Annotated in this window: 59 protein-coding genes and 2 pseudogenes (2 of these 61 only partly in view); 28 read left to right on the forward strand and 33 right to left on the reverse strand. The window is 65.6% G+C overall.

Annotated features, from left to right (window positions below; genetic code table 11):
• The 4 genes from AB4Y43_RS10190 to AB4Y43_RS10205 form a co-directional block, all read right to left on the reverse strand.
• Positions 1–550, reverse strand: partial view of a short-chain fatty acid transporter gene (locus AB4Y43_RS10190; protein ID WP_368602609.1) — the start only. The gene continues 818 nt to the left of window position 1, outside the view; 550 of the gene's 1368 nt are visible here — the first part of the coding sequence; it begins with the start codon at positions 548–550; its stop codon lies off the left edge, out of view.
• 78 nt (positions 551–628) lie between these two features.
• The gene (locus AB4Y43_RS10195; RefSeq protein ID WP_368602608.1) at positions 629–1504 is read right to left on the reverse strand and encodes an amidohydrolase; all 876 of its coding nucleotides are present in this window, start codon (positions 1502–1504) and stop codon (positions 629–631) included.
• Between the two features lie 67 nt (positions 1505–1571).
• Positions 1572–2774 carry a CaiB/BaiF CoA transferase family protein gene (locus AB4Y43_RS10200; protein ID WP_368602607.1) on the reverse strand — a complete coding sequence of 401 codons (1203 nt, stop codon included), beginning with the start codon at positions 2772–2774 and terminating at the stop codon, positions 1572–1574.
• Positions 2771–3664 (reverse strand): CoA ester lyase, encoded by an 894-nt coding sequence (locus tag AB4Y43_RS10205; protein ID WP_368602606.1) that lies wholly within the window; start codon positions 3662–3664, stop codon positions 2771–2773. The genes AB4Y43_RS10200 and AB4Y43_RS10205 overlap by 4 nt, the downstream gene beginning before the upstream one ends.
• A gap of 104 nt (positions 3665–3768) precedes the next feature.
• On the opposite strand from AB4Y43_RS10205, the gene AB4Y43_RS10210 reads away from it, so the two are divergent.
• Positions 3769–4641 (forward strand): LysR family transcriptional regulator, encoded by an 873-nt coding sequence (locus AB4Y43_RS10210; protein WP_069263452.1) that lies wholly within the window; start codon positions 3769–3771, stop codon positions 4639–4641.
• 59 nt (positions 4642–4700) lie between these two features.
• On the opposite strand, the pseudogene AB4Y43_RS10215 reads toward AB4Y43_RS10210, so the two are convergent.
• The 8 genes and pseudogenes from AB4Y43_RS10215 to AB4Y43_RS10250 all read right to left on the reverse strand — a co-directional run.
• Positions 4701–4823, reverse strand: a pseudogene (locus AB4Y43_RS10215) (nitric oxide dioxygenase); the annotation flags it as partial.
• A 193-nt stretch (positions 4824–5016) separates the two neighbouring features.
• Positions 5017–5232 carry a YXWGXW repeat-containing protein gene (locus AB4Y43_RS10220; RefSeq protein ID WP_083245185.1) on the reverse strand — a complete coding sequence of 72 codons (216 nt, stop codon included), beginning with the start codon at positions 5230–5232 and terminating at the stop codon, positions 5017–5019.
• 121 nt (positions 5233–5353) lie between these two features.
• The gene (locus AB4Y43_RS10225; protein ID WP_368602826.1) at positions 5354–6511 is read right to left on the reverse strand and encodes a DUF1501 domain-containing protein; all 1158 of its coding nucleotides are present in this window, start codon (positions 6509–6511) and stop codon (positions 5354–5356) included.
• On the reverse strand, positions 6508–7959 hold the full coding sequence (locus AB4Y43_RS10230) for a DUF1800 family protein (RefSeq protein ID WP_368602605.1): 1452 nt from the start codon (positions 7957–7959) through the stop codon (positions 6508–6510). Before AB4Y43_RS10230 ends, AB4Y43_RS10225 begins: the two co-directional genes overlap by 4 nt.
• 86 nt (positions 7960–8045) lie before the next feature.
• Positions 8046–8558, reverse strand: coding sequence for a periplasmic heavy metal sensor (locus AB4Y43_RS10235; protein ID WP_069263466.1), 513 nt, complete (start codon positions 8556–8558; stop codon positions 8046–8048).
• Positions 8555–9010 carry a hypothetical protein gene (locus AB4Y43_RS10240; protein ID WP_368602604.1) on the reverse strand — a complete coding sequence of 152 codons (456 nt, stop codon included), beginning with the start codon at positions 9008–9010 and terminating at the stop codon, positions 8555–8557. Before AB4Y43_RS10240 ends, AB4Y43_RS10235 begins: the two co-directional genes overlap by 4 nt.
• On the reverse strand, positions 9007–9606 hold the full coding sequence (locus tag AB4Y43_RS10245; RefSeq protein WP_368602825.1) for an RNA polymerase sigma factor: 600 nt from the start codon (positions 9604–9606) through the stop codon (positions 9007–9009). The genes AB4Y43_RS10240 and AB4Y43_RS10245 overlap by 4 nt, the downstream gene beginning before the upstream one ends.
• A gap of 92 nt (positions 9607–9698) precedes the next feature.
• Complete coding sequence (locus tag AB4Y43_RS10250; RefSeq protein ID WP_368727768.1) at positions 9699–9959, reverse strand: hypothetical protein; 261 nt, start codon at positions 9957–9959, stop codon at positions 9699–9701.
• 472 nt (positions 9960–10431) lie between these two features.
• Here AB4Y43_RS10250 and phaP point away from each other — a divergent pair, with 472 nt between their 5' ends.
• The 4 genes from phaP to AB4Y43_RS10270 all read left to right on the forward strand — a co-directional run bounded on the left by phaP (position 10432) and on the right by AB4Y43_RS10270 (position 14318).
• Entirely contained in the window at positions 10432–11007 is a 576-nt protein-coding gene (phaP, locus tag AB4Y43_RS10255; RefSeq protein WP_342948735.1) for a TIGR01841 family phasin, read from the forward strand.
• A gap of 142 nt (positions 11008–11149) precedes the next feature.
• On the forward strand, positions 11150–12331 hold the full coding sequence (locus AB4Y43_RS10260) for an acetyl-CoA C-acetyltransferase (RefSeq protein WP_342945703.1): 1182 nt from the start codon (positions 11150–11152) through the stop codon (positions 12329–12331).
• 258 nt (positions 12332–12589) lie between these two features.
• The gene (gene phbB / locus AB4Y43_RS10265) at positions 12590–13333 is read left to right on the forward strand and encodes an acetoacetyl-CoA reductase (protein WP_069266706.1); all 744 of its coding nucleotides are present in this window, start codon (positions 12590–12592) and stop codon (positions 13331–13333) included.
• 229 nt (positions 13334–13562) lie between these two features.
• Entirely contained in the window at positions 13563–14318 is a 756-nt protein-coding gene (locus AB4Y43_RS10270) for an IclR family transcriptional regulator (protein ID WP_368604475.1), read from the forward strand.
• Between the two features lie 12 nt (positions 14319–14330).
• Here the strand turns inward: AB4Y43_RS10270 and AB4Y43_RS10275 are convergent, their stop codons facing one another.
• Entirely contained in the window at positions 14331–14909 is a 579-nt protein-coding gene (locus tag AB4Y43_RS10275; RefSeq protein ID WP_368727740.1) for a VOC family protein, read from the reverse strand.
• Positions 14910–15053: 144 nt separating this feature from the next.
• On the opposite strand from AB4Y43_RS10275, the gene AB4Y43_RS10280 reads away from it, so the two are divergent.
• The 3 genes from AB4Y43_RS10280 to AB4Y43_RS10290 all read left to right on the forward strand — a co-directional run bounded on the left by AB4Y43_RS10280 (position 15054) and on the right by AB4Y43_RS10290 (position 18980).
• Positions 15054–15905 (forward strand): fumarylacetoacetate hydrolase family protein, encoded by an 852-nt coding sequence (locus tag AB4Y43_RS10280; RefSeq protein ID WP_069266703.1) that lies wholly within the window; start codon positions 15054–15056, stop codon positions 15903–15905.
• 84 nt (positions 15906–15989) lie between these two features.
• Positions 15990–17531 carry a bifunctional 3-(3-hydroxy-phenyl)propionate/3-hydroxycinnamic acid hydroxylase gene (locus AB4Y43_RS10285; RefSeq protein ID WP_368727741.1) on the forward strand — a complete coding sequence of 514 codons (1542 nt, stop codon included), beginning with the start codon at positions 15990–15992 and terminating at the stop codon, positions 17529–17531.
• A 126-nt stretch (positions 17532–17657) separates the two neighbouring features.
• Positions 17658–18980, forward strand: coding sequence for an MFS transporter (locus tag AB4Y43_RS10290; RefSeq protein WP_368727742.1), 1323 nt, complete (start codon positions 17658–17660; stop codon positions 18978–18980).
• 13 nt (positions 18981–18993) lie between these two features.
• On the opposite strand, the gene AB4Y43_RS10295 is transcribed toward AB4Y43_RS10290, so the two are convergent.
• A complete protein-coding gene (locus AB4Y43_RS10295) occupies positions 18994–19374 on the reverse strand; it encodes a hypothetical protein (protein ID WP_368727743.1) in 381 nt (126 codons plus the stop codon).
• Positions 19375–19597: 223 nt separating this feature from the next.
• Here AB4Y43_RS10295 and AB4Y43_RS10300 point away from each other — a divergent pair, with 223 nt between their 5' ends.
• Both AB4Y43_RS10300 and AB4Y43_RS10305 read left to right on the forward strand, forming a co-directional pair.
• Positions 19598–20176 carry a hypothetical protein gene (locus tag AB4Y43_RS10300; RefSeq protein WP_368727744.1) on the forward strand — a complete coding sequence of 193 codons (579 nt, stop codon included), beginning with the start codon at positions 19598–19600 and terminating at the stop codon, positions 20174–20176.
• A gap of 33 nt (positions 20177–20209) precedes the next feature.
• Positions 20210–20446, forward strand: a complete 237-nt coding sequence (locus AB4Y43_RS10305) for a hypothetical protein (protein WP_342948743.1) — start codon at positions 20210–20212, stop codon at positions 20444–20446.
• Positions 20447–20485: 39 nt separating this feature from the next.
• Here AB4Y43_RS10305 and AB4Y43_RS10310 read toward each other — a convergent pair whose 3' ends face one another.
• The 5 genes and pseudogenes from AB4Y43_RS10310 to AB4Y43_RS10330 form a co-directional block, all read right to left on the reverse strand.
• Positions 20486–21274, reverse strand: coding sequence for an ABC transporter substrate-binding protein (locus AB4Y43_RS10310; RefSeq protein WP_069266726.1), 789 nt, complete (start codon positions 21272–21274; stop codon positions 20486–20488).
• Between the two features lie 47 nt (positions 21275–21321).
• Complete coding sequence (locus AB4Y43_RS10315; protein WP_368727745.1) at positions 21322–22476, reverse strand: methionine aminotransferase; 1155 nt, start codon at positions 22474–22476, stop codon at positions 21322–21324.
• Positions 22477–22634: 158 nt separating this feature from the next.
• A complete protein-coding gene (locus AB4Y43_RS10320) occupies positions 22635–23513 on the reverse strand; it encodes a LysR substrate-binding domain-containing protein (RefSeq protein WP_069266696.1) in 879 nt (292 codons plus the stop codon).
• A gap of 75 nt (positions 23514–23588) precedes the next feature.
• Positions 23589–24095: a hypothetical protein gene (locus tag AB4Y43_RS10325; RefSeq protein ID WP_368684627.1), complete on the reverse strand. Its 507-nt coding sequence runs from the start codon at positions 24093–24095 to the stop codon at positions 23589–23591.
• A 74-nt stretch (positions 24096–24169) separates the two neighbouring features.
• Positions 24170–24322: pseudogene (locus AB4Y43_RS10330) on the reverse strand (MFS transporter); the annotation flags it as partial.
• A 1-nt stretch (position 24323) separates the two neighbouring features.
• On the opposite strand from AB4Y43_RS10330, the gene AB4Y43_RS10335 reads away from it, so the two are divergent.
• Together AB4Y43_RS10335 and AB4Y43_RS10340 are read left to right on the forward strand one after the other, a co-directional pair.
• Entirely contained in the window at positions 24324–24623 is a 300-nt protein-coding gene (locus AB4Y43_RS10335; RefSeq protein ID WP_368727746.1) for a LysR substrate-binding domain-containing protein, read from the forward strand.
• A gap of 110 nt (positions 24624–24733) precedes the next feature.
• Positions 24734–25144 (forward strand): hypothetical protein, encoded by a 411-nt coding sequence (locus AB4Y43_RS10340; protein ID WP_368727747.1) that lies wholly within the window; start codon positions 24734–24736, stop codon positions 25142–25144.
• A gap of 29 nt (positions 25145–25173) precedes the next feature.
• Here the strand turns inward: AB4Y43_RS10340 and AB4Y43_RS10345 are convergent, their stop codons facing one another.
• The gene (locus AB4Y43_RS10345) at positions 25174–26076 is read right to left on the reverse strand and encodes a LysR family transcriptional regulator (RefSeq protein WP_368727748.1); all 903 of its coding nucleotides are present in this window, start codon (positions 26074–26076) and stop codon (positions 25174–25176) included.
• A gap of 120 nt (positions 26077–26196) precedes the next feature.
• Between AB4Y43_RS10345 and AB4Y43_RS10350 the strand changes: the two genes are divergently transcribed.
• The 4 genes from AB4Y43_RS10350 to AB4Y43_RS10365 all read left to right on the forward strand — a co-directional run bounded on the left by AB4Y43_RS10350 (position 26197) and on the right by AB4Y43_RS10365 (position 28519).
• Entirely contained in the window at positions 26197–26718 is a 522-nt protein-coding gene (locus tag AB4Y43_RS10350; protein ID WP_368727749.1) for an SRPBCC domain-containing protein, read from the forward strand.
• Positions 26715–27728, forward strand: coding sequence for an NAD(P)-dependent alcohol dehydrogenase (locus AB4Y43_RS10355; protein WP_368604462.1), 1014 nt, complete (start codon positions 26715–26717; stop codon positions 27726–27728). The genes AB4Y43_RS10350 and AB4Y43_RS10355 overlap by 4 nt, the downstream gene beginning before the upstream one ends.
• Before the next feature lie 223 nt (positions 27729–27951).
• Positions 27952–28263 carry a high-potential iron-sulfur protein gene (locus AB4Y43_RS10360; protein ID WP_028206842.1) on the forward strand — a complete coding sequence of 104 codons (312 nt, stop codon included), beginning with the start codon at positions 27952–27954 and terminating at the stop codon, positions 28261–28263.
• A gap of 58 nt (positions 28264–28321) precedes the next feature.
• The gene (locus AB4Y43_RS10365) at positions 28322–28519 is read left to right on the forward strand and encodes a hypothetical protein (protein ID WP_368727769.1); all 198 of its coding nucleotides are present in this window, start codon (positions 28322–28324) and stop codon (positions 28517–28519) included.
• 63 nt (positions 28520–28582) lie between these two features.
• On the opposite strand, the gene AB4Y43_RS10370 is transcribed toward AB4Y43_RS10365, so the two are convergent.
• Entirely contained in the window at positions 28583–30775 is a 2193-nt protein-coding gene (locus AB4Y43_RS10370; protein WP_368727750.1) for a glycoside hydrolase family 28 protein, read from the reverse strand.
• A gap of 543 nt (positions 30776–31318) precedes the next feature.
• Here AB4Y43_RS10370 and tatA point away from each other — a divergent pair.
• On the forward strand, positions 31319–31546 hold the full coding sequence (tatA, locus tag AB4Y43_RS10375) for a Sec-independent protein translocase subunit TatA (protein WP_069266688.1): 228 nt from the start codon (positions 31319–31321) through the stop codon (positions 31544–31546).
• Here the strand turns inward: tatA and AB4Y43_RS10380 are convergent.
• Complete coding sequence (locus tag AB4Y43_RS10380) at positions 31543–32193, reverse strand: ureidoglycolate lyase (RefSeq protein WP_368727751.1); 651 nt, start codon at positions 32191–32193, stop codon at positions 31543–31545. The two genes, tatA and AB4Y43_RS10380, sit on opposite strands and share 4 nt — an antisense overlap.
• A 146-nt stretch (positions 32194–32339) precedes the next feature.
• Between AB4Y43_RS10380 and AB4Y43_RS10385 the strand changes: the two genes are divergently transcribed.
• Together AB4Y43_RS10385 and AB4Y43_RS10390 are read left to right on the forward strand one after the other, a co-directional pair.
• Positions 32340–33209 (forward strand): LysR substrate-binding domain-containing protein, encoded by an 870-nt coding sequence (locus AB4Y43_RS10385; RefSeq protein WP_368727770.1) that lies wholly within the window; start codon positions 32340–32342, stop codon positions 33207–33209.
• Positions 33210–33311: 102 nt separating this feature from the next.
• The gene (locus AB4Y43_RS10390) at positions 33312–33674 is read left to right on the forward strand and encodes a BON domain-containing protein (protein ID WP_069266685.1); all 363 of its coding nucleotides are present in this window, start codon (positions 33312–33314) and stop codon (positions 33672–33674) included.
• Positions 33675–33736: 62 nt separating this feature from the next.
• Here AB4Y43_RS10390 and AB4Y43_RS10395 read toward each other — a convergent pair whose 3' ends face one another.
• Entirely contained in the window at positions 33737–34057 is a 321-nt protein-coding gene (locus AB4Y43_RS10395; protein WP_368727752.1) for a DoxX family protein, read from the reverse strand.
• A gap of 1 nt (position 34058) precedes the next feature.
• A complete protein-coding gene (locus AB4Y43_RS10400; protein ID WP_069266683.1) occupies positions 34059–34439 on the reverse strand; it encodes a DUF4267 domain-containing protein in 381 nt (126 codons plus the stop codon).
• Between the two features lie 113 nt (positions 34440–34552).
• Here AB4Y43_RS10400 and AB4Y43_RS10405 point away from each other — a divergent pair, with 113 nt between their 5' ends.
• Positions 34553–35149, forward strand: a complete 597-nt coding sequence (locus AB4Y43_RS10405) for a TetR/AcrR family transcriptional regulator (protein ID WP_368727753.1) — start codon at positions 34553–34555, stop codon at positions 35147–35149.
• A 120-nt stretch (positions 35150–35269) separates the two neighbouring features.
• On the opposite strand, the gene acnB is transcribed toward AB4Y43_RS10405, so the two are convergent.
• Positions 35270–37855 carry a bifunctional aconitate hydratase 2/2-methylisocitrate dehydratase gene (acnB, locus tag AB4Y43_RS10410; protein ID WP_368727754.1) on the reverse strand — a complete coding sequence of 862 codons (2586 nt, stop codon included), beginning with the start codon at positions 37853–37855 and terminating at the stop codon, positions 35270–35272.
• Between the two features lie 179 nt (positions 37856–38034).
• Positions 38035–38421, reverse strand: coding sequence for a DUF3175 domain-containing protein (locus tag AB4Y43_RS10415; protein ID WP_342948756.1), 387 nt, complete (start codon positions 38419–38421; stop codon positions 38035–38037).
• A 163-nt stretch (positions 38422–38584) separates the two neighbouring features.
• Between AB4Y43_RS10415 and AB4Y43_RS10420 the strand changes: the two genes are divergently transcribed.
• Positions 38585–38875: a hypothetical protein gene (locus AB4Y43_RS10420; RefSeq protein WP_069266679.1), complete on the forward strand. Its 291-nt coding sequence runs from the start codon at positions 38585–38587 to the stop codon at positions 38873–38875.
• Between the two features lie 421 nt (positions 38876–39296).
• Positions 39297–39566: a hypothetical protein gene (locus tag AB4Y43_RS10425; RefSeq protein WP_069266678.1), complete on the forward strand. Its 270-nt coding sequence runs from the start codon at positions 39297–39299 to the stop codon at positions 39564–39566.
• Between the two features lie 40 nt (positions 39567–39606).
• Here the strand turns inward: AB4Y43_RS10425 and AB4Y43_RS10430 are convergent, their stop codons facing one another.
• The 3 genes from AB4Y43_RS10430 to prpR form a co-directional block, all read right to left on the reverse strand.
• The gene (locus AB4Y43_RS10430; RefSeq protein ID WP_368727755.1) at positions 39607–40437 is read right to left on the reverse strand and encodes an alpha/beta hydrolase; all 831 of its coding nucleotides are present in this window, start codon (positions 40435–40437) and stop codon (positions 39607–39609) included.
• A 28-nt stretch (positions 40438–40465) separates the two neighbouring features.
• Positions 40466–41077 carry a LysE family transporter gene (locus AB4Y43_RS10435; RefSeq protein ID WP_342948758.1) on the reverse strand — a complete coding sequence of 204 codons (612 nt, stop codon included), beginning with the start codon at positions 41075–41077 and terminating at the stop codon, positions 40466–40468.
• Between the two features lie 75 nt (positions 41078–41152).
• Complete coding sequence (prpR, locus tag AB4Y43_RS10440) at positions 41153–43114, reverse strand: propionate catabolism operon regulatory protein PrpR (protein WP_368727756.1); 1962 nt, start codon at positions 43112–43114, stop codon at positions 41153–41155.
• A 197-nt stretch (positions 43115–43311) separates the two neighbouring features.
• On the opposite strand from prpR, the gene AB4Y43_RS10445 reads away from it, so the two are divergent.
• From AB4Y43_RS10445 to AB4Y43_RS10455, 3 genes are read left to right on the forward strand one after another with little or no spacing between them, the layout of a single operon-like run.
• On the forward strand, positions 43312–44196 hold the full coding sequence (locus AB4Y43_RS10445) for an oxaloacetate decarboxylase (RefSeq protein ID WP_368618835.1): 885 nt from the start codon (positions 43312–43314) through the stop codon (positions 44194–44196).
• A gap of 43 nt (positions 44197–44239) precedes the next feature.
• Positions 44240–44887: an MFS transporter gene (locus AB4Y43_RS10450; RefSeq protein WP_368727757.1), complete on the forward strand. Its 648-nt coding sequence runs from the start codon at positions 44240–44242 to the stop codon at positions 44885–44887.
• Positions 44884–45540: an MFS transporter gene (locus AB4Y43_RS10455; protein ID WP_368727758.1), complete on the forward strand. Its 657-nt coding sequence runs from the start codon at positions 44884–44886 to the stop codon at positions 45538–45540. The genes AB4Y43_RS10450 and AB4Y43_RS10455 overlap by 4 nt, the downstream gene beginning before the upstream one ends.
• Before the next feature lie 6 nt (positions 45541–45546).
• Here the strand turns inward: AB4Y43_RS10455 and AB4Y43_RS10460 are convergent, their stop codons facing one another.
• Positions 45547–46527: a GNAT family N-acetyltransferase gene (locus AB4Y43_RS10460; protein WP_368727759.1), complete on the reverse strand. Its 981-nt coding sequence runs from the start codon at positions 46525–46527 to the stop codon at positions 45547–45549.
• Between the two features lie 162 nt (positions 46528–46689).
• Between AB4Y43_RS10460 and AB4Y43_RS10465 the strand changes: the two genes are divergently transcribed.
• Positions 46690–48663 (forward strand): potassium transporter Kup, encoded by a 1974-nt coding sequence (locus tag AB4Y43_RS10465; RefSeq protein ID WP_368727760.1) that lies wholly within the window; start codon positions 46690–46692, stop codon positions 48661–48663.
• 21 nt (positions 48664–48684) lie between these two features.
• On the opposite strand, the gene AB4Y43_RS10470 is transcribed toward AB4Y43_RS10465, so the two are convergent.
• Positions 48685–49239, reverse strand: coding sequence for a type 1 glutamine amidotransferase domain-containing protein (locus AB4Y43_RS10470; RefSeq protein WP_368604480.1), 555 nt, complete (start codon positions 49237–49239; stop codon positions 48685–48687).
• Between the two features lie 222 nt (positions 49240–49461).
• Here AB4Y43_RS10470 and AB4Y43_RS10475 point away from each other — a divergent pair, with 222 nt between their 5' ends.
• A complete protein-coding gene (locus AB4Y43_RS10475; RefSeq protein ID WP_368727761.1) occupies positions 49462–49842 on the forward strand; it encodes a hypothetical protein in 381 nt (126 codons plus the stop codon).
• A 117-nt stretch (positions 49843–49959) separates the two neighbouring features.
• On the opposite strand, the gene AB4Y43_RS10480 is transcribed toward AB4Y43_RS10475, so the two are convergent.
• Together AB4Y43_RS10480 and AB4Y43_RS10485 are read right to left on the reverse strand one after the other, a co-directional pair.
• Positions 49960–51264, reverse strand: a complete 1305-nt coding sequence (locus tag AB4Y43_RS10480; protein ID WP_368727762.1) for an MFS transporter — start codon at positions 51262–51264, stop codon at positions 49960–49962.
• Entirely contained in the window at positions 51261–52451 is a 1191-nt protein-coding gene (locus AB4Y43_RS10485; RefSeq protein WP_368727763.1) for a M20 aminoacylase family protein, read from the reverse strand. The genes AB4Y43_RS10480 and AB4Y43_RS10485 overlap by 4 nt, the downstream gene beginning before the upstream one ends.
• A gap of 164 nt (positions 52452–52615) precedes the next feature.
• Between AB4Y43_RS10485 and AB4Y43_RS10490 the strand changes: the two genes are divergently transcribed.
• Positions 52616–53025 carry the 5' portion of a LysR family transcriptional regulator gene (locus AB4Y43_RS10490; protein WP_256094890.1) on the forward strand. Its footprint extends 544 nt past the window's final position, so the window shows 410 of its 954 coding nt (coding positions 1–410); it begins with the start codon at positions 52616–52618; the stop codon falls past the right edge of the window.

The following is a 53025-nucleotide window of genomic DNA, read 5'->3' on the forward strand; positions in this document are numbered from 1 at the left end:
TTTGCACGACGTTCATCGCGCTGCCCGGCGTGGACTGCGCGAGTGCGATGGAGCTGGAAATGCCGCTCGCCCACACCACCCAGCCCGAAAAGCCCGCGGCGACGATCCACGCGAAGTCCACGTGCATACGCTTGGCCACTTCGCGCGCGAGCAGCGCGCTCACCACGAGACCGAGGCCCCAGTTGAAGAACGAGGCCACGGCTACTAGCAGGAAGGTGAGCGCCGCTGCCTGCACCGGCGTGCGGGCGATGCCCACGAGCGCCTTGAACACGCGCTGCACGGGCGCGGCGTGAGCGAAGGCGTGGCCGGTGACGAGGACGAGCGTGATCTGGAAGGCGAACGTGAGGATATTGAAGAAGCCCTTGTACCACCCGACCACGAGCGTGTTGAGCGTCGCATGCGGGGCGAACATCGCCGAGAGCGCGGCCACGACCGCGGTGATGAGAATCGCGAGCACGAACGGGTCGGGAATGGTGCGCTCGAACAGGCTGATCGTCGCGTCGGTAAAGCGTGTCTTGCGCACGGGTGCGGCGGTAGCGGTGGACTTCACGTTTCGTCTCCTGGTGCTGAAAGTGGCCGCACGTACCTGGCGCGCGGCTGTTTGTATCGGGGGCGCAGTGGCGCTAGTTCATCGGGCGAAGCCGTAGAGTTCGGCGGGGTTGTCGACGAGAATCCGCTTGCGCGCCGCTTCGTCGTCGACCCACGCGCCGAGCAGATCGAAGATCGCGGCGGTGTCGGGCTTGTGCGCCTCCGTCACGTGCGGCCAGTCGCTGCCCCACACGGTGCGCTCCGGCAGCAGCGCGGACCATGCGCGTGCTGTGTCGGCGAGGTCGGCGTAGCCGCCTGCGAGGCCCACTTGCGAATCGAGGTAGGCGCCCGAGAGCTTGACCCATACGCGCCCCGAAGCGGCCAGACGGCGCACCACACCATACGCGCGGTGCGCGGTGCCCGCGGGCAGGGGCAGGCGCGCGAGGTGGTCGAACACCATCTTGCAGGGCAGGCGAGTGAGCAAGGCTTCGTGCTCGACAATCTGGTCGGCGGTCCAGTGCAACTGCACATGCCAGCCGAGTTCGGCAATGCGCTGCGCAAGCGGCTCGACCATGTCGAAGGTCACGACCGCCTGATGCGGCGTGTACAACGTGAAGCGGATGCCGCGTATGCCGCCGCGGTCGAGCATGTCGAGTTCGGCGTCGCTCACTTCGGGGCGCAGGACGGCTACGCCGCGGGCATTGTCGATGCCCAACTGGCGGATCGCGTCGAGCGTCACGCAGTTATCGGTGCCGTAGGGCCGCGGCGTGACGATTACGGTACGTTGCGTGCCGGTGCGTTCCTGTACGCGTCGATAGTCCTCGACCGTCGCGCGATCGACGATATGCGCGCCGTTGCCGGGCGAGGCCGCAAAGCGGCGATCGTAGATGTGGATGTGCGAATCGCACGCGAAGGCGGGCGCCGCTATGCGCGCCCTGGGGGCGTCGATGGTATGGACATGCTGCTCACGCTCCATCGCGTTGTCTCCTTGTTTGCCGCGCGCACCCAAAGGCATGGATGCGCGCGGATGCGGCTTTGTGTATTCAGAGCACGGCGTGCTCGTTTCTCAATCGTTCGATATCGGCATCGCTCCAGCCGGCCTCGCGCAGCACCACATCGGAGTGCTCGCCGAAGGCGGGCGCGGCGATCGGGTCCGGCGCAGGCGTCGCGCCGAAGCGAATCGGCTCGCGAAAGCCGCGATACGCGCCCACGCCGGGATAGTCGTAGCGCGTGACCATCTCCTCTGCGAGCACCTGGGGATCGTCGAACATGTCTTCGACGGTGCGCGCCGCCGCGCAGGGCACCGCCTCGCCAAAATGCGCTTCCCATTCGAGCGCGCTGCGCGCCTGCAACGCGGCGTGCAGTTGCGGCACGATCTCGTCGCGATGCTCGGCACGTTTGCGCACCGAATCGTAACGCTCGTTCTGCGCGAGTGCAGCGAGCCCGGTTTTTTCGCAGAGCGCCTGCCAGAAATGCGGCGTGTTCGCGGAGATGTAGAGCCAGCCTTCGCGCGTGGGATGAATACCGGTGATGCCGCCCGAACGCATGTCGCGGCCAACGTCCTTCGGCTCGTCGTCGGCCCAGATCATGCGCGCGGACTGCATGGTGAGCGCGCTGCGCAGCAGCGAAACGCCCACGTACTGGCCCGCGCCGCTGCGCTCGCGCTCGAACAGCGCGGAGGATACGCCCGCTGCGACGAGCGCGGCGGCGTAGTAGTCGACCACCGAGCCGTAAAGAATCTCGGGCGGGCCATCGCTCTTGCCCTGCAGCGCGCACATGCCCGTCATGGTTTGCAGCACCTGGTCGTAGCCGGCCTTGTCCTTGTTCGGGCCCTGGTCGCCGTAGCCGGTGACTGCGCAGTAGATGAGCCGCGGGTTCACTTCGCGCAGTTGTTCCCAGGCAATGCCGAGCCGTGCCGGCACGCCGGGGCGAAAGTTGTGCACGAGCACGTCGGCCTGTTCGACGAGGCGTAACAGCACCTCCTGCGCGCGGGATTGTTTCAGGTCGAGCACGAGCCCGCGTTTGCCGCGATTGACGCCGAGAAAGGCGCGGCTCTCGGCCTGGAGCGTGGACGGATACTTGCGCAGATTGTCGCCCGTGGGCGGCTCGATCTTGATGACGTCCGCGCCCTGGTCGGCGAGCAGGGTGCAGCCATACGGGCCCGCGATATAGGCGCTCAGGTCGAGCACGCGCACGCCCGCGAGCGGGCCGCGCGGCGCTGCATTCGATGCGGCAGGCTGGCTCATTGGCGCACCCCGCTCGACGTTGCGGATGCAATGAGTCCAAGCCGTTCGGCGCTCTGCACGAGGGCACGGGCGCGCTCGACGAAAGGCGCGTCGATCATCTTGCCGTCCACGACATAAGCGCCCACGCCGTCGCGTTCGGCGTTGCGCGCCGCTTCCACCACGCGCAGCGCGTGGGCGATTTCCTCTTCGGAAGGGCGGAACACGTCGTTGGCGAGCGCGATCTGGCTCGGGTGGATGCAGCTCTTGCCGAGAAAGCCTAGCGAGCGGGCCAGTTCGGCTTCGGCGCGAAACCCTTCGGCATCCTTGATATTCGCGAAAGCCGAGTCGTAGGCGAATACGCCTGCTTCGCCCGCGGCTAGCCGCAGACTGAACATGGCTTGCTGAATGGCCGCCGGGTCGCGCCGCGCGATGCCGAGCGGCTCGAACAGGTCGCCAAGACCCAGTTGAAGGCCCGCCACGCGTGCATGCGCGGAGGCGAGCGTCGCCGCTTCACGCAGCGCGCGCGGCGATTCGACGTTGAGCAACAGCTTCACGGGGCGGCTCACGCCATTGGCGCGCTCCGCGCGCTCGATCGCGGCAGCGGCGGCGCACACGTCGTCGGCGGATTCGGGTTTCGGCAGATTCACGTAATCGAGGCCCGGTTGAACCACGGCGACGATATCGTCGGCGAACCACGGCGTGTCGAGCGCGTTCACGCGCACGATCAGCACCTTGCCGCGCTCGCGTACGGCGGGCGACACGAGTAGCGTGCGCAGCGCCTCACGCGCTTCGGGTTTACGCGCAGGGGCAACCGAGTCTTCCAGGTCGAACGACAACGCGTCCGCGGCGCTGCCGAGCGCCTTTTCGAACAGCTCCGGGCGCGATGCCGGCACGAACAACTTGCTTCTCATCTCCATGCGTTCCGTATAGATCACCACTGAAGGGCAGTCTACGATCGGCAACGATTTAGATAAACTATGCGAATCTATCTTTAAACCATAGAGAAGCTACGTTTATGGACACCGGTTTCCTGAGTAACCTGCTGCTGGTGGTGGAGAGCGGGTCGATGGCGGAGGCCGCGCGGCGCGTGGGCGTGACGCCCGCCGCGATCGCGCAGCAAATCCAGGCGCTGGAGCGCGAACTGGGCGTGGCGCTCGTCATGCGCGCGGGCCGCACGGTCATTCCCACGGAGGCGGGCCAGCGCGTGGTGGAACGCGCCCGCTCGCTCGTGCGGGGTTTCGACGAGTTGAAAGCGCTGGCGCAGGAGCAGGAAATGGGCGGCGAGCTGCGCGTGGGGACCATCACGTCGGCGCTGCTGAGCGTGCTGCCCGACGTGCTGGCGCGCTTCGCCGCGGCTTTCCCGCAGGTCAAGCTGCTGATACGCGCGGGCACCTCGATGGAACTCTTCGAGGCCTTGCAGCGCGGCGAGGTGGACGTGGCGATTTGCCTGCATCCCGCCTTCGCGCTGCCGAAGACGTACGACTGGCATCTGCTGCGCGAGGAGCCCATCGTCGTGCTCGCGCCGGCGAAGTTCGCGCGCGCCGATCCGCACGACCTGCTGCGCCGCGAGCCGTTCATTCGCTACGATCGCGCGCTGGGCGGCGGCAAGCAGGCCGACCAATATTTGCGCCGTGCGAAGATCGCGCCGCGTGAACTGTTCGAACTGAACTCGCTGATGGCGATAGCGCTGATGGTGGATCGCGGTCTTGGCGTCTCGCTTGTGCCCGATATCGGCACGCCGCTTACGAAGGGCTTGCGGCTCGCGCGTCTGCCGTTGGCCGAGGCAACCGAGCCGCGACGCTTCGGCATTCTGTGGTCGCGCGCTTCCGCACGCAGCCGCTTGATTCGCGGGATGATCGAATGTTCCGGCGAGGCGCTGCGCAGGTGAGGGCGCGCGGGCTCTATACGATAAGGATGGCGAAGCGTTGGCCATTCCATCGGCGAATCTTCGTAGTGAATCCGGGCTTCGTGAACGCCGAGATTCTTGAGCGCATCGTGCTGCATGCGCATGAAGGGAATGGGGCCGCAAATGTAGTAGTCGGCGTCGGGTTGCAGGATCGCCTGCTTGATCTGCTTGATGGCTTCCTCCTCCCTGGCGTCCGCTGCGATCAGCGCGCGCGAAGTGATCGAATGCGGGCGCGTCGTTGACAGATCCTGTTTGCGGCAAGCTCGAATTCAACGAGGTGCGGCGGCCGATTTATCCGTTGGATGCAATTTGACCGCCGCAATACGAATACTCAGTAGTCCCTGTTAAATCTCCTTGTTAGTAGCCCTGCACCCAATGCCCCGGAATCCACACCCACTGATTGCCTTCCCAGCGGTAGTGTCCCTTGGACCAGGCATAGCCCTCGGCGGGTGCGGGTGGCGGCGTCTCGACGCGCGGCACCGGCTCCGGTGGGTGGGCCGGCTCCACGATACATGCGCAAAGCAGGGCGGCGCAGGCGACCAGGGTCACGGGGTGCAGTAGTCTTATCTTCATGGCGGGAGTCCTCCACTGACTGAAATTGGTTGGTTATCCGAACGGCTGGCCAGGCTCGCCGCGTAGCGGCATCCGGGTCCACGTAAAGCGGTGCGCCGTCGTGTTTCGCTGTTCCAACCGTTCATGCCCTTATCAAACCCGTAGTCGCATTTTTTGTGCCCGAATCTCCGAATAACGTCGACGCCGTGCGCTGTGGATCGAGCCCGAGGCTCTCCGCGGCCGCGCCCGCGATCAATGCATCGAGTGAGGCGGTGGGCTTGAGGTCGCGCGCCTCGTAGAGATCCGCGCTGCGCAGCCCCGGCCAGTCGGCCTGTACGCGTCCGCCCGCCACGGCGCCGCCCACCAGCATCGCCGCCGAAGCCTGACCGTGGTCGGTGCCGCCCGTGCCGTTCGCCGCGGCCGTGCGGCCGAACTCGGTCGCGACGAGCACCGTGGTCTTGTCCCACGCGGGGCCGAGTCCGTCGCGCAGCGAGGCGAGCATCGTGTCGAGCGCTTTTAGCTGATTCGCGAGCCGCGCGTTCTGCGCGCTGTGCGTGTCCCATCCGCCGGTTTCGATCATGGCGATGCGCGGGCCATCGGGGCGCGCGAGGAAGCTCGCCGCAAGCTTGCCGACGCTCGCGGGGTCCTGGCGGGCGCTTACGTCGCCCGCGAGTCCGCGTGCGTTCATCGCCGAAGTCCAGAGCGCGCGCAACTGCGGATCGCCGTCGTAAAGCGCGGAAACGCGCGTGAGCAGATCGTCGGATGCGCTGGGCAGCGCCGAGGGCGCGTACGAACTCACCTGCACCGTGCCGCGCAGCGCGAGCGGCACGGTAGGCGCGAACGCAATGGCATTTTCGCGCGAGGCAGGCAGCATGGCGGCGAGCCGGTTGAGCCAGCCGTCCTTGACCTGGTAGGGCGCGCGGCCGCCGGTTTCCAGCACGTTCTGTCCGTCGAAGTGGGAGCGGTCGCGATACGGCGAAGCGATCGCATGCACGAAGAGCGCCTGCTTCTCGCCATACATCTGCGCCATCTGCACGAGCGACGGATGCAGCGCGAACGTGCCGTCGAGTTTCGCGGCCTTGTCGATGTCGATGGCGAGCGGGCCGCGCAGCGTGGCGTAGGCCGGCTCCGCGTAGGGCACGACGATGTTCAGCCCATCGGCCGCGCCGCGCTGGATCACGAACACGAAGCGGCGCTCGGTCTCGACGCTGGCGAACACGATCTGCGGCGCGACGAGCATCGCGCCCGCGCCGGCGGCGGCGATGCGCAGGAAATGGCGGCGGGAAACCATGGCGGTTATCTCCTCAGGAAATCGGGCGAGACGAGCAGCAAGGCGATCGCAGTCGACGCGCTTTCGGCATGCGCGACCGCGGTGGCGGTGGGCGCGCTGAGCGTGGCGCCCATGAGCGTGTTGCCGAGCGTGCGCGGGTCGAGCCGGTCGCCCACGCGCGCCGAGAAGCGCTGCGCGACTTCCACGCGGCGCACGAGCGCATCGGGCGCGGCCCAGCTTGCCGCGATGTCGTCGTAGCCGGCGGGCGAGCCTGGCCGCCACACCGGCTGGCCGAGTTGCGTGAGCAGCGGCGCGGCGTTGATCTCGCCGGCGTCGCCGGGTTCGCGCCAGCCGAGACCGCGCATCGACGAAACGGTCCACTCCCACGGTGTCTTGAACTTCGCGTCGACGGGTGCCCACGCCTGCGGCGCTTCAACGAGCGCGCGATACACGGTGGGCAGATCGCCGCCGCTTTGCTCGAAGGCGAGTGCGAGACGCTCGGTAAGTGCGGGCGGCGGATTGTCGGCGACGAAGTGGCGGGCGAGCTGGAACGCAATATGGCGGCTCGTGGCGCTCGCGTGCGCGAGGTCGTTGAGGATGGCAAGCGCCTGCTGCTCGCCCAGTTGATCGTAGCGCTTGCCCATCACGGTGCGCGTGCCCGGCTCGTGCAGCGCGGGGCGAAACACGAAGCTGCCGGGCGCGGCATTGCCGGGCTGCGGCCCGCGTAAACCCGCCACGCTCCGGCCCGTCAGCGCACGTGCGAATTCGGTCACGTCGTCCTGCGTGTAGCCGGTGCGCACGCCGAGCGTGTGCAGCTCCATGATCTCGCGTGCGAGGTTCTCGTTGAGGCCGCGCTTGTGCGCGGGGTCGCGTTGATCGGCGCGCAGCGCGGCGCGGCTGTCGGGCCCAACGGAGCGCGTCTGATCGAGAAAGAGCTGCATGGCAGGGTGCTGCTCGACGGCGACCAGCATGTCCGCGAAATTACCGAGCACGTGCGGCCGGATCGCTTCCATTTCGAATGCGCCCGCAATGCCTGCAATCAATGCCTTGTCCACCGATACGGCGAAGTGGTTCGACCAGAAGTGCACGAGCCGTTCGACGAACGGCGTGTCGCTCTGCAAGGCGCTCGTGAGGCGCGCGTTGACCGCGCTGCGGTAGATGCCCACGCTCTCGCGGCGGATCGCCTGATTGACTGCGCGGCGTGCGGCTTGTTGCGCGTTCCCTTGTGCGTTCGTCTCCGAAGCCGCGCTTGCTGCCGCATTGCCCGCCATACCTTGCTGGCGTTCTTCCCCGAAGCGCGCAGCGAGCGCCAGCGCGCCGGGCTCGTTGCGCCATGCCGCGGGCAGCGGTTCGTATGCCTGGAACTGGCCGAGCAGCCAGCCTCGAGGGTTGGCGGGCGGCGTCTCGTCGGCGCGCGCGCCGAGGCCGAAGCGGTTCATGGCGATCGCGCCGGCGCGGGCATTCGAAAGGCTTTCCATGCGCGGTCCTTGTGCTCGATGGAGCGTTGCGTATTCCCGTTAAACGCTCATCGCACGCGGTATCCGTCGCTGGTCCGCCAAATACTTTACTGGGCGCCGCTCGCCTCGCTTACCGCCTTCTGCGGCTGCTTTTGCTGCTGCGCCGGTAGCCGCCACTGGCCGCGCTTTTCGAGCCCTTCGACGAACTTCACGCGTTCTTCGGGCGTGAGCGTCGCCGCGAAATCGACCACGCCGCGTTCGATTTGCGCGCGCAACGCGCTGTCGGCGGTGCGCGTGCGCGTGAGCGCGGCGTCGATGGCGTTGCGGTCGAGTTGCGGCGCGGCGAGCAGGTCGAGCACCTCGCGCCGACCGTCGCGTCCGTCGCGCGCGTACTGGCTGCCTTCGCGGCGCGAGGACTTGAGCGCCTGGGCGAACTGCTGCTGGCGTTCCGGCGAAAGCGCTTCGGCGGCGAAGCGCAACGCCACGCGCTGCGTCGCCTGCGCCTGCGGCTCACTGCGTACGGCGAACCAGCGCCACGCACCGCCCGCAATTGCGCCGAGCAGAAAAACGTTCAGGACGACCGAGCCGACGAGCAGCGTTTTCCATGAGCAGCCGTTCATTCGTCACTCCCTTCGGCGCCAGGGTTGAGGTTCGATTCGCTCCAGTCCGAACTGGTCCCCCCGAAGCTCGTGCTGAGATACGTCTCGTGGGGGGCGGCGGGCGCCGTGCCGCCGAGCACGACGAACGATATCGTCAGCGCGCCTGCAAGCGCGCCCGCGAGGCCCACGCCCGCGAACGCCGCGCCGGACCACCAGAAGCTGCGGCGCTTCGCGGCGGCAACGGGCTTCACCGGTGCGCCCGCAACGATCTGCTCGAAGAGCGCGCGCCCCGGCGGCGCCACCATGTCGCGGGAGAGCCAGCTGTCGAGCGCCATGGCTTCGTCGAGCGCCGCGTTGGCTTCGGTGCGATGCGCGCGGGCCCATTCGAGCGCGTCTTCGCGCTCGTGCTGCGGCCAGCGTTGCGGGTCGGCGCCATAAGCCGCGACGAGCATGTGGAATCGTTCGGGTGTCATACGGAGTCCTTACCGGCGGCTTCGCCGGCCAGTTGTGCGCGCAGGGTGCGCCGGGCGCGCGCCAGCAGGCTTTCGAGCGCGTCCACCGAAATCTCCATCAGGCTGGCTGCTTCGAGGTTCGAAAGCTCCTGATAGTAAGTGAGTACGAGCGCTTCGCGCTGGCGCACGGGCAACGCCGCGAGTGCGGTGCGCACGCGCTCGTCGCGCGTGCGCGCTTCGATCTGCTGGTCGGGCGAGCCCGCGGGATCGGGTGCCGGCTCGCTCACGGCGTGCACGTCTTCTACGGTCTCTTCGCGCCGTCCGCGCAAGCGGTCGTAGCAGAGGTTGAGCGCCACGCGATGCAGCCATGTATCGAATTTCGCTTCGCCCGTGCGCCAGGTGGGCGCCTGCTTCCAGATCCGCACGAACGCTTCCTGAGCGACGTCTTCGGCTTCGCTGTGGTCGCCGAGCATGCGTGTGGCGAGTGCGATGAGGCGCGGCAGCTTGCTCGCGACGAGCGCGCGCACGGCAAGCGGATCACGCGCGCCGACACGCGCGACGAGTTCCGCGTCCGGATCGCGTTCGTTCAAGGCCTTCCCGGCCTTGTCGGTCTGCAACGATGGAACCGCAGGCGAACCCGCTGCCGCGCCGTCATAGTCGTTTCCCAGTTTGAAGTCGGGCACTCAGGCCTGATGCCGCTCGAGCGGCACTATGCCCAGTGGCCCGGAATCCATCGCCAGTTCGGGCCGTCCTCGACCCAGTGCCCCGGCACCCAGTTGTACCCCGAGCGGGCTTCTTCCCAGTGGCCCGGTTCCCAGACGTACACGCCCCGGTCCCAGCGCCAGTGGCCGGACTGCCACACGTAACCCTGGCGCGCCGGGGGAGCCGCTTCTTCCCGCGGCGGAGGCGGCGGCGACGTCGGCGCGACCATCACGGGCTGCTGCGGCGGCTCATTGGGCTCGACGACCATGGGCTGCCGTGGCGCCTCATTCGGCTCGACGACCACGGGCTGTGCGAGCGCGGCCGTTGCGGTGGAGGCGAGCAGAGCGGCGGCAAGTGACGAACGCAGTGGTTTGCGGGTCATGATTTCTCTCCCTTGATGCAGAGGGGCCAACAGCCCCTATAAGGACTTAAACGGCGCCGCGGGGAAAATCCGTCGCGGACCATTTATTCACCATGCAATTTCCGCGCTCAGCGGCGAATTTACCGGTCTCGAGAGGGGTTGCTTGACAACTGCAATTTCCGAACCCGAAAGACTTACATTAAGGGTTTCTACCTAATATGAATCGCCACAAAATTGTTAAATTTCTGTCTTAGAATGGACACTCGAGATCGACTGCGGCGATGCAACATTAGTTTTCAAACCATAGGAATACAGCCGCAAGTCAGGCCATCGGGGGTTGGCGCTTTAATTAGTAAGACTAACCAAGGAGTATGAGCTGATGTCCGTTTCCGCACCCGAACAATTCCGCGCGAACTACCAGGCTGGCGTCGCAGCGTTCTTTGCGCTCACGAAGCCCGTTGTCGAGGGCGTGCAGGCCGTGATCGACCTCAACGTCCAGGCCAGCAAGGCTGCCATCGCAGAAAGCGAAGCGACGCTCAAGGGCGCCCTCGAAAGCGGCAATCCCGCCGAGTTCCTGACGCAGCAAATTGGTGCGTCGCAGCAAGCCGCCGCCAAGGCCCTGTCGTACGGCCGCCATCTCGTCGACATCGCGACGACGACCCAAAACGAGTTGATTCAAGCCGCCCAGGCGCAATCGGGCGAAAACGAGCAGCGTTTCAAGGACTTCTCCGAAGGCCTGACGCAAAACGCGCCCGTGGGCGTGGAGCCGTTCGTCGCGGCCATGAACTCGACCTTCGCCGCCGTCAACAACGCCGCCGAAACGCTGCGCGGCGTGACCCGCCAGGCCATCGAAACGGCCCAGAGCGGTTTCCAGAACGTCGTGGCTTCCGCCCAGGAAGTCGCGCCGGTCGCGGTCCAGCCGGTTGCCGCCAAGGCCAGCCCGGCCAAGGCCTGATTCGCGTTCCTGCCCGCCGGCAATACGCCACTGCGCGTCGAACACGCGTCTTCGTCGTGAATGAACGACGAAGGCGCGGCGTTTGCCGGCTCAGCTTTCCAGACATCGATTTTTCAGCGCATTTGCAGAGCAGGAGCTCAACATGACTGACATTGTGATCGTTTCGGCCGCACGTACGGCAGTAGGCAAATTCGGCGGTTCGCTCGCGAAGGTGGCGGCGCCCGACCTGGGCGCGATCGTCATCAAGGCCGCGCTCGAGCGCGCGGGTGTGAAGCCCGAGCAGGTGAGCGACGTGATCATGGGTCAGGTGCTGACGGCCGGTTCGGGCCAGAACGTGGCGCGCCAGGCATCGATCAAGGCGGGCCTGCCCGCGGCCGTTCCCGCCATGACGATCAACAAGGTGTGCGGCTCGGGCCTGAAGGCGGTGATGCTCGCGGCCAACGCGATCATCGCGGGCGATTCGGACATCGTCGTGGCCGGCGGCCAGGAGAACATGAGCGCCGCGCCGCACGTGCTGCCGGGCTCGCGCGACGGCTTCCGCATGGGCGACGCGAAGCTCATCGACAGCATGATCGTCGACGGCCTGTGGGACGTGTACAACCAGTACCACATGGGCGTGACGGCGGAAAACGTCGCGAAGGAATACGGCATCACGCGCGAAGAACAGGACGCGTTTGCGGCGCTCTCGCAGAACAAGGCGGAAGCCGCGCAGAAGGCGGGCCGTTTCGACGAAGAGATCGTCTCGGTGGAAATTCCGCAGCGCAAGGGTGAGCCGCTGCAGTTCAGGACCGACGAATTCGTGCGCCACGGCGTGACGGCCGAATCGCTCGCGGGCCTGAAGCCGGCGTTCAACAAGGAAGGCACGGTGACGGCGGCGAACGCGTCGGGCATCAACGACGGCGCAGCCGCGGTCGTGGTGATGTCGGCGAAGAAGGCCGAGGCGCTGGGCCTCACGCCGCTCGCGCGCATCAAGGCGTACGCCAGCGGCGGCGTCGATCCGAAGGTGATGGGCATGGGCCCGGTGCCGGCGTCGAAGCGGGCGCTGGAGCGCGCGGGCTGGTCGGTGAACGACCTCGATCTCATGGAGATCAACGAGGCGTTCGCGGCGCAGGCGCTGGCCGTGAACAAGCAGATGGGCTGGGACACGTCGAAGATCAACGTGAACGGCGGGGCGATTGCAATCGGTCACCCGATCGGCGCGTCGGGCTGCCGGATTCTCGTGACGCTGCTGCATGAAATGCAGCGCCGCGACGCGAAGCGCGGCCTGGCCTCGCTGTGCATCGGCGGCGGCATGGGCGTGGCGCTCGCGCTCGAGCGCGCTTGATTCCAGCTTGATCCCGCTTTCAAGGCGGGAAGCCGGGTAGCAACCAGGCAGCAAGCGGCTCGTCGCGCGAGAAGCAGCGGCGAGCCGCCAGTAGCAGCAACCACGCGCAATACTAGAAATTGATCAGAAGCCGCGCGGCATTCGCCTGTCTTTTTCCTGGGTGGAAGGATGAAGCCGGGCAACGGTGTATGTGGCGCCTGCACGCGTAGCGCGTAACGCCACGGTTTTAATGACGCTCAACTCTCGCGGATATATAGGATGACTAATCGTATTGCATTGGTGACAGGTGGCATGGGCGGCCTTGGCGAGGCCATCAGCGTGAAACTGCACGACGCGGGTTATCGCGTCGTGGTGACGCACTCGCCCGATAACGCAGGCGCGAAGGACTGGCTGGCGCGCATGAAGGAGACCGACCGCGAATTCCACGCCTACGGCATGGACGTGGCGGACTATGATTCGTGCCAGCGCGGCGCGAAGAAGATCCAGAGCGAGATCGGCCCTGTCGATATTCTCGTGAACAACGCGGGCATCACGCGCGACATGACCTTCCGCAAGCTCGACAAGGTCAATTGGGACGCCGTGCTGCGCACGAATCTCGACTCGATCTTCAATATTTCGAAGCCGCTGTGCGACAGCATGGTCGAGCGCGCCTGGGGCCGCATCATCAACATTTCGTCGGTGAACGGTTCGAAGGGTTCGGTCGGCCAGACCAACTACGCCGCGGCGAAGGCCGGCATGCACGGCTTCACGAAGTCGCTCGCGCTGGAAGTGGCTCGCAAGGGCGTGACCGTGAACACCATTTCGCCGGGCTACCTCGCCACGAAGATGGTGACCGCCATTCCCCAGGACATTCTCGACTCGAAGATTCTGCCGCAGATCCCGATGGGCCGCCTCGGCAACCCGGGTGAAGTCGCGGCGCTCGTGCTGTTCCTGTGTTCGGACGAAGCGGGCTTCGTGACGGGCGCAAATATTCCTATCAACGGCGGACAGCATATGCAATAAAGCTATGCTAAACATGTATCTTGCATGAATGATGTCAGGCGACTTTCGCCTGGGCGATGCGCGATGCATGCGGCAGCGGTAATCCATACCGACCGCCGCATTGCAAGGCACGTGTAAAGCGTGCCCTGCAATGCGGCGGTTTTGCATGGTGCCGCCGGTTTGCGGGGCACGAACGCAGTGAAGCGTGCCGCTATAATTGGCCACCCCACGCGTGACCGGAGACCGGCCTTTGTCGAGCATTGCGAAACTGCTGTCCATCCTCGAACTCTTTTCCGAGGCGCGGCCTTTTCTTTCCGCCGAACAGGTGGCGGCCGAACTGCAATGCTCGGTGCCGACCGCTTACCGCTATCTGCGCGAACTCGTCGATACGGGCATGCTGCTGCGCTTCGTGGGCGGCGAATACGGCCTCGGCCCGCGCATCATCACGCTCGACTACCATTTGCGCATTTCCGATCCGCTGTTGAAAGCGGGGCAGCCGGTCATGCGCGAGCTGGCGGAGCAATCGGGCTTCGACGCCGTCATGTCGCGCTGGTACGGCAACGAGCTCGTCGATACGCACCGCGAATCGCACGACGCCGCATTCGACCTGCGCTATGGACGTGGCCGTCCGCGTCCGCTCTTTCTTGGCGCCGCGCCCAAGGCGATCCTTTCGACCTTTCCCAAGGCGAAACTCGCCGCGTTGTTCGAGCAGTACCCCGAAGACATCGCGGCCAGCGGACTCGGCGGCTCGCTCGAAGAATTCCGCGCGAGCCTGCTCAAGATCCGCCGCGCGGGCTTCTATCTCTCGAAGGGCGAACTCGAAGCGGGCATGTCCGCCGTCGCTTCGCCGCTCTTCACCGACGCATCGGGCGAAGCCGTGGCCGCGCTCGCGCTCGTCGTGCCCGAGCAGCGCCTCGCGTTCTTCAACCTCGAGCGCGTGGTCGAGGCCGTGAAGGAAGCCGCCGCGCGCATTTCCACGCGCGTGCGTGCATTGATCGAGGCATAAGACGGCGCGGCGTCACGCTACGCCCATACGCGCCGCCATCTCCCGCTCCCACTCCGCGCGCGGCCGGAAGCCCGGCAACGTGCTCGCATGGCGCTCGACCTCGGCGAGCAACGCGTCGTCGGGCAGCGTAAAGTCCACGGCGACACGCATGGGCTGATCCACGTACCACGGCGTGTCGATGAAGATCTCCAGCCGGTTGCCCTCCGGGTCGCGCGCGTAGAACGAGATCGCATTGCCGTGCGTGACCGGAACGATCTCCTCCATCCCTTCCTCCACGAAGCGCCGGTGAAAGTGCTTGAGCGTGGCGAGGCTGTCCGCCTCCAGCGAAATCTGGTTGATCGGATTGAACGCCAACCGCTCGGGCCTGCCGCTCGCCAGCACGATCTGGTGATGCACACGGGGATCGCGGCTGAGAAAGACGAGGCTGACCGTGCCGCGCGGCGAGGGCAGCGTGCCGCGGTCCGTGACCGTGAATTCGAGCACCCGCGTATAGAAGTCTTCGACCTTCGCCATGTCGCTCACGTAAAAACCCATGTGGCTGAGCGTGAGGCCGGTTCGTCTGGTGGTTGGTTCGGTGTTCGGCAGAGTCATGCTGTCTCCAGTGATAGTGATAAACCCTGATGCAAATCACGTTGTACTGTGCGTTTTACGTAGTGTATTCTCAAAATACGATAAACGCACAAGAAATGCGCGCCCCCCATTTCCACCGAATACCCTCTTTCTCATTGGAGCATCATGAAACTCGCCAGCTTTTCCACCCATGAAGGTTCGTCGTTCGGCGTCGTGCGCGACGGCGCGGTGTACGACCTCAAGAAGCGCCTGGGCGGCCGCTATGCCGACCTCAAGTCGTTGATCGCCGCCGGTGCATTCGCCGAAGCGGAACGGGCCGCGAACGAAGGCCAGGGCGACTATCCGCTCGCCGAAGTCACGCTCGAGCCCGTCATTGCCAATCCGCAGCAGATCTTCTGTGTGGGCCTGAACTACGCGGAGCACGTGAAGGAGACCAACCGCGAGACCACCGAGCAGCCCGTGATCTTCATGCGCCTGCCGGCTTCGCAGGTGGGCGCCGGCGAGCCCATGCTGCGTCCGCGCGAGTCCACGCAGTTCGACTATGAAGGCGAGATCGCCGTGATCATCGGCGAGGGCGGCCGGCGTATCGCCGAGGCCGACGCGTGGCGTCATATCGCGGGCTACAGCTGCTACAACGACGGCTCGGTGCGCGACTGGCAGCGCCATACGGGCCAATGGGGACCTGGCAAGAACTTCTACCGCACGGGTGCGTTCGGCCCGTGGATGGTCACGAGCGACGAGATCGAGCCGAACGCGCTGATGACGCTGGTTACGCGTCTGAACGGCCAGGAAGTGCAGCGCGCGACCACGCAGATGCTGATTCACGGCATTGCGAAGCAGATCGCGTATCTCTCCACCTTCACGCCGCTCTTCCCCGGCGATGTGATCGTGACCGGCACGCCCGGCGGCGTGGGCGCGAAGCGCAATCCGCCGCTTTTCATGAAGCATGGCGACGTGGTGGAAGTCGAGGTGGATCGCATCGGCACGCTCAGGAACCCCGTCGCGGACGAAGCGTAAGCCGCAGGACGCCGCCCGCGCGATGCGGGCGGCGCAGTCATCCACGTAGTTTTCACTCAGTTAGCCACGGATCAGGTGAATGGGATGAAGGATGTCGTAGACAATTCGGTATGCAAATCAAATTCGAAGCCAGACTATGACGTCGCGATTATCGGCTTCGGGCCGACCGGCGCGACGCTCGCCAATCTGCTCACGCTGCGCGGCCTGAAAGTCGTGGTGTTCGAGCGCGACAAGGACGTGTTCCAGCTGCCGCGCGCCGTGCACTTCGACGGCGAATGCATGCGCGTGTTTCAGACGGCGGGAATCGCGCAGACACTGCTGCCCAATTTGTTCGTCGGCCCCGGCATGAAGTTCCTGAATGCGCGCGGCGAGCTGATGATCGACTGGACACGGCCGGGCGGCATCGGCCCGCAAGGCTGGTGCGCAAGCTACAAATTCCATCAGCCGGATCTCGAACGGGCGTTGCGTGCGCAACTATCCGCGCGCGGCGGCGCCGACGTGCACCTGCGTCACGAAGTGTTCGCGCTCGACGAATGCGACGACCACGTGCGCATCCGTTTCGAAGATACGGCGCAAGGGCGCCTTGCGCACACCACGGCGCGCTACGTGGTGGGTTGCGACGGCGCGCGCTCGACCGTGCGCCGCTTCATCGGCACCGAGTTGGCCGATCTGAAATCGCACGAGCGCTGGGTCGTGGTGGACGTGCTGCTGGAGGGCGAGCGCGCCGATCTCGGCGACTACTCGCTCCAGTACTGCGACCCCGCGCGGCCGACCACATACACGCGTGGGCCGCACAACCGCCGCCGCTGGGAAATCATGGTGATGCCGGGCGACGACGAGCGCCGCATCGGCACGCCGGAATGGATCTGGGAGCGGCTCGCGCGTTGGATCACGCCGGCGCACGCGCAACTCGAACGCTCGGCGATCTACACGTTCCATTCGGTGATCGCGCAGGGCTGGCGGCGCGGCAGGCTGCTGATCGCGGGCGATGCCGCGCATCAGACGCCGCCGTTCATGGGGCAGGGCATGGCCGCGGGCATACGCGACGCCTCGAACCTCGCATGGAAGCTCGCCGACGTGATAGACGGCGCGCTGCCCGACGCGCTGCTCGACACCTACGAGAGCGAGCGCGAGCCGCACGTGCGCACGTTCATCGAAACGGCGGTGCAGCTAGGCGGCGTGATCCAGGCCACCGACAGCGACGCCGTTGCCGCGCGCGACCGCGAGATGACGGCGGCGATTCGCGAATTTCGCACGCCCCAGCCGCGTCTGGGTCCGGGCTGGCACGCCGGTGCGGCGGGCGGCGATATCGGGCCGCAACCCGTGTTCGAAGACGGCTCGCGCCTCGATGACGCCGTCGGTTATCGCTTCGCGCTGATCGTCGACGAAGCGCTTGCGCAACACGCGCAGAACGCGCTGACGAACGCAGCCCAACGTGAGCGCGTGGCGATCGTGCCGGCCAAGCGGGAGCCGCTGCGCGCCTGGCTTGCGGACGCCGGCGCGCGCGCCGTGCTGCTGCGGCCCGACCGCTACGTCGGCGGCGTCGCGCACGACGCGAGCGACGTGGAAGCGCTGCTCGCACGTGCAGGCGTTGCGTGCGCGCTGCAGCGACGAGAGGCCGCTTGACCCAAGGCCCGGGCAGTCCGCAATGCAACGCGGCTGCCCGGGCCGATGATTTTGAAGAAGTGGCGTAGGACGAAGATCCGCTAGCAGAAACACAAGCGCCGCCAGGTCCATCAACAAGGAGAGCATATGGAGACGACACCCTCCCTGCCAGCGTCGCACGCCGCGGCGCCTGGCCTGACCCGCGCCCAATGGAAGATGATCCTCATTGCGAGTCTGGGCGGCTCGCTGGAGTTCTACGATTTCGTGATTTACGGCTTTTTCGCGCATTCGATCGCCGCGCAATTCTTCCCGGCGAGCGACCCGCTCGTGAGCATGCTGCTCACGTTTTCGGTGCTCGCGATCGGCTATATCATCCGGCCGCTCGGCGGCATCGTGCTCAGCAGCCTGGGCGACCGCATCGGGCGGCGGCCCGTGTTCGTGGGCTCGATCGTCGTCGTGACGGTCGCCACCCTCTGCATCGGCCTGTTGCCCAACTACGCGCACTGGGGCGTTGCCGCGCCCGTTGCGCTGATCGGCCTGCGCGTGCTGCAAGGCTTTTGCGTGGGAGGCGAAATGCCCGGCGCGATCACCTATGCGGTGGAAGCGGCGCCGCGCCGCGCGGGCCTCGCGGCCGGCGTGATCGTCTGCGCGATCAATACGGGCGTGATGCTCGCGACGATCGTCAATCTCGTCGTGCAGTCCGCGCTCACCCCCGCCGACGCCGCGAGCTACGGCTGGCGCATCGCGTTCCTCGTGGGCGGGCTGTGCGGGATCGTTTCGTATCTGCTGCGCCGCAATCTCGACGAGTCGCCCGAATTCCGGCAAATGCAGGGCGCGGTGGTGAAGCAGCCGTTTCGCGAAACGCTGCGCCACCATCGCGGCGCGGTGGTGGGCGGCGCGCTTTCGATTGCGGTGATGGCGGGCTTCAACGGCGTGCTCTACGGCCACATGCCCGCGTATCTGATCGAAACGTTGAAATACGCGCCGCGTGAGGCCGCGCTCGCCCAGAATGCGTACTTGCTCGTGAGTTCGGTGGGGCTGCTCGCGGCGGCCTGGGCTGGCGACTTCGTGCCGCGCCGGTACTTGCTGCGTGTGTCTTGCGTGCTGCTCGCCGCGCTCGCCTGGCCGTTCTATACGGCGCTAGCGGCGCACAGCGTGAACGTGGTCGTCCTGTTCGTGTTCGCCGCGCTGGTGTTCTCGCTCGCAAGCGGCACGTGGGCCGCGGTTCTCGCCGACCTCTTTCCGGTGCAGGTGCGCTTTAGCGGCATCGCACTCGCGTACAACGTTTCGGTGGTCGTGTTCAGCGGGTTTGCGCCGTTGCTCTGCGCGGCGTTCGTGCGCATGAGCGGGTCGCCGGCCGCGCCGGCGTGGTACGTGACCGGCTCGGCGCTGGTCGCGCTGCTGGCGAACCTCGGGCTGCACGCTTCGTCGCGCTCGCGGGTCGAGCGCCCGGCGGCAGCCGCAGGTTAGGCGTGCGCGTGGCTCAAAGAAAGCCTTCGGGCGTTTCGAACTCGGAATCGTCGACGTCGATTTCGATCGAGCACGCGCCCTCGGTGGCCGGCTGCGTCTGCCGTGCCTCGAAGCGTTCGCGCACGCGCTCGCGAATGCGCTGCTGGATCATGCGCCGGCGCGCCGTGTCCATCTCGGCGTAGCGGTCGAGTTGCGCGCGCGAGAAGCGCAGCGTGGCGGCGCAGCGCGCGTCGAGCGTGGTGTCGCGGTGCGAGTCCACGACCCAGGAAAGCTGGATAACGATCGTCTCGCCCTCGTCGATGAGGCTGACCGCCGGCCGCTTGGGCGATTCGAAAATACTTGCGAGAGCGATCTGGATCTCCTCCAGACGCTGGTCGAAATCGAAGGTGTTCATAGGGGCTCCCGTCTCGATGGCCGTTTTTGCGCGCGCTTTTGCGTGCGCTTTTGCGTGACTTCACAGCGCGCATCGGGCGTTCCAACCGTGCCTGGGCACGGCCGATGCGCTACGCGGCAAGCGGCAGGCGAAGGCGCGCATCGGATCGAGCGCAGGCGAATGGCACGACGCGTGCGCGCTCGGTCAGGAACTTCCACTCATCGAAGCCTGCAAGGAGAGAGCCATGTCTATGATCGTTGCGAGCCGCTTCACGACCCTGCACGAAGCGGAAGTGGCCGTCGACAAGCTGCATTCGAACGGCTTTGTCGGCGAGGATGTCGCCTCGTTCTTCGTGAACCCGAGCGGCCAGCACGCGCGCTTTCCGGTGGGCGGCGACGAGTTCGTCGACCCGGGCGCGCGCGGCACGTCGCTGGGCGCGGCGACGGGGGCTGCGGGAGGCGCGGTGATCGGGCTCGTGCTCGGCGTGCTGATCTCGTACGTCGTATTCCACTCGCTGGTGGTGCTGGCGGTGGCCGCCGGCGTCGGCGCCTATGTGGGCACGCTCGCGGGCGCGCTATGGCAGACGAGGGGTGGCGGCAAGGCGCGCCAGCCCGACGTCGGCTACGAGCCCGATGGCACGCCGAAGGCCCGCGAGTCCGGCGTGCTGGTGGCCGTGCATGTGAGCTCCGGCACCGAGCACACGGCGGCGCAGGTACTGAGCGCGGCGGGCGGCGTGGAGATCGAGCGCGCCGACGGACGTTGGCAGCAAGGTCATTGGGCCGACTTCGACCCCACCCGCAGCGTCGAGCCGCTGCGCGAATGAGCGGAGGCGCGTTGCGCTGACAAGGAGGCAATCATGAAGCATCACGAGACGCCGGACGACGACGGTACGAACGTCAAGAGCCCGCAGCACGAAGGCAGCGAGCCGCTCGCGCGGCGTCATCCGCACGAGCCGCGCTCGGTGGGCCGCCAGGGGCATAGCGACGTGGAGAGCGGCCAGGAGGACACGGACCGCCGGGGCGGCGATGCGTACCAGGAGCGCACGCAGAACGACGAGCCCGTGAACCGCAATTCGCGCGAGGGGCGGCGCTGACTTCGTTCATGCCATACGGCCGCCCCTGAGTGCTGCGTCTTACTTCGGCGAAACGTCGATGTCGCCGAAGTATTTGTGCGCGAGCGATGTGACCGTGCCGTCGGACTCGAGCTTTGCAATGGCCGCGTTCAGGCGCTCGCGCAAGGCTGTATCGCCCTTGCGGATGCCGAACGCCACGCCGCTGCCGAGAATCTTGTCGTCGCGTACGGCTTCGCCCACGAACGCGAAACCCTTTCCTTCGGGTTGCGAAAGAAAGCCCTTCTGGCCCGCAGGCGCGAGCACGAGCGTTGCATCGAGACGCCCCGCGCCGAGATCCGCGTAAATCTGGTTCTGGTCCTGATAGGGCACGACGCTCACGCCGGCCGGCTCCCAGTGCACCTTGGCATAGGTTTCCTGAATCGACGATTGCAGCACGCCGACACGTTTGCCCTTGAGCGACGCGGCAGTCGCGACGAGTCCGCTGTCACTGCGCGCAATCAGGCGGCTCGGCACGCGATAGATCACCGTGGTGAAGTCGATGGCCTCGCGGCGCTTTTCGGTGGCGTTCATCGCCGAGTTGATGGCGTCGAACTTGCGGCCCTGAAGCGCGGGAATCAGGCCGTCGAACGAGGTTTCGACCCATTTGCAGGTCATGCCCGCCTTGGCGCACACGGCATTGCCGATGTCGATGTCAAAGCCTTGCAGCGTGCCGTCCGCGGCTTTGGTCTCGAACGGCGGATACTGCGCCTCGACGCCGAAGCGCAACAGGTTCGTATCGGCGAATGTCGATGCGGGGCCGAGTACGCCGCACACGCATGCCAGCGCGAGGAGCGCGTTGAGTCGCTTCATGGTGATCTCCTTGCCGATCAGGTTCGTTGTGTTTCGAATGGGGTGCGCTAGATCGCGCAAAGGCGGCGTGCGCCTTCGAGCAATGTTTCGTCATCCTTGGCGAAGCTGAGGCGGATGACGCCTTCGTCGGTGCCGTCGGTGTAGAACGCCGAGAGCGGAATCGTCGCCACGCGGGCGTCGCGGATGAGTCGCAGCACGAAGTCGCTGTCGCGCTCGTCGGAGAAAGACCGGAAGCGCGCGAGCATGAAAAAGCTGCCTTCGCTCGGCAGCAGTTCGAAGCGCGAGGCTGCCAGCGCGCGCGCGAGCAGGTCGCGCTTGTGCTGGTAGAAGGCCGCGAGTCCCAGATATGTCTTCGGCTCGGCAAGCGCCTGCGCGAACGCATACTGCATGGGCGTGTCGGCGGAAAAGACCATGAACTGGTGGACCTTGCGGATCTCGTCCATCAGTTGGGCGGGGGCAAGGCAATAGCCCACGCGCCAGCCCGTGACGTGATAAGACTTGCCGAACGACGAAACGATCACGCTGCGCTCGGCCAGCTCGCGATAGCGAGCCATGCTCCGGTGCGGCGCGCCGTCGAAGACCACGTGCTCGTACACCTCGTCGGAGAGAATCACGATGTCGGTATTGCGCGTGAGCGCCGTGAGCCGCGCGATGTCGTCCTCGCCGAAGATCGTGGCCGTGGGATTGTGCGGCGTGTTCACGATGATCATGCGCGTGCGCGGCGTGATGGCCGCGCTCACTGCGTCCCAGTCCACGCGGAAATGCGGCTGCGCGAGCTTGATCGCCACGGGCAGCGCGCCCTGCAGGCGCACGATGGGCGCATAGCTGTCGAACGCGGGCTCGAAGTAGATGACCTCGTCGCCGGGATGCACGAGCGCACTGATCGTCGAGTACAGGCCTTCGCTCGCGCTCGCGAGCACGGTCACCTCGCTCGACGGGTCGTAGTGCGCGCCATGGAGCATCTCGAACTTCGCGGCGAGCGCTTCGCGCAAGTCGGCCAGGCCCGCCATCGGCGCGTACTGGTTGTGGCCCGCGCGCATGGCGGCGGCCACGTCATCCACGAGTTTCGCGCTCGGGTCGAAATTCGGTGCGCCTTGCGAGAGGTTCAGCGCCTGATGCTCGGCGGCAAGCTGGCCAATTACCGTGAAAATCGTCGTGCCTACATCGGGCAGCTTCGAGCGGGCCTGCGCGGCGCTCTGCATGGTCGGTCTCCCTTCGGGCGGCGCGCGGCCGCATGGTGTGTCAAATGCGAGGTTGCCGGAAGATCGGGCCTTGCGCGGAGCGCCCCATTACGCCGAAAGAGCAGCCCGCATGCAATCGATTAATTCTCATGGCCGCCATGCGCCGCCCTCATGGCGCGCTACGGCGTCGAGCGGTCCCGGCCCATCCAGTCGCTGAACAGCTGCACCTTGTTCTGCTGGGCCACACATTCGGGGTACACGAAATAGTAGCGCGAGCCCGTGGGTACGGCGAGGTCGAAGGGCATGACGAGGCGGCGTGTCTCGACATCCTCGCGGACGAGCGTGCGATCGGTGATGGCGACGCCGAACCCCTGCATGGCGGCAGTGGCCGCGAGATCGAGCGATTCGAACGTGGGACCGAGATCGGCATCGACTTTCTTCGCGCCCGCGCGCGCGAGCCACAGGCGCCAGTCAGCGTGGTCGCGCGTGGGGTGCAGCAGGGTCTGGTGCGCGAGGTCGTCGGGCTTGACGAGCGGGCGGCGCGAGAGCACCTCGGGCGTGCAGACGGGCGTGAGGTATTCGTCGAAGAGCGGCACCGCATGCACGTCGGCGCCGGGCGACGAACCGTAGATGATCGCCGCGTCGAACGGCTCGGCCTGGAAGTCGACTTCGTGTCCCCAGGTGGTCGTGATCTGGATCTGCAGGTCGGGGTGCTCGTTCTGGAAGCGCATGATGCGCGGCAGCATCCAGCGCATCACGCAGGTCGGGACCTTGAGCGCAAGCTCGGTGCGCTGGCGCGTGAGGCGCTGCGAGGCTTCTTCGATACGCCCGAAGCCGTCGCGCACGGCCGGCAGCAGTTGCTCGCCTTCGGCGGTGAGCGTGAGACCTTTGGACGAGCGGCGAAAGAGCGGCAGGCCGTAGTACTGCTCGAGCGCGAGGATCTGCCGGCTGACTGCGCCCTGTGTGAGGCAAAGGTGCTCGGCCGCGCGCGTAAAGCTGCCGTAGCGGGCGACCGTTTCGAAAATCTGCAGGGCGTTGAGCGGGGGAAGGCGTCTCATGGCGGTCGTTGGGCGGCCGGGCGAGTGCGCGCAGCCGGCGGGAATCGAGCCGCTATGATACGACGGCCGCCCGCTTCAATCGTCTGCGCCGTCTGCGCTCTGTGCCTGGCTCGCCGCGCGTGCCGTGTCGATCGTGGCACGTGCGCCGAACAAAGCGCGTATGCCGGGCCCGGAGAGGAACATGGCCTCGGCGTTGTGGCCCGCACCCCGCACCTCGAACCACGTATGGCGCAACTGCGGGTGCCTCGCGCGCAGGTAGGCGTAACAGGTTAGGGCTCGCGCGAGCCGGTGAGGCCCCTGCGCGCTGGCCGCGCACGAGCGGTCGAGCGCCGCGTGCGCGGGGTCGCAATCGCGCTCGCCTGCCAGATACACCACTTCCCGCCCGATGTAGCGGCGCTCGAGCGTGGCGGCATCGTGCGTGGCTGCCGCATAGCGCGGGAGCTTGCACATGCCGTACTTCCAGTCGTCGACGTCGGGGCATGCGGTGCGATCCGCAGGGGCGAAGCTGCCATCCGGTTGCGGTCGCAACGAATCGAAATACACCCAGGAAGAGGGATTCGCGATCACGAAGCGCAGCGGCACGCCGCGTTGGGCGCATTGCTCGGGCGCGGTGCTCAGGATGGCATAGCGATGCGCGACCTGGGCGCCGCCCGAGTGAAGCTGCCATAGAACATCTTGCGGCCGGGCGGCGCGTACTCGGTGAGCATCGAGGCGGCGGTGGCGAACTCGCCGCCCACCGACAGCCCTTGCAGGATGCGCGCGAGCAGCACGATGAGCGGCGCGGCGATGCCGATCGATGCATAGCCGGGCATGTACGCCGATTTCGTGCGCGCCTGCGAAGCCCATGGCGTGCAGTTGCGCGTGGTCGACGAGGTGCCGCGCATGGTCACTGCGATCGACCTCGTGGCCGCGGGCGGCGGCGTGACGCTCGTGCCGGCTTCCATGCGGCGCTACCAGCAGGAGAGCGTGCGCTACTGCCGCATGGCCGGGGACGAGGCGTTTCGCGCGCCGCTGCATCTCGTGACGAAACCCGCGGTGCACAATCCGGCGGTGGAGCGGTTCCGCGAAACCGTGTTCGCGTTTGCGGAGCGCTCGCGCGAGGGCCGCTGAGGCCTCCAAATATTTTCGTTGCGCCCCTTTCGGATTGCGCCGACCTGCCGTTAACCCGTATGCCTCGATACGGGCGTGAGGCGCAATCACAAGAGCAAAACGAATAGACAGTGGCAACGAGAATCATCGAAGGAGCGGCAGTGCATGCCGCCGCCGGGCGCGAGGCGCCCATCGCTGGCCGGCCGGCGGCGCTGCGCCTGCTCATCAAGCTGCGCGAGCACAAGGCGCGGGTCATGCTGCTCGCTGTCGCGGCGGGCTGTGTCGTCGCGTTCGCGTCGTGGCTGGGCGACCAGCTGCGGCCCGCGCTCGAAGCGCGCGAGCGCAACGAACTGAGCGAGGAAGCGGCCGATGAGCTGCGCGCAGCCGTTGCGCCCTGCGTGCCCAGCGCGGGGCACAGCCATACCTCGTGGTGCGGCGCCGTGAGGATTGTGCCGCCACCGCCAGGACCCGTCACGCCGCTTCCGCTCATCGCGGGTGCGCCCGCGGCGTTCTGCACGGCCAACGGCAGCCCGTCCTGCTGATCGCCTTTACGCGCGCCGACGTGACGGCATCACCCCGGCGCGTCGCTCGCCAACGCCTCACACGTCTCGAACAACAACGCGCGCGCCCACTGATGCCCTGGCGAGCGATGCGTGCGCTCGTGCCACGCGAGCGTCTTGGTGAACCCCGGTATCGCCAGCGGCGGCTCGACCACGGCGAGCCCCGGTGCGTTCTTCACGAGCCGTGACGGCGCGACCGCGATCAGATCGCTCGTCAGCAAGAGATCGGGCAGCACGAGAAAGCTGTTCACCGACACCGTCACGCGACGTGCGCGCCCCACGCGCGCCAGCGCCTCGTCCGTGACGCCGCTCAGGCTTCCACCCTCATACGACACCAGCGCATGATCGAGCGCGCAAAAGCGCTCCAGCGTGAGCCGCCGCTGGGCGGCGGGGTGATCCGCGCGCATCACGCATACGTAACGCTCGTCGAAGAGGCGCCGCGCATGCAGATCGGCGGGCGCGGTCTCCGGTGTGATCAGGGCCAGATCCACGTCGCCGCTTTCGAGTTGCGCTTGCAGACGCTCGTGCTGTACCGGCACGATCACGGCGCGCACGCCGGGCGCCGTTTCCCGCAGCCGCGCGAGATACGGCACGACGACTGCGCGCAGCGCGTAGTCGGTCGAAGCGAGGGTGAGCGTCATCTCGGCCTCGGCTGGCGCGAAGGCCTGCGGCTGCAGCATCTGCTCGATTTCGCTCAACACCTGTTTGAGCGGCGCGGCCAGTTGTAGTGCGCGTTCGGTCGGCACGATGCCACGTTGCGAGCGCACGAACAGCGGATCGCCGAAACTCTCACGCAGACGCGTCAGCATCGCGCTCACGGCTGGCTGCGTGAGTGACAGACGCTGCGCGGCGCGCGTGACGTTGCGTTCGTCGAGCAGGGCGTCAAGCGCCCGCAAGAGATTCAGATCGAGCATTCTGATATCAACATGGTTTATGGCCGAAATAATGAGTCGCGATTGGATTTATTTCAGCATAGCCCGCATGATTTCTCGTGTCCACCGCACCGAAACCGACAGCATCGAAAGGTAACGAACATGAACGAGATTTTCTGGCCCGAAGACTACTTGCCCGGCACGACCGATAACTTCTGTTCCAACGAAGTGATCGTGGCGGGCCTCTCCACCGCCGACGTCTGGCCGTTACTCAACAACGCGACCGTGTGGCCCAGCTATTACAGCAATTCCGCGGATGTCGGCTTCCACGACGGCCTGGGGCCCGAGCTGAGCGCGGGCGCGCGTTTTCAATTCAAGACCTTCGGCTTCCCGGTGCAGGCCAAAGTGACCGAGCACGTGCCGCCGGCCGCAGGCCAGCCCGCACGCGTGGCGTGGCACGGCTGGGCCGAGGGCGACGCACAAACGCGTCTGGATGTGATTCACGCCTGGCTGATCGAAGACCTTTCCGGCGGCCGCGTGCGTGTGCTCACGCAGGAATCGCAGAAGGGCAAACCGGCTGTGACGCTGGCGAAAACGCGCCCGAATCTGATGATCAACGGGCACCAGGACTGGCTCGACGGCCTCGTCGACGCCGCGCGCAAGGCGAAGGGAGCACGGCCATGAAGGCCGCCGTGGTGCGTGCGCCGGGCGGGCTCGATCGCATCGAGCTGCGCGATATCGCCGAGCCCGGCGCGCCGGGCGCCGGCGAGATCCGCGTGGAGCTTCACGCTACGTCGCTCAATTTTCACGACCTGCTGGTCGCCAACGGCGCGATCCCTACAGCAGATGGCCGCGTGCTGATGTCCGATGGCGCAGGCGTGGTGTCGGCGGTCGGCGCGGTCGTGACGGAGTTCAAGCGCGGCGACCACGTCGTGTCGTGCTTCTTCCCGCAATGGGCGGACGGGTTGCCGTGGCAGGCCGTGGGCAACTTCGCGCAGACGCCCGGCGACGGCGCGGATGGCTTCGCGACTTTGCACGCCGTGCGGCCCGCGAGCGCCTTCACGCTCGCGCCGCGCGGCTGGACCTACGCCGACGCAGCCACGATTACGACGGCTGGACTCACCGCATGGCGCGCGCTGGTGGTCGACGGCGGCCTCAAGGCCGGCGACACCGTGCTGACGCTCGGCACCGGCGGCGTGTCGATCGCGGCGTTGCAGATCGCGCGGATGATGGGCGCTTCGGTCATCGTCACGTCATCGTCGGACGAGAAGCTGGCGCGTGCGAAAGCGCTGGGCGCCGACCAGGTGGTCAACTACCGGCAACACGAAAAGTGGGGCGCGCTCGTGCGCGACATGACGGGCGGCAAGGGCGTGGATCACGTGATCGAAGTCGGCGGTCCGGGTACGCTCGCCCAGTCGATCGACGCGGTGCGCGTGGGCGGCCACATCGCGCTGATCGGCGTGTTGACCGGACGCGAAGGCACGGTGCCGACCTCCTTGCTGATGGCGAAGCAGGCGCGCCTGCAGGGCTTGATCGTGGGCAGCCGGCGCCAGCAGCAAGAGTACGTCGCGGCGCTCGACCAGGCTGGCATTCGCCCGGTGCTCGACCGGACGTTCGGGCTGGACGAACTGGCCGATGCGTTTCGTCATCAGCAGGCCGGGGCGCATTTCGGCAAGGTCTGCGCGGCCTGGTGAAGTCAATACGGCGCCGCTGTGATGCCGAGTCTTCGCTCGCCATGAAAATTGATTTGCATTACGAAGTAAATAAGGAAGCATCCGATGCCCAATGTTTCGGTTCTTTACAAGACATCGCGAAGTGTTATAAATAAATAGCACACGAAAGAAGCATGGAACGTACCCGGCTCTCGTGGTTGCTGATCGGCTGGCCGATTCGTTCGTGTTTCTCAGGAGCCCCACCATGCCGCTTTCCCGTCGTCGCTTCATGATCCTTGCCGCCTCCGTGGCTTCCACGGCGGCGCTTTCCAGCGAATCCCGCGCCGACGCTCCGGTGCTCTCCGAGAGCGATCCGACCGCCATGGCGCTCGGCTACAAGACTGACGCGAGCAAAGTCGACAAGACGAAGTTCCCGCGCTTCCAGGCGGGGCAGACCTGCGCGAACTGCCAGCTGTTTCAGGGCAAGCCGGGCGCGCCGAATGGTCCGTGCGCGACCTATGGCGGCAAGATCGTCGACGCCAAAGGCTGGTGCAATGCCTACGTGAAGAAGGCTTGAGTCATGCCCCGAGAGGGGTATGCTACAAGCCATCGAGCAATGCGTTTCGGGAGGCGCCATGAAGGCGGTGTGCCCGCTGCACGGGCCAACGACCATCGTCGGGACGAACGCATACGGGTTTCCGGTATATGCGTGTTGCCGCGACGACATTCCCTTTGTCATGCCGCCGGACGCCTGTACGCGCGAGCCGGTGGGCTCCGGAAATGAGCCGGCGCCGAAACGCCGGCAACCTCCGGCGGAGAAGGAACCACGCTGAAGAAACCGATCGCCGCGCACACGGAACGCGCTTCCCACGCGTTCCGTGTGCGTTGCGTCGATATCAGGTCGCCGGTGCGGTCAGCGACGTGTTGTACGTAGTGCCCGCGATCACCACATTGGTCAGCGTGATGCCGCTCACGTTGCTCGCGAAGACCGGCCCCGGCGCGGCCGTCGCCGATGTCGAAGGCGTGGTCGGTACCGCCCCCGCGCACACCGGGTTGCCGAGGTTGCAGTTCGAGATCGTGACGCCGCTGATCGGACTCACGCTCGGCACCGGCAGTGGACCGTTGTAATCGACCGCTTCGGGGCCCTGCATGACGATCGCCTGGAAGCACGAGTTCGACCCGGCGACGAAGCCCGAGGGCATCGAGTAGGACACCGCGCCCGACACGTTGCTTGCGTTCACGTTCGTGATGTTGATGTTGCTGATCACGGACGGACTCCAGCGCACCGCGTCGCCGGACGGGCTGTAATCGCAGTCGAACGTGATCAGGCCGCCCTGGCCCGTCGACGGGTTCGTCGCGAGACCGGTCGTGCCCGTGCCCGTGATCTTGCTGATCGCAGCCCCAAGCGAGCCGCCGCCGTATTTCCCCGCGAGGTTCACGCCATTGGCGAGCGTCACGCCGTTGATCCAGACGTTGTTGATGAAGCCGCCGCGATTCATGTTGCTCTTGAAGCGCAGCGCGATATTGAGCGGGTTGCTCGCCCAGTTCTCGTTTTGCATCGTCAGGTTGCGGGCGTAGACGTTGCGCACGCCCGCGCTCATTTCGCTGCCGATCGTCAGGCCGCCGTGGCCGCTTTGCATCGTGCAGTTCTGCACGACGATGTTCTGCATCGGGCCGTACCCGGTGTCGAGATACTTGCCGGACTTGATCGCGATGCAGTCGTCGCCGGTGTTGAACTGAACGTTTTGCACCAGCACGTGATTGCACGCGTCTGGATCGAAGCCGTCGTTGTTCGGTCCGACGCTATCGGCAAACACGCCGTCGATGACCACGTTCGTGCAATCGGTGGGATGGTGCTGCCAGAAGGGCGTGTTCTGCGTGTGGTAGTTCTGCAGATAGACGTTGGTGCAGCCGATGAACTCGATCATGCACGGACGCAGATAGTGACCGTTGCCGAATATGCGGTTCTCGACGGGCACGCGCAGCTCGGACAGCGCGGGCAGATAGTTCTGGTCCTGGTTCCAGCCCGTGCCCGTGAGGAGGGTCATCAGCGACGTCGTCACGCCGTACGGGTTCGTAAAGGAGACATTCGCCTGCGGGTTCTGGATCTGGCCAGCGGGGAGGCTCGTTAGCGCGACGTTGTTCGAATTCACATAGGCCTGAGAAGGCGTCGATGAACCGGCGCAGCCGTAGGTGTTGCTGCTTCCCTTGTAGGTCCACCAGCACGAGGTCGGCGGCTGGGTGCTCAACTGCATCGGTGTCATCGCCTGACCGTTCAGCACGCAGGTGTTGTCGTCGGCGGTCACGGCGATGTTGGTCTGGCGGAAGGCATAAATCGGCGAGCCGAAATTCAGGCAGTCGTTCGCCTGCCAGCGCGTGTGGTACAGATTGCCGTTGGCCGTCTTGTACGGGCCGTTTTTCGCATAGTCCGCAGGATTCGGGCTGAAATAGATCGTGCAGCCCGATTCCAGGTGGAGGTTCACATGGCTCAGCAACACGATCGGACCGCCGCAGTACCAGTTGCCGGCCGGCACCACCACGCGGCCGCCACCGGCGCGGCTCGCGTCGACAACCGCGGCATTGATCGCCGTGCATGAGTCGTATTGCGTGCCCGTGTAGTCGCACGGCACCATCACGCCCGAGCCGGGGCTCTGCAGATCGCTGGTCGGATGCGCGGTCTGTTCCGTGCCGCCCGTCACCCATGGAATCTTGCCGCCCGGCCACGCGGTCGACGTAATCAGCGCGGTGGGCGGCAGTGTGCGCGCACCGTAGCTCGTCACGTGAAAATCGGCGCGCGAGAACAGCGACCGATCGACATGGGCAAGTCTCCTGATGATCGCCGTGGCCTGGCCGTCCGGGCCCCAGATCGGGTCGCCGGCGGCGTGCCCGGGCGGCTGCGGAATCTTGCCTCCGAATGCGGCAGGCGTGGGAAATATGGAATCGGCTGCTGCCGCTGCGCGGCTGGCGGCGAGGAGGCTTGCGCCTGCGGACGCGCCGGCGAAGGCCATGAACGCGCGCCGTTTGGGCGAGGCGGGCGCATGGTTGCGGGCTGTTGAGGGCTGGGGATCGTCCTGGTCATATATTGCCATTTGATTCGTTCTCCTATGTTGTCTCGCTGGATTGTTTTGCTGAAGAAAGCGTGGCTCGACTACGGCGGCGATTGGGCGGCGATTGGGCGGCGATTGGGCCGCGTGGCGACGCTAATGCGAACGTGAGAGGCACGGTTACAGCGGCGAGATCGAACAGGAGCGGCTGACTCGATCACCATGGATATTGTTGTCAGACGACATGGAAATCGTCAATCAGATTTATCCAGGGGGTGTACCTGGGTCTATGGGATATGCCTTGTGCCTGCGGATAGCTTACGGTTTCGTAAATTTGTCAGACGAGCGGGGCGTCGCCGGTGGGAACATTAAACGCTTCTCTGGAACCGCGCCCTCTTTGTATAGGCGTGTATCTACGGGGCGCATGCGTACATGCGCATACAAAACCGCCGTTCAAGGAAACGAGCGAGACACATCGGCGCGTTCCAATACGCCTGCGGAACATCGGGCGATACGCCGGGTCGGGCCGCAAGGTTCATTCATTCGTCGCAAGCGACGCGCGCGACGGCAAAGAGAGGATTTTCAGTTATGGGTTCGTTGAGCATCTGGCATTGGATGATCGTCCTGCTGATCGTGGCACTGGTTTTCGGTACGAACAAGCTACGGAACATCGGAGGCGATCTGGGCGTCGCGGTGAAGGGATTCAAGGAAGGCATGGCGCAAGGCGAAACGCCTGAGCGGCAGCATGCATTGCAGCAAAGCGATGCCGTCGATACGGAAGCAAAGGACGTGACCCGCTCGAGCAACGCGCGCTAGTCACGCGCGATGGCGGCCTCGAGCAGACAGCCAAACTCCGATGCGAATTCGACCGAGACGCGTGCATGCACGGCGCCTTGTTTGTCGAAGAATCGCTGAGTCCCGTCGAGCGTGAACACGCCTTCGTGCCAGATGTTGGGGTGGATATAGAGACCCTGGCGTCCGTCGAAGCGGAAGCACACGAACTTCTCCGGCGTAATATCGTCGCCCGGCAATGCCAGCGGAACATAGAACGGGCGACGATCGAGCGGAAAGAACAGTTGCCCGCCGTCGGGGTGATAGTTCGCATGCCATAACAACATGCGTTCCGGTACGGTAGCGCTGTCTTCGCGCGCGTCGTCTGGCTGCGTTGCGTACGCGAGAACATAATTGCCGCCAACCGCTTCGTTGCGCCCGTAGAGGATGTCGCCGCGCCATTCGCTGACGAACGTGCCTTCGGTCGTGCCCGCTTCATCGCCGGTTCCCGGGTCGATCGGTCTAGACCCCAGGGCGGGCCACTGGACGATTTCCACCTGGCAGGCGTGCGGGTCGTCCACCAGCTTGCCATAGCCGTTCAGCGTTGCCGGAGTCGCGTCGACCACGGGCATCGCCACTCGCCGCAGGCCTCGCGGGAGGGCGGGATTGAGGTAGTCGATCTCTTTGCTCATTTCGAATCTCCCCAGACTTATAAGAGGGCGGGCGGCTAGCCACGACCGCAACGGCATCGAGCTTAGAGCGCGTACCTGTGGCAGTCAAATTAATGCCGGTGCTATATTTTCGCATTGAGATTGATGGGGCGAGGTTCAAGGTGGCGATGCGCTATTTCCAGCTCAGGGCGTTCGATGCAGTCGTGCGCGAGGGCGGTTTTTCGAAGGCGGCGAATCTTCTCGGTCTGACGCAGCCGGCCATCACGGCGCAGATCCGCAATCTCGAAGAGGATTGCAAGCAGGCGCTCTTTATCCGCACGAATGAGGGCGTTCAACCCACCGATGCCGCTAAGCCGCTCTTTGAATTGACCCGCCAGATGTTTGCGGCGGAAGAGCAGATCGAGGACATGGTGAGCCGGGCGACGAGGTTCCAGCACGGCAGCCTCAAACTCGCCGCCGACGGGCCACAGGTGGTGCTTCAGGTGGTGGCCGCCTTTCGTGCGCAATACCCCGATATCGAAATTTCAGTCTCGTTCGGAAGTCAGCGCGAGGTCTGGGATGATCTGCTCGCGTATCGGGTCGACGCGGTGGTCATCGGCAATGCCAGGAGCGATGCGCGTGTGGCGTCGATCCCCGTCGCGCGTCAGGGCATGCGGGTGCTCGTACCGGGGCATCATCCGCTCGCCGCGGCCAAAAGCGTGTCGCTCGGCGATCTCGCGGCGTATGCCGTGATTCGCCGGGAGGCGGGTTCCAATACCCAGCGTCTGGTCGACGAAGCCTTGCGAGGCGCAGGGATTTCGCTCCCGACGGCGATGAAACTCGGTAGCCGCGAGGCCGTTCTGGAAGCGGTCCGGAAAGGCCTCGGCATCGGATTCGTGCTCGAGCGCGAGATTCCCGAGGGCGCGCATTGCGTCGCCATCCCGGTGGAGGAGCTGCGCGACTGCAATATCGATTCGGTGGCCTGCCTTCACAGCCAACGCAAGCGAGGCATCGTGCAGACCTTCCTGGGCGTGGCGGCGGCATCAGCGGTCGTATAGTGCGACGGCGCGATGCGAGCGCCTTCGGAGCGGGTGTTTGCGTGGAGGTGCAATATGGACGGCGGCCGGCGCGTCCCTGCGCGGCAATGTCAGGAGTAGGTCATGAAATCGAATCTGCGATGCGCCGTGTTTGCGTCTTTTCTGTTGACCGCCGCTGGCGTGGCGCATGCCCAAACGGAAAATGCGCCAACGGACGCGTCGATGGCGCCGGGCACGACCCAGGCGGCGCCCAGCGAGAAGAAGGCGGACCGCGCACTTGCCCGTGCCGTGCGACGTGCGTTGTCGAGGGCGCAGGGATTCAACGTGTCCGGCGTTTTCGTTCGCGCGCGCAGCGGCGCTGTGACGCTGAGCGGCACGGTTCGCACCGGCGACCAGATTCGCCAGGCGGAAGAGGTTGCGCGTTCGGTGCAAGGCGTGAATTCGGTGTCGAACAAGCTAACGCTCTTTCACGGCGGCAACGGCTGAGTCCCCCGCGTTGGCATTCGCGCGCTGATTGTGCCGGATGTGCAGATCAGCGCGCGGCCCTTTCAAGCCGGGATTCCTGCGAGCGCGATCACGACGACAAAGACACCAAGCGGCACAAGGTGCGAGAAGTCGCGATGACGCAGAACGGTCAAAACCGCTGCCGCAATGATTAGCGCCCCGAGCGCCAGCCCAATCATGCGAGTTGCCGGTAGCGCAATCAGAACGGCGGATAGGATTTCCAGTGCGCCGGTCAAACGGCCCCACCAGCGCGGGTAACCCCACCGGGCGTAATCGCTTTGCGATGCGGACGTGCCAATCGCGTTGAATAGACCGGCGCCAAAGAAGCCGGCGGCGAGAAGCCAGATCGAAACCGTGTGGATCATTTCAGCGCCCTCCCATCATCATCGAAATTGCGGTGAGGACCATCAGCACGGCCGTTGCGCCATGCATGCCGAAGGCGCTTTTGGTGGAGCCTTTCGCGGCAAGAATGAGCAGCATGTCGCCAATGGGGATGACGGCTTCCACGAGCAGGACGATGCCGATCCCAAGTGGCGTGCCCAACACCATGAACGCGAGGACCGCCAGTCCCGACGCAATGTCGCGCACGCCCTTGAGGCGAAGCCACCAGGCGGTATTGGCGCCGTTTTCTGGAAGCGGCAGACCGAAACTGCGAGTCGCAGACATTGGCCTGACAAGATATTGGGTGCCGATCGCGATAATCGCGAGGGCGAGGAACAGCGCCAGTCCGAACGAAAGCCAATGCATTGCAGTGTCCTGTGCTTCGTGGTGTAGTGACGGAATATAATCTAGCAATGCTAGATTTTCAAGCTTCCGTATCATCACGGGCATGTGGACTATTCGGGGCAGGAGGTGAAAAGTTGAGTATCGCCGAGCGCAAGGGCAGGCAACGGGCCGAGCGCGAGTCCCGCATTGTCGCGGCAGCGCGCCTGATTGCGGAGCGCGACGGATGGGATGCCGTCACGGTTCGCCGCCTCGCCGAAGAGATCGAATATAGCCAGCCGGTCCTGTACTCGCATTTCGAGAACAGGGATGCGATCGTTTCAGCCGTTGCACTCGAGGGTTTCCAAGAACTCACGGTGGCACTTCGGGAAGCGGCGCATGGAGCGGCGGGGCAAGAAAACGCCCTCGAGCGTGTCGCCATGGCCTATCTTGGCTTTGCCGTGCGGTGTCCCGCGCTCTACGAGGCGATGTTCACGCTCCCGACCGATCTGCGGTTTGCAGATGCTGAGACCCGACCGGAACTGCGGGCCGGTTTCGAAGCGATCGCGTCGGTCGTCGCGCCGTTCAGTGCCGATGTCGAAAACGTGTCCGAGACCTTTTGGGCAGCCCTGCATGGGCTCGCCGAACTCGAACGTTCAGGCCGAATCCGGCCCGGTGCGCGGGTCGAACGCATCATGCTGGTCGTCCGGGCAGTCATCGCTTCCCGAAACAGCTCGCTCGACTCCCACTCATAAGCCAGCACCTCGGCGAACCAAATAAAAATGGCGCCGCAGGCATTCAGCCTGCGGCGCCATTGTCCGGCGCTACGGCGCAGATCTGGAACAACAGTCCCGCGCCGTACTCCAGCATCACACTTACATCGTCACCGTATCGGCCACTTCCTTGAAGTCGGCGATCTGGTCGAAGTTCATGTATTGGTAGATCTTGTCGCCGTTGGCGTTGAGCACGCCCATATCGGCCATGTACTCTTCCTTGCTCGGGATCTTGCCCAGACGCGAGCAGATCGCCGCCAGTTCCGCCGAGCCGAGGTACACGTTCGTGTTCTTGCCCAGACGGTTCGGGAAGTTACGCGTCGAGGTCGACATGACCGTTGCACCTTCGCGCACCTGTGCCTGGTTACCCATGCACAGCGAGCAGCCCGGCATTTCGGTACGCGCGCCAGCCGTGCCGAACACGCCGTAGTGGCCTTCTTCGGTCAGCTGCTTCTGGTCCATCTTGGTCGGCGGCGCGACCCACAGCTTGACCGGAATGTCGCGCTTGCCTTCGAGCAGCTTCGACGCGGCACGGAAGTGACCGATGTTGGTCATGCACGAGCCGATGAACACTTCGTCGATCTTGGCGCCGGCAACGTCCGACAGCGTCTTCACGTCGTCCGGATCGTTCGGGCAGGCCACGATCGGCTCGTGCACGTCGGCCAGGTCGATTTCGATGACGGCGGCGTACTCGGCGTCCGCATCCGGTTGCAGCAGTTGCGGGTCGGCCAGCCACGCTTCCATCGCCTTGATGCGGCGCTGCAGGCTGCGCGGGTCCTGGTAGCCCTGGGCGATCATCCACTTCAGCAGCGTGATGTTGCTGTTGAGGTATTCGATGATCGGTTCCTTGTTCAGATGCACCGTGCAACCGGCGGCCGAACGTTCAGCGGAAGCATCCGACAGTTCGAACGCTTGCTCGACCTTCAGGTCGGGCAGACCTTCGATTTCGAGAATGCGGCCCGAGAAGATGTTCTTCTTGCCTTGCTTGGCAACCGTCAGCGAGCCTTGCTTGATCGCCCACAGCGGGATGGCGTTCACGAGGTCACGCAGCGTGACGCCCGGCTGCATCTTGCCCTTGAAGCGCACGAGCACCGATTCCGGCATGTCCAGCGGCATCGTGCCGGTGGCGGCCGCGAAGGCGACCAGACCCGAGCCCGCCGGGAAGCTGATGCCGATCGGGAAGCGCGTGTGCGAGTCGCCGCCGGTGCCGACGGTGTCGGGCAGCAGCATGCGGTTCAGCCACGAGTGGATCACACCGTCGCCCGGACGCAGCGCGATACCGCCACGGTTGCTGATGAAGTTCGGCAGCGTCTGGTGCGTTTTCACGTCCACCGGCTTCGGATAAGCGGCGGTGTGGCAGAACGACTGCATGACGAGGTCGGCCGAAAAGCCGAGGCACGCCAGGTCCTTCAGTTCGTCGCGGGTCATCGGACCGGTCGTATCTTGCGAGCCGACCGAGGTCATCTTCGGTTCGCAGTACGTGCCCGGGCGCACGCCCTGGCCTTCCGGCAGACCGCATGCGCGGCCAACCATCTTCTGCGCGAGCGAGAAGCCCTTGCCGGTATCGGCCGGGTTTTGCGGCAGGCGGAACAGCGTCGACGGGGCGAGGCCCAGCGCTTCACGCGCCTTGGCCGTCAGGCCGCGGCCGATGATCAGCGGAATGCGGCCGCCGGCGCGCACTTCGTCGAACAGCACGTCGGACTTGACCTGGAATTCGGCGATGACTGCGCCGTTCTTGAGCGCACGGCCTTCATACGGGCGCAGTTCGACCACGTCGCCCATTTCCATTTGCGACACGTCGAGTTCGATCGGCAGGGCGCCGGCGTCTTCCATCGTGTTGTAGAAGATCGGGGCGATCTTGCCGCCGAGGCACACGCCGCCGAAGCGCTTGTTGGGGATGAAGGGGATGTCTTCGCCCGTGAACCACAGCACCGAGTTGGTGGCCGACTTGCGCGAGGAGCCCGTGCCGACCACGTCGCCCACGTAGGCGACCAGGTGGCCCTTTTCCTTCAGCGATTCGATGAACCTGACCGGGCCGCGCTTGCCGTCTTCTTCCGGCGTGATGCCGGGACGCGCGTTCTTCAGCATCGCCAGCGCGTGCAGCGGGATGTCCGGGCGGGTGGTCGCGTCTGGGGCCGGCGAGAGGTCGTCGGTGTTGGTTTCGCCCGTCACCTTGAACACGGTGATGGTCAGGCTTTGCGGCACTTCCGGGCGGCTCGTGAACCATTCGGCGTCGGCCCAGCTTTGCAGCACTGCCTTGGCGTTGGCGTTGCCGTTGTCGGCCAGTTCCTTGACGTCATGGAACTGGTCGAACATCAGCAGGGTTTTCTTCAGCGCTTCAGCAGCCACGGTGCCCACTTCGGCGTCGGAGAGCAGCGCGATCAGCGGGGCGATGTTGTAGCCCCCCAGCATCGTGCCGAGCAGTTCGGTCGCGCGAGCGCGCGAGATCAGTGCGCAGGCGGTTTCGCCCTTGGCCACGGCGGCCAGGAACCCGGCCTTCACGCGGGCGGCTTCGTCGACGCCTGCCGGCACGCGGTTGGTGATCAGGTCGAGCAGCGTCTGCTCTTCGCCAGCGGGAGGATTCGTCAGCAGTTCCACCAGTTCGGCGGTCTGCTGAGCCGTGAGCGGCAGGGGGGGAATGCCGAGCGCGGCGCGTGCGGCTACGTGAGCGCGAAAGTTTTCAAGCATTGGGGGACCTACTGGTATTGCGTTTGAAGGCGAAGGCTTTTCAGGCACTCCGAGGCTTTTCCAGGCACTGCTTTGACCGGGATTTTAAGCGCAATACGATATAACGTCAAATGTCTTATGTCTTATATAAGAGTTGACCGCAAAGCCGATGCCACCGTGAAAAAGCCTGAAATTTTCGCTCAGGGCTTGCGGCCAAACGCTTCCCGAAGCTTTCCCTTGGCTTTCGCGAGCGTGTCGCGCCGCGACTTGGGCAGGTTTCTGCCTGCGCGGTTGATGTAGAAGTTCAGCATCGACATGGCCGACTGAAATGGCGTGCCCTTGCGCCGCCGGCTGTGCAGCGACGACTCCTTGAGCGAGCGGGCGATCGCTTCGGCGCTGCCGGACTTGAATACGCCGGACTCGATGTCCATGGCGTCGCTCGTCTCGTTCACGTGCTTCGACCATTTTTTCGGGGCGCCGCTCGTAGCGCGTTTCGTGTGCGCTTTCGCGGCGCTCGCGTGGGCATGACGCTGCCGCGCGGGGCGCCCGCCCTTGCGTCGCGTAGCAGGATGCTGGCTCGTGCTCATGACTTCTCCCTCTCCATCAGACGACTCACCCGCTGCGCAAATGCAATACCGCCCGCAAGGGAAGTCAGGCCCGGCACGCCCTATGCGGCGCCGCGGGTGTGGACGCGCGCGGCGTGAGGTTAGCGGCAGGTGCGCGTCGAACCGGCAAGGGAGGCAGTCGATCATGAAGTCAACTCCACGCTATCAAGTGAACGTCTGCGGAGGCGATTTCCAGCATGTCCGGGAATGTTTTCGCGAATGGAAAACCGAAACGCTTATCTACCGCAAGGACCAGAAGATGTTCGAGGGACGCAACGAAGTGCGTCCGTTGGAAAAGCGCGACTACGACAACACGGAACAGGCGCGCAAGGCGCTGCAGAACGCCTGCAGTCCGCATGACCGCTATGCGCTGGCTGCCGAAGTGAGCAATGGCGAGCGCGATATGTGGATCGTGATGGCGGCTTATCGGGAATGAAGCCTTTCGGGAATGCAGGATGAGCGCAGGACCGGCGCAATACGGAGAGCGCCAGCGAAAAGGTGAATGGTGGGACAGACGGGAAGCGGGTAGAAGAATTACAAGCGTGGCGCGCGGAATTGCAATTTGGCGCGCACAAGGGAGGGATCGGATGAAAAGCACTGCGAAATCGGGTGCCAATCTGGACAGGCCGCGCGCCCGTTTGTGGCTCCATTCGTGGCCGCGTGTTTGGCTGCTCGGCGCGGCCGCACTGGCGCTTGGCTGTACGGCTTGCAAACGCGCAGACGAAGCGGCGCGCCCGCAAACCCAGGATTCTTCGAGTAGCCAGATGTCGGCGCCAGCCGGCGCGCAACCGACGCCGGCGAGCGGTCCGAAATCATGAACAGGATGCCTCGCATCCACACCCTTTAAGGAGCGGATGATGGGTCTTTCAACCCAAAACCCCAGGCCGGACGAGGCCAGCGCAACCGACGACGAACTCGCCGCCGGCAAGCAGCCGACGCAGGAGAAACCCCCACGGGGTGCGCCGGGCAGCTTCGATCAACCGGAACCACGGCCCGAGTTCATGCCGCGCGAGGGCGGGCCGCATCCGGAGCAGACGGCCGAGGTGCCGCTCGGCCATCACGGCCGGGCGGAGCCGCCGGGGTCGTTCGGACACAACAGCGCGCCCGTGAAAAGAAAGGGCGGTTAGAGGTGCAAGCAGAGGTGGGATGCCCGACGCGGAAAGCCCGCTAAGGCGCCAGCATCCACGCCGTGATGCCGTGCGCGACTTCGCTTTCGATGCCGTTGAAGCCGTGATACGCGTACGCCCCGCACGGGTCGCCCCGCGAAGTTCCGCCGGAGACGAGCATCAGCTTCGTTGCCGGTGATTGCGTGAGCTTCTGCATGAGCGTGTCCGTTTCGGACACCGGACACACCTTGCAGGCGTCGTCCTTGTTGTGCACCACGAGCACGGGAATTTTGAGTGCCGAGAGCTTCATGCCCGTGACCGGGTCGCCGCCCCGATTTTCGCGCAGGATGGTCGAGGTGAGTACGATGCCGTTCGGGCCAGCGCTGGGGTTGCTGTCATTCGCAAGAGCAATCGCGATGGCCGCGACCGACTGCGTGCCGCGGCTCGTGCCGACGAGCCAGACCGGCACGTGTAATTGTTCGCGCAACCATGCGATCACGGCGCGAGCGTCCTCGGCATGTTCCGGCGTGAGGCGAAAACCGTCCAGGTAGGGCGGTGATTGCCGGTCGCTCGGTGCGTCGATGACTGCCACAGCAACGCCGTCGTCCACGAACAGCATGCGGCTGCGCACGAGAAAATTGTTGGCGCCCCAGCCGAAGTTTCCCTGCGGGTCCAGTTGCAGGCCGCCATGCCCGCCCGCGTAAAGTATCGCGGCCGCCTTCGGCGCTGCGGGCGCAATGAAAAGGAAGCGTTGGGTGACGCCGGGCCTCGTGGGTATGTCGACGACCTTGGGCGCGCTTTGCGCGTGGGCCAGCAAGGACAACGCCGCGAGCACGAACGCCAGTGTCAATGCCGACGCCAGCGGCGCGGCGCGCAGCCATTGCGAAGCCATGCGCACGCTCATGGCCGCGTGACCCGGCTCAGCGCCCCGCGAGCATGCGCCCGCCGAGCCCGATCAGCACGACGCCCACCACCGAGTCGAGCGCGGCTTTGCGCCGGACGAGGAAGTGGCGCACCGTGGGATGCGAGGCGAGCAGGGCCATCGAGCAATACCAGGCGCACGAGATGAGGATCGCGATCACGACGACCGCCACTTCGAGCCAGCGCGGCGCGGCAGCGGGCACCATCAACGCGAAAATGCTGCCGTAGAACGCAATGGCCTTGGGATTCGTCATGCTGACGACGTAGCCCTTCTTCGCGGCGGCCCAACCCGAAGCGCCCGCCTGTGCGGCAACCTGCAAGGGCTGTCGTGCGGTGAGGAGCATCTTCGCGCCGAGCCAGATCAGGTAGGCCGCGCCTGCGATGCGCAGCCCGGTGCCGATCCAGGCCACATGGGAGACGATCAGGCTTAGGCCCGCGATGGCGATCCATGCCCACGTGCCGGAGGCGGCGGCGAGACCGAGGCCGGTCGCGAGGCCCGCGCGCCGCGAGGCCACCGCCGTCGAGGTGACGATGACGAAGTTCGGCCCCGGGCTGGCGACGCTCAGCAGCAGGACCCCCGAAAGCGCGAGCAGGACATTGAAATAGTTCACGAAGGCAGGTTCCCCGGCAGGTTCGATGCGCCCTCAATCGGCGCATCGTGGAGGTTGTCATGATACTCCGTGCGCTCACGCGCCCTTCATCAAGCGCCAAAGCGTCGTGCGGCCTATGCCGAGCGCGCGGCTGGCGGCTGCGCGATTGCCGCCGTGCGCGGTGAGTGCGCGCTCGACGTCTTCCCGCGTGACCGGCCTGGCGGCGTCGCGCCGCGCACTGTTCGAGGCAATCGCCGCGCGCCGCGGCGCATCGTTCGCTTCGTCGTTCTGCGCGAATTCCGGGAATACATCGTATAACGAAATATCCGCGGACGCGTCGCCGGTTTCGTCGGCGAGGAAGATGGCCGCGCGCGCGAGCAGATTCTCGAGCTCGCGCACATTCCCGGGCCACGAATAGCTCGCGAAGTATGGTGCGAACAGCGCGAGCACGCGCTCGATCGCGGCGGCACGCAAGGCGTAGCGATCGGCCATACGTTCGAGCAGATGGCGCGCGAGCGCGGCAATGTCCTCCCGGCGTTCGCGCAAGGGCGGCAACGGAATATGCAGCAGATTGAGCCGGAAATACAGGTCGGCGCGGAAGGCGCCTTCCTGCACCAGCGCGCGCAAGTCGCGGTGCGTGGCGGCAATCACGCGCACGTCAACGGGCGTGGCGCGGCTGGCGCCCAGTTTCATCACCTCGCGCTCCTGGAGCACGCGCAGCAGGCGGCTTTGCAGCGCGGGCGGCATCTCGCCAATTTCGTCGAGAAAGATCGTGCCCGTATGCGCGATTTCGACGAGGCCCGGTTTGCCGCCGCGCCGCGCGCCCGTGAACGCGCCTTCCTCGTGGCCGAACAGTTCGCTTTCGATCAGCCCCTCGGGCAGCGCCGCGCAGTTGAAGGCAACGAATGGATTGCCGCGCCGGCGGCTCGCGTTATGGATGCCCTGCGCGACGAGTTCCTTGCCCGTGCCGCTTTCGCCCGTGAGGAGCACGGTGGCGTCGTGCGCGGCGCTCATGGCCGCGAGGCGCCGCACGCGCGCCATGGCGGGCGCAACGCCGACCAGGTCGTCCAGTTCGTAGCGCGCCACGAGGTGCCGCGGCCGCTGGGTCGTGCGCAGCGACCGGTCGATGCGCTGCGCGACGAGCGCATCCTGCGCCGTGACCACCGCGCCCGAGCGCGCACCTTGCTCGACGATCGGCACGCAGCTCACGATCAGCGAGCGGCCGCCGATCTGCTCGATGCGTTCATCGACCGCCGCATCGCCGCCGGCCACTTCGTGCAGTAGCGGGCCCACCGAGCGGACCAGTTGCGCGCTCACATCGCGCGCGCGGTCGAGACCGAGCAGATCGAGCATGGCTGGATTGACCGCTTCGAGCTGACCGGCTTCGTCGAAAGCGGCCACGCCGTCGCGCAGGTGCGCGACGATCGTGTTCAGGCGCACGCGCTTGGACTCCTTCTGGCGGCTCACGCGGGCCAGTTCCACGGAGCGCTCGAATGCCTCGTGCACCGCGCCCAGCGAGTACAGGAACACGCTTTCGAGCCCTGCCGCCTGGGCGAGATCGCAAGCCATGCCGGGGCCGATGATGACGCGGCAGCCCTCGGCGGCGAGCGCCGTGACGGCGTCGTGCACTTCGTCCACCGTGCGATAGGCACACTGCGTGAGCCGCAGGTTGAGCCACGCGCCGAGGTCGGCGAGTTCGTGCGAGACGCTCTCGTGCAGGATCAGCCCGATGGGCGCGCCGGGCCAGGTGGCGTTCGCGTGCGTGATGCCGGCCAGCACATCGAAGCCGTTCACCTTCACCATGACCACGGGCACGCTCAGGTTGTCGCGCAGGTACGCGCCGTTGGACCCGGCGGCGAGCACCACGTCGACGGTGCCGGCTTCGATATAGGGCTGCAGCGCCGTGACGGCGTCGCCATAGCCTTCGCGCACGTTGAAGAAGCGCGCCTCGCTGGCATAGCGCGGCGCAACGGTTTCGCAGAGATTGCGCAGCCGGCTGATGCTCACGAGCGCGATGCTCGGACGGCTGGCGGCCTGGGACGGCCTGGAGGGAGGCACGGCGCAATCCTTGGTACGGAAATGGGTGTTCGGAAACGTTTCATGAAACGTTCCATAGATTGTGGCATGAAACACCGGTCGTACGCTGGGGTTGCCTAAAGTGTTGTTTTATATGGTTTGCGCCCAGTTTCCGCTGGTTGGCACACATCGTGCAATTGTCTGAGCCATCTCAAAACCCACTGAACGGAGTCATCGCGATGACCACTTCCACTGCAGCACGCCGCGCCGCGTTCCGCGCCAAGGTCAACGAGCGCCGCGGCCTGCTCGTGCCGGGCGCCTTCAACGCCATGAGCGCCCGCGTGATCGAGGACGCCGGCTTCGAAGCGCTCTACCTCACGGGCGCGGGCGTCACCAACATGTCGTTCGGCCTGCCCGATCTCGGCTTCATCGGCTTGAGCGACATTGCCGAGCACACGGCGCGCGTGCGCGACGCGGTCAACCTGCCGCTCATCGTCGATGCCGACACGGGCTTCGGCAACGCGCTCAATGTGCGCCAGACCGTGCGCACGCTCGAGCGCAGCGGCGCCGACGCGATCCAGTTCGAAGACCAGGTGATGCCGAAGAAGTGCGGCCACTTCGCTAACAAGGAAGTGATCGGCGCGAGCGAGATGGTGGGCAAGATCCGCGCCGCCGTGGATGCGCGCGAAGATGGCAACCTGCTCATCATGGCGCGCACCGACGCGGCCGCCGTGCACGGCATCGAAGACGCGATCGCGCGCGGCCACGCGTTCATCGAGGCGGGCGCGGACATTCTCTTTATCGAAGCCACGGAAAAGCTCGAAGACATCGAACGCCTGCCCAAACTCATCGACGCACCGCAACTCATCAACATCGTGATTGGCGGCAAGACGCCGGTGCAGTCGCGCGAAGCGCTGGCGGCCCTTGGCTACGCGCTGGTGCTGTACGCGAACGCGGCGTTGCAGGGCGCCGTGGTCGGCATGCAGCGCGCTCTCGGGCAGTTGCGCACGAACGGCCGGCTCGACGAAGACGCGACGATCGTCGCGCCGTTCGCCGAGCGTCAGCGCCTCGTGAACAAGCCGCTCTTCGACCGGCTCGATCGCGAGTACGCACCGAAGGACTGAACGCCACAGCGCACAATTTGCAAAACAAGAGGAGGAGACACGCATGTCGAACGACACGGATTTCGGAGTCCGAATCGAAAAGCAGCCGGCAGAAACAGCACCGATCGCGCGGCCGCGCATCCGTTCGATCGTCGGGGGCCTGGCCGGCAACCTGATCGAGTGGTACGACTTTCTGGCGTACAGCATCTTTTCGATTTACTTCGCGAAGTCGTTTTTCCCGAGCGACAAGCCGACCGTGCAGCTCATGAACACGGCGGCCATCGCGGCCGTGGGTTACGTTGCGAGGCCGCTCGGCAGCTGGCTCGTGGGCTTCTACGCCGACCGCCACGGGCGCAAGTCGGCGCTCACGTGGTCGGTCACGGCCATGTGCATCGGCTCGCTGATGATCGCGCTCACGCCCGGTTACGCGAGCATCGGCGTACTCGCGCCTGTCGTGCTGATTGCGGCGCGCCTCCTGCAGGGCCTGAGCATGGGCGGCGAGTACGGCACCAGTGCGACTTACCTCAGCGAGATCGCGCCCGCCAACCGGCGCGGCTTCTATCTTGGCTTTTTGCAGGTGAGCGTGGTGGCCGGCCAACTCGTTGCGCTCGCACTCATGCTCGTCATGCAGAACCTGCTGATGACGGCCGGGCAGATCGAGCGTTGGGCGGCGCGCTCGCGCTGTTCGCGCTTTATATGCGCCGCAACGTGACGGAGACCGAAGCGTTCGAGCGCGGCCGGCGTGAGGCCGGTCCGCCCGTGCTCAAGCAACTGCTGTTGCACTGGCGGCAGATTCTGCTCGCTATCGGCATGACTGTGGGCGGCACGGTGGGCTTCTATACGTTCACGATTTACATGCAGAAGTACCTCGTGAACACCGTGGGCCTTTCGAAGGAGATGTCGACGCTCGTCTCCACCGGCGCGCTGCTGCTGTATATGCCGCTCCAGCCGCTCTTCGGGCTCGCCTCCGACGTGTTCGGCCGCCGCCCGGTGCTGATCTGCTTTGGCCTGTCGACCACGCTGTTTTCCGTGCCGCTTTTCACGGCGCTCAGCCACACGCGGGATCCGCTGGTGGCGTTCCTGCTGTCGTTCGCCGGCCTCGTGATGTTGAGCGGCTTCACCTCGGTGCACATGCTCGCGAAAACGGAGCTGTTCCCCACGCGCATCCGCGCGCTCGCGGTGGGACTGCCGTACGCGCTCACCACGGCGATTCTCGGCGGCACGACGGAGTTTGTCGCGCTGCGCTTCAAGGCGAGCGGCCACGAGCAGTACTTTTACTGGTACGTCACGGCCTGCGCGGCGATTTCGCTGATCGTGTATCTGCGCATGCCGGAAACGCGCGGGCGCCCGGCGAGTTCCGCGTGATGCGAGTCAATCGGCACGGCGCCTCACGAAGCGCTGCTCCGTGACCTTCGTGCCCCACTGGTCGCCTTCGGACGCCTGCGCGAGGTGAAAGCCGAACGACTCGTACAGATGCCGCGCGGCGTTGAGGCCTTTGAAGGTCCACAGGTAGGTCTCGGCGTGGTGCGCATCGACGAACTGCATCGCGTTGGTCATCAACTGCCGGCCGATGCCGGTACCGCGCAGTGAGTCGTCGACGATGAACCAGCGCAGGTGAGCGACACCTGCGTTGCCGCTCTCGTTGCCGTCGATGGCAAGCGAAGCGAGGACGCGATCGCGCTCCACCGCGAGCCAGAGCGCCTTGCCAACGGCTGGCAAGGCGCCGGTGAAGTCGGCGAGTTCCGTGGCCACCTTCTTCTCGAAGTACGAGCCGAAGCCCCAGTTCGCCGCGTAGAACCGCGCGTGCAGGCTCGCAATGTCGCCAATGCAGCCGGGCCGGTAGCCTTCCACGATCTGCACGCCCGCCGCCGGCGCTGTTGCGCGGGTCTCGTTGGGGTTGTCGTGCGCGAGCGCGTCGGCGTAGAGCGCGAGCGCACGCACGAGCGTCTGCTGGTCGGCAGGAACGAGCCTGCGCAGCGCATTGGAAACCTGATCCGTGGCGAAGCGGTCGATCTTCGCGCGCAGCTTCTGGCCTGCCGCGCTCAGGGTCAACTCGGTAGAGCGCGCGTCATCGTCGGCGGTCTTGCGTTTGACGAGACCGGCCGCCTCGAGCCGCGCGACCTGGCGGCTCGTGTTCGACTTGTCGAGCCGCAGGATGTCGCCGAGCGCCCGTGCATTGATGCCCGGCTGCGCGCCGATCTCGATGATGGCGTGTACGGCGGATGGGGCGAGATCGCTGTCGGCGAGCGTGGTGCGCATGAAGCCCAGCTCGCGCACGAGCCGCCGCGAGAACTCGCGCAGTTCGAGGATGGTCGTCTCGCGAGGCTGCGCGGGCACGTCGACAAAATCCATGATGGTCTCCGTTATGGTCTGCACGGTCTTCAGGCAAATGGTTGCGACTCGCAACCATTTGGACTCAATATAGGCGTGCACGACGGATAAGGCAAGTTCGCCACGCGGCCGGGAAATTGACGTTCGACCCTTCCACTGGCTCAGGCGCCAGAGGAACGCCAATTGCGAGAGGTCAAAGCCTCCACCGAACGCCGCGCAGCCATGCTCAAGGAACGCCTCAACCCGTACGGAAACGCGCCCAAAGAGCAGGCGCGCAGGCAGGACGACGACGTCGGCCAGCGCGCACTGGTGCTCGGCTCGCTCGGCGTGGTGTTCGGCGACATCGGCACGAGCCCGATCTACGCGCTGCGCGAAGCCGTGCAGACGGCGCATTCCACGGCCCAGCCGGTGGTGATGGGCGTGCTCTCCATGATCCTGTGGGCGGTGCTGATCGTGGTCGTGCTCAAGTACGCCTGCTTCGTCATGCGCGCCGACAACGAAGGCGAGGGCGGCATCGTTGCGCTCACGGCGCTGGTGTGCGCCGGATTCGCGAAGGCGGGGCGGCCCGCGCCGCGTCTGCTCGTGCTCGCGGGTCTCGTCGGTGCGGCGATGTTTTACGGCGACTCGATGATCACGCCTGCCATTTCGGTGCTTTCCGCGGTGGAAGGGCTCAAGGAAATCAATCCCGCATTCGACAGCGCCGTGCTGCCGGTTTCATTGGCGATTCTGGTGGCGCTCTTCCTGTTCCAGGCGCGCGGCACCGCCGTGGTCGGGCGCACCTTCGGGCCCGTCATGGCGCTCTGGTTCCTGAGCCTCGGCGCGGTGGGCGTTTATCACATCGTGCTCTATCCGGCGATTCTCGCCGCGGCGTCGCCGGTCTGGGCCGTGCGGCTCGCGCTCGCGCATCCGGGGCTCGCCTTCGGCGTGCTCGCTGCCGTAATTCTTGCGTTGACGGGCGCCGAGGCGCTCTACGCCGACATTGGCCACTTCGGCACGCGCTCCATTCGCATTGCGTTCTTTTGCGTCGTGCTGCCGGCGATCGTCGCGGGCTATTTCGGCCAGGCCGCGACCGTGCTGTTCGAGCCGGGCGGCGCCAGCCAGCCGTTCTTTCGCTCGATGCCGCATTGGGCGCTCATTCCGGCGGTCGGCATCGCCATGCTTGCCACTATCATCGCTTCGCAAGCGGTGATCTCGGGCGCGTTTTCCATGACGAGCCAGGCCATCGAGTTGGGCTTCCTGCCGCGCATGCGCACGATCGAAACCTCGAGCACGCGGCGCGGCCAGATCTATGTTCCGGCAGTCAACGCGGGTTTGCTCGTGGCCGTGGTGTTTCTCGTGCTGTTCTTTCGCAGCTCCGAGCGGCTCACGTCCGCGTATGGCCTCGCCGTGGCGATGACGATGGTGACCACGTCGATGCAAATGCTATCTGTATGTCGCGAAGTATGGGGCTGGCCGCGCGTCGCCACATGGCTGGCATGTGTGCCGCTGCTGATCGTGGACGGCATGCTGCTTGCCGCGAGCTTGCCGAAAATTCCCACCGGTGGCTGGTTCCCGGTTTCCGTGGGCGCATTGCTGTTCATCATGATGAGTACCTGGCACCGTGGCCGCGAACTGGAGGCGCGTCATGCGGCACGCGGCGAATCGGTGGACGTCTTTTTGCGTGGTATCTGCACTGCCGATCCGAAGCCGCCTCGCGTGCCGGGCACGGCCGTGTATCCGGGCAACGCACCCGGCATGACGCCGGCCGCGCTCGCGAGCAACGTGCGCCACAATCACGTCCTGCATCGCACGGTGATCGTGTTCGCCAATGTTTCGGAGTCCGCACCGCAGGCTGACGATGAAACGCGCATCGAAGCGCGCGACCTCGGCGCGGGTTGCTGGGAGATCGTCGCGCATCATGGCTTCGTCGAGCGGCCCAATCTGCCGCGGCTTTTGGCATCGCTGCAAGGCAGGTTGGGCGATTGGCGTTTCGACCCGCAACAGACCACGTTCTACTTGCCGCGCGACGAGGTGCTGCGCGAGCAAGCCCAGCAGGACGTGAGCCGCTGGCGTGCGCGGCTCTTCGCGTTCATGTCGTACCACTGCACTTCGAGCGCCGAGTATTACGGTCTGGCTCCCGCGCATGTGGTCGAGCTGGGCGTGCAGGTGGCGCTGTGAGCATGACGCCGGCCGGCGCCGTCATGCCGTGCCCGCCGCCGCCGAAAGGGTGGAGATGATCTCGGCGTTGAAGGCAGGTATATCGTCGGGCTTGCGGCTCGTAATGAAGTTGCCGTCGTGGACCATGGTCTCGTCGACCCACTTGCCGCCCGCATTGCGGATATCGTCCTGAAGCGAGGGCCAGCTCGTCATGGTGTGTCCCTTGACGATACCAGCTGAGACCGGCAGCCAACCACCATGGCAGATCACGGCAATCGTCTTATGCGCGTCGTTGGCCGCACGCACGAACGCCTGCGCCTCCGGAATCAGGCGGATGGCATCAGAGTTCACCACGCCGCCGGGCAATACGACCGCGTCGTAGTCATCCGCCTTCGCGCTGCCGAAGGTGCGGTCCACCTTGATCTTGCTGCCTTTGTCGACGTGACGAAAACCCTGAATTTCACCGCTTTTCTGCGATATCACGTCCACGTGCGCCCCCGCTTCCTTCAATGCGCGGCGCGGCTCGGTAAGTTCGACTTCCTCGAATCCGTCCATGGCAAGGATTGCGACCTTGCAGTTGTCGAGCAGATTGGCCATTGCGATTTCCTCCTTGAGTGAGACCGTCTGAGACCGTTTGCAACCAATCTCAACTGTAGCAAGGCGGATGCCGCGCGGTGCGTGAAACCTCGAATCAGAGCAAACGGCGCGCAGCCGGATTCGACTCTGCGGCGGCATGGCGCTTGCGGAACAACGGTCAGGCGTGGTGCGCCGCCGGTTCGCCACGTAGCAGTTCCATCCACAATCCTCAAGGAGAGCGAAATGAATGGTTCGATCAAACAATTGCTGGCTGGGGTCATCATCGCAACGTGTTCGGCAGCGGCGCTCGCGCAGGGCGCAGGCGGGGGAGCCGGCGGGGGAGCCGGTGGCGCCGGCGGCGGTAGCAATGGTGTAGGCGCGGGCGGCGGCACGACGGGCGCGGCGGGCATCAATACGGCGCGTCCGCCGGGCAGCACCGCAGGCACCCGTTATAACAATAGCGGCTATGGCGCGCCCGGCACGACAGCGACCGGCGGCGGCCAGGGAACGGGGACTGGCGCGGCACCTGCGCCTGCCACGGGAACCCCTCAAAGCATGCCGTATAACAACGACAACAGTAACGGCAATGGCGGGATGAGCACGCAGCCTGGCGGCAGCCAATAAGGGCGTGGTAGGTAGTCAAACTGACTATCGAAGAAGAATCGGGGTGTAGTGCGAAGGGCGAGCGACGCAGCGTGCGTCGCCCGCCCTTTTTAGGGCTGCATCTTTTCAGGCGAGCGGTCAGTCGATCTGCTTGTTGCCGGTTTCCTCGAACATTGAAACGGCGATGAGCGAAATCAGCACGCAGCCGATCATGTACCACGCGGGGGCCATCTTGTTGCCCGTCACATGGATGAGCCAGCCGGCCACGAGCTGAGCCGTGCCGCCGAACACGGAAACCGCAATCGCGTATGCACTCGACATATAGCCTGCGCGCAGATGTTTCGGAAAGTTTTCCGGCATCAGCGCGTAAGCGGGCGCAGAGCCCATCGTATAGCAGAGCATGAGCACGACGAGCGCGGCGAGCACGACCGGCAGCGACGGAAAGTGCGTCATGAGCCAGAACGCCGGATACAGCAGCAGGATCAACGCGACGCGCCCGATCACCGTGAGCGGCTTGCGGCGGCCCATGCGGTCCGACCACGCGCCGTAGATCGGGCACATCACGAGCGAGATCGTGCTGGACGCCACGCCCGCGAGGATCGCCATTTTGGGTGGCAGTCCCAGGTACTGGATGCAGTAGGTCGGCATGTAGTACATCATCACGTAGGTCGAAACCGACATGCCCATGATCGCGAAGATCGTGAGAAACCAGTTGCGCACGTACAGGCCGCGCTTCGGGTCGTCGCGGTCCGCGATCACGCGCTGCGCGGGCGGCTCTTCGCGAATGTGCCGGCGCAGATAGATGCCGACCGGCGCGATGAGCGTGCCGAGCAAGAATGGAATGCGCCATCCCCAGCTATGCATCGTTTCCGCGGAGAGCAGAAAGCCGAGGCTCGCCGCGAGGCCCGAGCCGAGCAGCGCCGCCGCGCCCTGGCTCGCGAGCTGCCAGCTCGCGCGAAACCCGCGGCTTGCCTGGCCGCCCATTTCGAGGAGGGTGGCGGTGGCCGCGCCGAACTCGCCGCCCTGCGCGAAACCCTGGACGAGGCGGGCAACCACGATCAAGAGCGGCGCGGCCAGGCCGATCTGCGCATAGGTCGGTGCAAGACCGATGGACGCGGAACCCACCGCCATCAGCAGGATGGTGAGCGTGAGCGCGGGCTTGCGGCCCGCGCGGTCCGCGTAGCGGCCGAGCACGATGCCGCCGAGCGGGCGCATCACGAAACCCACGGCGAACACCGCGAACGCGAGCAAGAGCGACGTGACCTGGCTGTCGGCGGGAAAGAACTGATGGCCGATCGTGAGCGCGAAATAGCTATAGACCGTGAAGTCGAAGAATTCGAGCAGGTTGCCGATCACCGCCGCGAGAACGATCTTGCGCTGGTAGCCCGGCGAGAGCGGCGCTTCTTCGGCTGTTTCCAGAAGCGGTTCGGTGGCGGCGTTCATGCACGCTCCTTGCTGAGGAAGCGTTCGACGAGGCGCGTCCAGAACGCTGCGCCAATGGTCAGATTGTCGTCGTTGAAGTCGTAGCGCGCGTTGTGCAGCATCGGGCGGCCTTCGCCATTGCCAAGGCGTACGAAACAACCGGGCCGCCGCTGCAGGTAGTACGCGAAGTCCTCGCTGCCGGCGATCGGCGGGAAGGGCGCGATGACGTGCTCCGGCCCGACCAGTTCCTCGGCGACCTGGCGTGCGAATTCGGTTTCGGCTTCGCTGTTGATCAGCACCGGATAACCGCGGATGAATTCGATGTCCACCGTCGCACCGTAGCTTTGCGCCTGCGCTTGCACGAGCGCGCGAATGCGTGCCTCGAGCGTCGCGCGCACCTCGGGCGAGAACGAGCGCACGCTCATTTCGAGCACGGCGTCTTCGGGGATCACGTTCGGCGCGTGGCCCGAACGGAACGCGCCGACGGTCACGACCGCGGCTTCGTTGGGGTCGACGTTGCGCGACACCACCGACTGCAGGGCCATCACGATGCTGCTGCCCACGAGCACCGGGTCGACGGCGAGATGCGGGCGCGCCGCGTGGCCGCCCTTGCCGTGAACGCGCAGCTTGACGGTGTCGCACGCGGCCATGAGCGGGCCGGCGCGAAAGCCGAAGGTGCCGGTGGGCACGCCCGGATGATTGTGCAGCCCGAAGATGGCTTCGCAGGGGAAGCGCTCGAACAGGCCGTCGGCGATCATGCGCTCGGCGCCGCTGTCCGAACCGGCTTCCTCGGCGGGCTGAAAAATCAGGTGGACGGTGCCGTCGAAATTGCGCGTTTTCGCGAGCTGGCGCGCGGCGCCGAGCAGCACGGTAGTGTGGCCGTCGTGGCCGCACGCGTGCATCTTGCCCGCGTGGATGCTCGCGTAGTCGAGGCCGGTCAGCTCCTGGACCGGCAGGGCGTCCATGTCGGCGCGCACGCCTACGGTGCGCGTGCTCGTGCCGGCCTTGAGCGCCGCCACGACGCCGTGCCCGCCCACATGGCGCGTGACTTCGTAGCCCCAGGACTCGAGCTTGTCGGCGACGAAACACGACGTGTCGGCTTCCTCGTACGACAGCTCGGGGTGCTTGTGGAGGTGATGACGGATTTCGTCGAGTTCCGATCGGGCTTCGGCCAGGTCGGCGACTTCGCAGTAGTGGTGCTCGCTCACGGGGACTCCCCTTATTGGAATGGGTTTTGGGCAAAAGCCAAAGGCCGAGTATTGCATCGACGAAAAACTCGACCCATGACGGAAAAGCACCGAAAATGTTGACTTATAGTCAACGATAGATTGTCGCGGCGCAGCATGGCAAGGCGCGCGGAAGGAGCAATGCAGTGCGGGGAAAGGCAGATTGGGAAGATGCGGCGCGAGGCGCGATCGACGAGATCGGCGAGCGCCCGCTGCGCTATCTGGCCGAAATCGCAGCCGCAGGCGGCGTGCGCATGGCCGCCGAGGCGCTCGGCATCAACGCCTCGGTCATCAGCAGGCAGGTGGCGGCGCTGGAGCGCCGGTTGCGCTTTCCGCTGATCGAGCGGCGCGGGCGCAGTGTGGCCGTGACCGAGATCGGTCAGGTGCTGGTGGACCACTATCGCGACGGGCAGCGCCGTCAGCGCGATCTGGCCGCGCGCCTGGAGGAGTACCGGCACCTGCGGCGCGGCCGCGTGGCGCTGGGTGTGGGCGAGGGCTTCATCGGCAATCTGATCGCGCGGGCGTTGCAGCGTTTTTCGATGACGTACCCGGACAT

It is taken from the genome of Paraburkholderia sp. BR10872, from assembly GCF_040965835.1.
GTDB lineage: Bacteria > Pseudomonadota > Gammaproteobacteria > Burkholderiales > Burkholderiaceae > Paraburkholderia > Paraburkholderia nodosa_A.

What these genes read in the sequence shown, in the direction of transcription:
- AB4Y43_RS10195 (WP_368602608.1), bottom strand. Translation starts at nt 1,504, where the DNA reads ATGGAGCGTGAGCAGCATGTCCATACCATCGACGCCCCCAGGGCGCGC.
- AB4Y43_RS10200 (WP_368602607.1), bottom strand. Translation starts at nt 2,774, where the DNA reads ATGAGCCAGCCTGCCGCATCGAATGCAGCGCCGCGCGGCCCGCTCGCG.
- AB4Y43_RS10205 (WP_368602606.1), bottom strand. Translation starts at nt 3,664, where the DNA reads ATGAGAAGCAAGTTGTTCGTGCCGGCATCGCGCCCGGAGCTGTTCGAA.
- AB4Y43_RS10210 (WP_069263452.1), top strand. Translation starts at nt 3,769, where the DNA reads ATGGACACCGGTTTCCTGAGTAACCTGCTGCTGGTGGTGGAGAGCGGG.
- AB4Y43_RS10220 (WP_083245185.1), bottom strand. Translation starts at nt 5,232, where the DNA reads ATGAAGATAAGACTACTGCACCCCGTGACCCTGGTCGCCTGCGCCGCC.
- AB4Y43_RS10230 (WP_368602605.1), bottom strand. Translation starts at nt 7,959, where the DNA reads ATGGAAAGCCTTTCGAATGCCCGCGCCGGCGCGATCGCCATGAACCGC.
- AB4Y43_RS10235 (WP_069263466.1), bottom strand. Translation starts at nt 8,558, where the DNA reads ATGAACGGCTGCTCATGGAAAACGCTGCTCGTCGGCTCGGTCGTCCTG.
- AB4Y43_RS10240 (WP_368602604.1), bottom strand. Translation starts at nt 9,010, where the DNA reads ATGACACCCGAACGATTCCACATGCTCGTCGCGGCTTATGGCGCCGAC.
- AB4Y43_RS10250 (WP_368727768.1), bottom strand. Translation starts at nt 9,959, where the DNA reads ATGGTCGTCGAGCCCAATGAGCCGCCGCAGCAGCCCGTGATGGTCGCG.
- phaP (WP_342948735.1), top strand. Translation starts at nt 10,432, where the DNA reads ATGTCCGTTTCCGCACCCGAACAATTCCGCGCGAACTACCAGGCTGGC.
- AB4Y43_RS10260 (WP_342945703.1), top strand. Translation starts at nt 11,150, where the DNA reads ATGACTGACATTGTGATCGTTTCGGCCGCACGTACGGCAGTAGGCAAA.
- phbB (WP_069266706.1), top strand. Translation starts at nt 12,590, where the DNA reads ATGACTAATCGTATTGCATTGGTGACAGGTGGCATGGGCGGCCTTGGC.
- AB4Y43_RS10275 (WP_368727740.1), bottom strand. Translation starts at nt 14,909, where the DNA reads ATGACTCTGCCGAACACCGAACCAACCACCAGACGAACCGGCCTCACG.
- AB4Y43_RS10280 (WP_069266703.1), top strand. Translation starts at nt 15,054, where the DNA reads ATGAAACTCGCCAGCTTTTCCACCCATGAAGGTTCGTCGTTCGGCGTC.
- AB4Y43_RS10285 (WP_368727741.1), top strand. Translation starts at nt 15,990, where the DNA reads ATGAAGGATGTCGTAGACAATTCGGTATGCAAATCAAATTCGAAGCCA.
- AB4Y43_RS10290 (WP_368727742.1), top strand. Translation starts at nt 17,658, where the DNA reads ATGGAGACGACACCCTCCCTGCCAGCGTCGCACGCCGCGGCGCCTGGC.
- AB4Y43_RS10295 (WP_368727743.1), bottom strand. Translation starts at nt 19,374, where the DNA reads ATGAACACCTTCGATTTCGACCAGCGTCTGGAGGAGATCCAGATCGCT.
- AB4Y43_RS10300 (WP_368727744.1), top strand. Translation starts at nt 19,598, where the DNA reads ATGTCTATGATCGTTGCGAGCCGCTTCACGACCCTGCACGAAGCGGAA.
- AB4Y43_RS10305 (WP_342948743.1), top strand. Translation starts at nt 20,210, where the DNA reads ATGAAGCATCACGAGACGCCGGACGACGACGGTACGAACGTCAAGAGC.
- AB4Y43_RS10310 (WP_069266726.1), bottom strand. Translation starts at nt 21,274, where the DNA reads ATGAAGCGACTCAACGCGCTCCTCGCGCTGGCATGCGTGTGCGGCGTA.
- AB4Y43_RS10315 (WP_368727745.1), bottom strand. Translation starts at nt 22,476, where the DNA reads ATGCAGAGCGCCGCGCAGGCCCGCTCGAAGCTGCCCGATGTAGGCACG.
- AB4Y43_RS10320 (WP_069266696.1), bottom strand. Translation starts at nt 23,513, where the DNA reads ATGAGACGCCTTCCCCCGCTCAACGCCCTGCAGATTTTCGAAACGGTC.
- AB4Y43_RS10335 (WP_368727746.1), top strand. Translation starts at nt 24,324, where the DNA reads ATGTACGCCGATTTCGTGCGCGCCTGCGAAGCCCATGGCGTGCAGTTG.
- AB4Y43_RS10345 (WP_368727748.1), bottom strand. Translation starts at nt 26,076, where the DNA reads ATGCTCGATCTGAATCTCTTGCGGGCGCTTGACGCCCTGCTCGACGAA.
- AB4Y43_RS10350 (WP_368727749.1), top strand. Translation starts at nt 26,197, where the DNA reads ATGAACGAGATTTTCTGGCCCGAAGACTACTTGCCCGGCACGACCGAT.
- AB4Y43_RS10355 (WP_368604462.1), top strand. Translation starts at nt 26,715, where the DNA reads ATGAAGGCCGCCGTGGTGCGTGCGCCGGGCGGGCTCGATCGCATCGAG.
- AB4Y43_RS10360 (WP_028206842.1), top strand. Translation starts at nt 27,952, where the DNA reads ATGCCGCTTTCCCGTCGTCGCTTCATGATCCTTGCCGCCTCCGTGGCT.
- AB4Y43_RS10365 (WP_368727769.1), top strand. Translation starts at nt 28,322, where the DNA reads ATGAAGGCGGTGTGCCCGCTGCACGGGCCAACGACCATCGTCGGGACG.
- AB4Y43_RS10370 (WP_368727750.1), bottom strand. Translation starts at nt 30,775, where the DNA reads ATGGCAATATATGACCAGGACGATCCCCAGCCCTCAACAGCCCGCAAC.
- tatA (WP_069266688.1), top strand. Translation starts at nt 31,319, where the DNA reads ATGGGTTCGTTGAGCATCTGGCATTGGATGATCGTCCTGCTGATCGTG.
- AB4Y43_RS10380 (WP_368727751.1), bottom strand. Translation starts at nt 32,193, where the DNA reads ATGAGCAAAGAGATCGACTACCTCAATCCCGCCCTCCCGCGAGGCCTG.
- AB4Y43_RS10385 (WP_368727770.1), top strand. Translation starts at nt 32,340, where the DNA reads ATGCGCTATTTCCAGCTCAGGGCGTTCGATGCAGTCGTGCGCGAGGGC.
- AB4Y43_RS10390 (WP_069266685.1), top strand. Translation starts at nt 33,312, where the DNA reads ATGAAATCGAATCTGCGATGCGCCGTGTTTGCGTCTTTTCTGTTGACC.
- AB4Y43_RS10395 (WP_368727752.1), bottom strand. Translation starts at nt 34,057, where the DNA reads ATGATCCACACGGTTTCGATCTGGCTTCTCGCCGCCGGCTTCTTTGGC.
- AB4Y43_RS10400 (WP_069266683.1), bottom strand. Translation starts at nt 34,439, where the DNA reads ATGCATTGGCTTTCGTTCGGACTGGCGCTGTTCCTCGCCCTCGCGATT.
- acnB (WP_368727754.1), bottom strand. Translation starts at nt 37,855, where the DNA reads ATGCTTGAAAACTTTCGCGCTCACGTAGCCGCACGCGCCGCGCTCGGC.
- AB4Y43_RS10415 (WP_342948756.1), bottom strand. Translation starts at nt 38,421, where the DNA reads ATGAGCACGAGCCAGCATCCTGCTACGCGACGCAAGGGCGGGCGCCCC.
- AB4Y43_RS10420 (WP_069266679.1), top strand. Translation starts at nt 38,585, where the DNA reads ATGAAGTCAACTCCACGCTATCAAGTGAACGTCTGCGGAGGCGATTTC.
- AB4Y43_RS10425 (WP_069266678.1), top strand. Translation starts at nt 39,297, where the DNA reads ATGGGTCTTTCAACCCAAAACCCCAGGCCGGACGAGGCCAGCGCAACC.
- AB4Y43_RS10430 (WP_368727755.1), bottom strand. Translation starts at nt 40,437, where the DNA reads ATGGCTTCGCAATGGCTGCGCGCCGCGCCGCTGGCGTCGGCATTGACA.
- AB4Y43_RS10445 (WP_368618835.1), top strand. Translation starts at nt 43,312, where the DNA reads ATGACCACTTCCACTGCAGCACGCCGCGCCGCGTTCCGCGCCAAGGTC.
- AB4Y43_RS10450 (WP_368727757.1), top strand. Translation starts at nt 44,240, where the DNA reads ATGTCGAACGACACGGATTTCGGAGTCCGAATCGAAAAGCAGCCGGCA.
- AB4Y43_RS10460 (WP_368727759.1), bottom strand. Translation starts at nt 46,527, where the DNA reads ATGGATTTTGTCGACGTGCCCGCGCAGCCTCGCGAGACGACCATCCTC.
- AB4Y43_RS10470 (WP_368604480.1), bottom strand. Translation starts at nt 49,239, where the DNA reads ATGGCCAATCTGCTCGACAACTGCAAGGTCGCAATCCTTGCCATGGAC.
- AB4Y43_RS10475 (WP_368727761.1), top strand. Translation starts at nt 49,462, where the DNA reads ATGAATGGTTCGATCAAACAATTGCTGGCTGGGGTCATCATCGCAACG.
- AB4Y43_RS10480 (WP_368727762.1), bottom strand. Translation starts at nt 51,264, where the DNA reads ATGAACGCCGCCACCGAACCGCTTCTGGAAACAGCCGAAGAAGCGCCG.